Origin of the sequence: Rathayibacter sp. AY1A4, from assembly GCF_002930955.1 — a bacterium.
GTDB lineage: Bacteria > Actinomycetota > Actinomycetes > Actinomycetales > Microbacteriaceae > Rathayibacter.
The window spans coordinates 1-57,671 of record NZ_PSTN01000002.1; the positions used below are offsets into that span (position 1 = coordinate 1).

The window sequence follows — 57,671 nt, forward strand, 5'->3', positions numbered from 1 at the left end:
GCGGCGCACGCCCGGGCGCGCCAGAGAACCGAACCAGAGCCCTGCGTACTCCTCCGCGCCTGCGTACTCCTCCGCGCCCGGCCACCCCGCCGCCTACGCGGCCGCACCGGCGCCCGTCGTCCCCCGCACGCTGAGCCTCGTCGGGATGATCCTCGGCATCGTCGGCCTGGTCATCACGCTCTTCGCCGCCGGTTTCGGCTTCCTGCTGTCGGCTCCGGCCGTCGTGCTCGGCTTCCTCGGACGCCGGCGCGAGCCGGCCGCGCGCGGCTTCGCGCTGACCGCGATCATCACCGGGTTCGCCGGCATCGCCGTCTCGCTGATCTACCTGGCGGTCTTCCTCGTCTTCGTCGTGGTGGCCCTCGCCGCCGGCACCTCCGGCTACTGAGCCGGCGCGGGCCGCTCGACGCGCTCCGCGAGCAGCGCGCGGTGGCGCCCGGCGATCCGCGTCAGGATCAGCACCGCGCTGCCGGTGCCGGAGAGGCCCAGCCGCTTGCGGAAGCGGGCGGGGTCGACGTCCACCCCGCGCTTCTTGATCTCGAGCACGCCGATGCCGCGGGTGCGCAGCTCCTTCGCCAGCGTGCGCTCGTCCAGCGGCAGCTCGGCGAGGACTCGGAAGCTGCGGAGGAAGGGCGAGGCGGCCGCATGGTCGCCGGTCAGGTAGGCGATGCCGGGCGAGAGCATCCGCGAGTCGCTGGAGCGCGCGAGCTCGCCCAGGAGGCGCGCGCGGATCGCGGAGCCGTCCGGCTCGTGCACGAACGCGCCGAGGGGGCCGACCTCCTCGTCCTCGCTGTCGCCCGCCGCGGTGAGCTCGGAGGAGCCGGCCGCGCCGAGCAGCAGAGCGGAGCGGCGCACGCCCGGGCGCGCCAGAGAACCGAACCAGAGCCCGGTCTCGACCAGCTCCCCGTCGACCGAGACCCACTGCGCCTCGGCGTCCCGCGGCAGGCGCTCGCGGTCGAAGCCGGGACCCACCTTCACGCCCACGGGACGGTGCTCGGCCAGGCCGAACGCGAAGTCGAGGGAGGGGGAGTAGTCGTCCGGATCGTCGAGCCGGCGGGTCTCGCGGTGGCCCGCCGTGCGGCGTGCCGGGTCCAGGTAGACGGCGTCGAAGCCGTCGAGGTCGAAGGCCTCGGCCGTCGAGTGCACGGCGCTCGCCGCGGGGAACGGGGCGAGGTTGAAGCTGGCCAGGGTCGCGGTGACCTCGTCGGCCTCGACGGCGGTGACCGCCAGGTCGATCGCGGCCATCGCGAGGGCGTCGCCGCCGATCCCGCTGCCGAGGTCGGCGACGCGCGCCGCTCCCGCCGCGGCGAACCGGCCGGCGTGCAGGGCGGCGACGCGCAGCCGCGTCGCCTGCTCGAGTCCCGCGTCCGTGAAGAGCATCGAGCGGGCGAACTCGCCGAACTTCGCCTCCGCCTTCTGCCGGAGCCTCGCCTGGGTGAGCACCGCGGCGACGAGGACGGGGGAGTGGCCGGCGGCCCGGAGGCGTGCCACGGCCCGCACCAGGTCGTCGGACCGGTAGCCGTCGAGGGAGTCGAGGAGCCGGAGGCCCTCGGGGGAGAGGAGCTCGACCAGCTCGTCGCGTCGCATCCGGCCATGGTAGGCCACGGCCTCCCGGCGGGTCCGCCGCCCCGCTTGGCACTCTGATTGCACGAGTGCCAGCGGAGCCCCTACGATGGATCTAGCACTCTCGGAGCGTGTGTGCCAGAACCGCGTTCCGCCCACATCGTCGTCAAGAAAGAGGTCAACCGTGTCGGTGTCCATCAAGCCGCTCGAAGATCGCATCGTCATCAAGCAGGTCGAGGCGGAGCAGGTGACCGCTTCCGGTCTCGTCATCCCCGATACCGCCAAGGAGAAGCCGCAGGAGGGCGAGGTCGTCGCCGTCGGACCCGGTCGCATCGACGACAACGGCAACCGCGTGCCGCTCGACGTCGCCGTCGGCGACAAGGTGATCTACTCCAAGTACGGCGGAACCGAGGTCAAGTTCGGTGGCGAGGACCTGCTGGTCCTCTCCGCTCGCGACGTCCTCGCGGTCGTCGTCCGCTAGGCAGCATCCCTCGGAAGGGCCCGTCGACCTCGGTCGGCGGGCCCTTCCGTCGTTCCCGGTCCTCCTCGCGACCAGTGGCCTGATCCGCCCGCTACGGGGCCGTCCTCCCACCCCGCGCCTGCGTAGCATCGGGGGAGTGACCAGCTCCCGCACCCCTGCCGAGTCCGGCTCGCCCTCCCCTTCGGACGTGCCCGTCGGCGAAGGAGTGGAGGCGCTCGGAGCGGCGGGACGCCCGGGCGGGATGTCCGGCACGGGGCTGCTGTTCGCGTTCTCGGCCTACCTGCTCTGGGGTGCGATGCCCCTCTACTTCATCGCGATGGCGCCGGCCTCGCCGTTCGAGATCGTCGCCTTCCGGGTGCTCTTCTCGCTCGTCTTCTGCGTGATCCTGCTCACGGTCCTCCGCGGTTGGCGCTCCTTCGGCGCGCTGCTGCGCCGCCCCCGCCTGCTCGGCGTGATGGCGATCGCGGGCGTGCTCATCTACGTCAACTGGCAGGTCTACGTGATCGCCACGACCACGGGCCACGTCATCGAGGCGGCCCTGGGCTACTTCATGAACCCGCTGGTCACGGTGCTGCTGGGCGTCCTGGTGCTGCGCGAGCGCCTCCGGCCCCTGCAGTGGGCCGCGATGGGCGTCAGCGCGGTCGCGGTGCTGGTCGTCGCGGTGGGCTACGGATCCTTCCCGTGGATCTCGCTCGCCCTCGCCTTCTCGTTCGGCCTCTACGGCCTGGTGAAGAGCCGCGTCGGCGGCACGGTGGACGCGGTCGGCGGGCTGACGCTCGAGACGCTCTGGCTGACGCCGCTCGCCGTCGTGCAGCTGGCGGTCGTCGGCTCCACGGTGGGGCTGACCCTGACGACGGAGGGGACGGGGCACGCCCTCATCCTCGCCTCGGCCGGGATAGTCACGGCCGTCCCGCTGCTCCTGTTCGCGGGCGCCGCCCGGCGCCTCCCGCTGTCGATCGTCGGCTTCGTGCAGTACCTGACGCCGTTCCTGCAGTTCCTCGTCGGGGCCTTCGTGCTGCACGAGGAGATGCCGCTCGAGCGCTGGATCGGCTTCGCGCTGGTGTGGGCCGCCCTGGCGATCTTCTCAGGCGACCTCGTCGCCGCGGAGCGCAGACGGCGCCGATCGTCCGTCTGATCTGCGGAACGCGTCGTCCTGACGCGGCGCGACAGCGGAATGGTAACGATCCGGTCGCGAAACGTATTGGTAACACCCCTGTATTGTTCACGGCTGCTTCGGAGGTTAGGTTGGCCGAGCGGTTGCCACCGGCGCCGCTCCCACTGACACACACCTCTCAAGGAGCAACATGGGCGTTTACGCGAAGGCCGGCTCGGCCCGCGCGCGGTCCCTCCGGGCAACCCTCGGCGGCGTCGCCATTCTGGGCGCCAGCGCTCTCGTCCTCGCCGGCTGCGCCGGCGGCGGCGACAGCGGATCGGGCGGCGACAGCGGCTCGGGCGACCTGTCCCTCAAGATCGGCACGATCCTCCCGCAGACCGGCACCCTCGCCGTCCTCGGCCCGCCCGAGATCGCGGGCGTCGACCAGGCGGTCGTCGACATCAACGACGCCAAGGCCGGCATCACGATCGACGTGGAGCAGAAGGACTCGGGCGACACCACGACCGACATCGCGACGCAGTCGGCCACGTCCCTCATCGCCGACAACGTCTCCGCCATCATCGGCGCGGCGTCCTCGGGCGTCTCGAAGACCTTCATCGACCAGGTGACCCAGGCGGGCGTCGTCCAGATCTCGCCGGCCAACACCTCGCCGGACTTCACGACCTACGACGACGACGGCTACTACTGGCGCACCGCTCCCTCGGACGTGCTCCAGGGCCGCATCCTCGGCAACAAGATCCTCGGCGACGGCAAGACCAACGTCTCGATCCTGTACATGAACGACGCGTACGGCACCGGCCTCGAGAAGAACATCAAGGAGACCCTCGAGGCGGGCGGAGCATCCGTCGCGGCCGAGGAGATCTTCGAGCCGGCCTCGACCGACTTCAACTCGGCGCTGACCTCGGTCCTCGCCCCGAACCCCGACGCGCTGGTCGTCATCTCGTTCGACGAGATCAAGACCATCGCGGAGCAGCTCTCGGCCAAGGGCTTCGACTTCTCGAAGCTCTACGGCACGGACGGCAACTACGGCGTCATCGGCGAGTCCGACACCAACGTCGACATCGCCGGCGCGCAGTTCACCAACCCGGGCGTCCAGGCGTCCGAGGACTTCCAGGGCAAGCTGCAGTCGCTCGTCGAGTCGCAGGGCAACGACGCGCTGACCGTGTTCAGCTATGCGCCGGAGTCGTACGACGCCACGGTCCTGACCGCGCTCGCCGCGCTCCAGGGCAAGGCGACGGACGGTGCGACCATCCGCGACAACCTCATGTCGGTCTCCGAGGGCGGCACCAAGTGCACGACCTTCGCCGACTGCGCGAAGCTCATCGCCGACGGCGAGGACGTCGACTACGACGGCCTCTCCGGCCCGATCTCGTTCGACGAGAACGGCGACACCAGCGAGGCCTCGGTCTCGATCTACAAGTACGGCACGGGCAACACCACCTCCTTCGAGGAGACCGTCGAGGGTTCGCTGAACTGACGACGCGGTGACGCGGCTCCTGCCGCATCCCTGAGGGGCTCGGTCTTCGGACCGGGCCCCTTCGCCGTCCCCGGAGCGCAGAGCCGGAGACGCGTCGTCGCGCGGACGCAGAGAGGCGCGGCGGTCGTCCGCGAGGGCGACCGCTGCCGGGTGCGGGAGGACGGCTCCGCGGCGTCCTGGGCCTCGCGTCGCGTCGAGGAGCCACTCCGGGGAGGAGCGGCTCGGACGGCCTGTATACGCGCCTCCGAGCGCCTCTCCCGGCCTCGAGGGCGCCCTGCCGGACCGCGGGCGGGAGCGACGACGTCGAGCGGGAACGCAGAAGCGCGCGCCCTCCGGGGGGAGGACGCGCGCTCGTGGTGTGCGGAGGGCCTAAGAGGCGCGGAGCAGCTCCGCCTCCTGCGCCAGGCGGTACGTGACGAAGGAACGGCTGTAGTTGCGGCGCTTGCCGCCGGTGGTCTCGGCGATGACCACCTGGGCGTAGACGCCGACGACGCGCCAGCGCTCGTAGTCGCCGATCGCACCGGTGCCGAAGCCGGCTCCGAGTTCCACAGGGGCGGGGGTGTAGCTCTTCATGGTCGGCTCCTTCGAGGCGGACGACGCGGCGCTCGAGGCGCTGCGGGGAGGGGAGGAGATCGGCGACCGATCGCGGTCCCTACCGGGGGAGAGGGGAGCGGGACGTCCCCCTGCAGGGCTGTCCCGTGTCCCCAAAACTACGGCAGGAAGGGCGATATCCCGTCCCCCTCGTGGGGGTCGCCGAAGCGGAGAGACTCTCGCTGTCCTGCCCTCGTCCCGCGGACAGGAGACCGACGGTCCGGCCCGCCGTTCCGCCGACTTCCCAGTGGTTCGGCGGGCATCGCGGAGAGACCGGTGAAGGCCTGCCCGCGCCGGGAGAGCGGCCCCCCGCCTCCCTTCTGCGGCACCCCGTGCCGGCGCGTCTCCGGGCACCGAGCCGCCTGCCTTCCCGCCCTGCTCGGAGTGGTCTCCGAGCCGCCCGGCGCCCTGGGCGAGCGGCCCCGCCTCCGCCCCGGAGCCGCACCGGCCCCTCGGCCCCGCTCGCGCCCGCTCCGCGCCCCGGCAACGACGAAGGGCCCGCCGTCCGGAGACGACGGGCCCTTCGCAGCGGGGGTCAGCCGCCGACGGTCGGGGTGCTCGTGGTGACCTCGTTGGTCGTGGCGAGCGTGCCCAGGTAGAGCTCGATGACCTTCGGATCGTTCATCAGCTCCCGGCCCGCGCCCTCGTAGGCGTCGCGGCCCTGGTCGAGGACGTAGCCGCGGTCGCAGATCTGCAGCGCCCGCCGCGCGTTCTGCTCGACGATCATGATCGAGACGCCCGCGCGGTTGATCCGCTGCACGTTGACGAACGTCTCGTCCTGCCGCATCGGGGACAGGCCGGCGCTGGGCTCGTCGAGCAGCAGCATCGACGGGTCCATCATCAGAGCCCGCGACATCGCCACCATCTGGCGCTCACCGCCCGAGAGCGACCCCGAGCGCTGCTTGAGCCGCTTGCTGAGCTCCGGGAAGAGCTCGGTGACGAACTCGAGCCGCTCCCTGTACAGCTTCGGCTTCTGGTACATGCCCATCTCGAGGTTCTCCTCGATGGTGAGCGACGGGAAGACGTTGTTGTTCTGCGGCACGAAGCCCACGCCCTTGGACACCAGCTTGTCGGCCTTGAGGCCGGTGATGTCCTCGCCGTTCAGCAGGACGGTGCCCTGGCGGATGTTGACCAGGCCGAACATCGCCTTCAGCAGCGTCGACTTGCCTGCACCGTTCGGGCCGATGATCCCGACGAGCTCGCCGCGCTTCACGTACACGTTCGAGCCGTTGAGGATGTTGACCCCCGGCACGTAGCCCGCGTGCAGGTCGTGCGTCTCGAGGGTGTTCGGAGTCGTCGTGTCGGCGGTCATCTCTCGTCCTTCTCGAATTCGACGGCCGGGGCGTCGGTCGTCGGGGCGACGCTCGTCGGCGCGGAGGCCGACGGGGACGCCGTTCCGGCGGCCGGAGCGTCGTGGCCGGGCGTCGGGATGCCGGCCTGCTCCGCCTGCCGCTCCACGTCCTCGCGGACGAGGTCGGAGTCCATCTCCTCGGCGACCTCGAGCTGGCCCTCGATCGTTCCCAGGTCGGTGTCGTGGTGCGCGCCCAGGTACGCGTCGATGACGGCCGGGTCGTTCATCACGGTCGAGGGCGGGCCCTCGGCGACGACCTTGCCCTCGGCCATCACGATCACCCAGTCGGCGATCGTGTTGACCATGTGCATGTCGTGCTCGACGAAGAGCACGGTCATGCCCTCGTCCTTCAGGTTCACGATGTGTCCCAGGAGCGACTGCGTCAGCGCCGGGTTCACGCCGGCCATCGGCTCGTCGAGCATGACGAGCTCGGGCTCCGACATCAGCGCCCGCGCCATCTCGAGCAGCTTCTTCTGGCCGCCCGACAGGCTCGACGCGTAGTCGTCCCGCTTGGTGTCCAGCTTGAACTTCTCGAGCAGGCGGATCGCGCGCTGCTCGATCGAGTCCTCCTCCTTCGACCACAGCGGGCGGATGAGCGAGGTGAAGATGTTCTCGCCCTTCTGCCCCTTCGCGCCGAGCAGCATGTTCTCGAGCACCGTCATGCCGCCGAGCGCCTTGGTGAGCTGGAACGTGCGCACCATGCCCATCCGCGACACCCGGTAGGCCGGGACGTTAGCGAGGTTCTTGCCCTTGAAGTTCCACTTGCCAGTGTTGGGCTTGTCGAAGCCCGTCAGCAGGTTGAAGAACGTGGTCTTGCCGGCCCCGTTCGGGCCGATCAGGGCGGTGATGGATCCGCGGGGGATCTCGAGGTGCTCGACGTCGACCGCGGTCAGGCCGCCGAAGCGGCGGCTGACGTTGTCGGCGACGACGATGGGGTCCTTCTTCCTGACCCCGGGGACGATTGCTTCCTCGGTGATGTCCGAGACCGGCGTCTTAGGCAAAGTGCAGATCCTTCTTCTTGCCGAAGATCCCCTGGGGTCTGAAGATCACCAGGAGCATGAGGGCTACCCCCACCACGATGAACCGGATGGGTCCGGTCTGCACGGTGGTGAGGCGGATGAGGTCGTTGTTGAGGACCCCGGTGTCGATCCCGAGCGTGAGCAGTCCGTCGGTCAGACCGAGGACGACCCAGAAGATGATCGAGCCGACGACGGGTCCGAAGACCGTCGCGGCGCCGCCCAGCAGCATGATCGTGTAGAGGAAGAACGTGAGCTGGGTGCCGTAGTTGTCGGGCTGGAGCGAGCGGGGGAGGATGAACAGCGCTCCTGCGAGGCCTCCGAGCACGCCGCCCAGGATGAGCGCCTGGATCTTGTACGAGAAGACGTTCTTGCCGAGCGAGCGCACGGCGTCCTCGTCCTCGCGGATGCCCTTGATGACGCGGCCCCAGGGGCTGCGCATCAGGAGGAACACCAGGAGGCAGGCCAGGAGCACGAGGCCCCAGCCGACGATCCGCACCCACCACTGGTCCTGGCTGTAGGTGAGGACGCCGATGCCCCAGCGGCCCTCGGGGAGCGGGTTGAGGTCGTTGAACGCCTTCGCCGCGCCGTTGATGCCCTCCGAGCCGCCGGTGATCGCCGAGAACTCGGGGGTCTTGACCGAGAGCCGGATGATCTCCGCCGCCGCGATCGTGACGATCGAGAGGTAGTCGGCCCGCAGCCGCAGCGTCGGGATGCCCAGGATGAGCGCGAAGACGGTCGCCGCGACGATCGTCGCGAGGAAGGAGCCCCAGACGGGCCATTCGAACTTGACCGACGTGATGGCGAAGGCGTAGCCGCCCACTGCCATGAAGCCGGCCTGTCCGAAGTTGAGCAGCCCCGTGAATCCGAAGTGGATGACCAGGCCGATGGTCGCCAGCGCATACGCGGCGACAGTGGGATCGACGATCTGCCCGATCGCCAGCCAGATGAAGTTGAGGTTCATGGTGTCCTAGCCGATCCGTTCCTTGCGGCCCAGGATTCCCTGCGGCCTGACCAGGAGGATGATGATCATGAGAACGAGCGGAGCCACGTACTTGAGGTTCTCCGGGATCCAGATCGTCGAGATGTTCATCATCAGTCCGATGATGAGCGAGCCGACCAGCGCGCCGTAGGCGGAGCCGAGTCCGCCGAGCGTGATCGCCGCGAAGATCAGCAGCAGGATCGACGCTCCCGTATCCCAGCGCAGCGACTGGTAGTAGCCGATGTAGACGCCCGCCAGCGCGGCGAGAGCGCCCGACATCACCCAGACGACGCGGATGACGCGCTCGACGTTGATGCCCGAGGCGGAGGCGAGGGCCCGGTTGTCCGAGACCGCCCGCATCGCCTTGCCGATCTTCGTCTTCGTGAGGACGTAGGCCACGGCGACGATGCAGACGACGCCGACGACGGCGCCGACGATGTCGGTGAACTTCAGGCTGATCCCGAGCTCCGGCACCGTGAAGAACGGAGCGGTGCTGTTGGGGAGCGAGAGGCGGTCGGCTCCGAAGAAGAAGACGAACACGTAGCGCAGGGCCAGCGAGAGGCCGATCGTCACGATCATCAGCGGGATGAGCTGGATGCCCTTCTTCCGCAGCGGCTTCCAGAGCAGCCCGTCCTGGACGAAGCCGAAGGCCCCGCCGAGGATCACCGCGATCGGGATGGCCAGCAGCGCCGGGAGTCCGAAGACCCCGGAGAAGAGGTACGCCATCAGCGCGCCGAAGGTGACCAGCTCGCCGTGGGCGAAGTTGTTCAGGCCGGTCACGCCGTAGATCAGCGAGGCGCCGATCGCCGCGAGGGCGATCAGGAGCCCGAAGATCAGGCCGGTGACGACCTTCGGCCAGAAGATGATCCAGAACGTGTCGGCCGACACCGGCTGGTTCACCGCGTTGGACGTCCCGTCGGGGTTCGTCGCGTCGTTGCCGGTCGTGCCCTCGGTCGCGGGGCTCGTCGGAGCCGCGGAGTCCGTCGGGACCGGGACGGTCGCTCCGGAGCCCTTCGGGTTGGCCGTCGAGACGATGAAGTTCACGATCTGGTTCTGCGAGGCGACGATCTTCACCTGCTTCGGGTTCTGACCCGCGGCGGGGTAGCCCTTGTCGGCGGGCAGGGACTCCTCGTCGACGGTCACCGTGTAGGTGCCCGCGGCGTCGAGGGGGAACGTGGCCCGGCCGTCCTCGCCGGTGGTCACGGTCGCGGAGGCGTCGCCGCCGATCTCGACGGTCACCCCCGTCAGGTTCTCGTTCGTCCCCTGCACGCGGACCCAGGCGATGATCGACTGGTCGGCGGTGGTGGCGGCGAGCGCGGCGGGGGCCGCCGCGGCGATCCCGGTGAGGGTCGCGGCGAGCAGACCCAGGGCCAGGAGCCGGTCTCGGAGCCTCGGGCGTCTCCTATCCACGGGGCGCCTCCCGGTCCGTCGGATGCAGGGTCGTCGAGCGCTGGCGGCGCATCGAACGGCTGGCTGTGAGCAAGACGTCTACCTCTCGTCAGGGTGCACAGACGGATGGGGTCTCCGGGCACGCCCGAATCGCCGTCGTCAAACAACGTTGGTTGACCATACGTTCCGCATGTGTCGGCGGTGTTTCACCGTCCGCACTTACGCGTGACGACATTATGAGGGAGAGGAGAGCGCTCCAGCGCCCATCCGCGGCCCGGCGGCCGCGCCGTCGAGGAATACCGCGGGCCTCACGGCGCTTAAGATCGAACAACCGTGGCGCTCGTGAGCGGACTCCTCCCGTCCTCTCCGGGCTCCCGCACTCGACCTGCTAAGGGGCATTGATGGACCAGCCGGATCCCTTCGGATTCCTCGGACTCACCTACGACGACGTCATGCTCCTCCCGGGGCACACCGACGTCATCCCGAGCGAGGCCGACACGGCCTCCCGCCTCACCAAGCGCATCAGCGTGGCGACCCCGCTGCTCTCCGCGGCGATGGACACCGTCACCGAGGCGCGCATGGCGATCGCGATGGCCCGCCAGGGCGGCTTCGGCGTCCTGCACCGCAACCTCTCCATCGCCGACCAGGCCGACCAGGTCGACCGGGTGAAGCGGAGCGAGTCGGGCATGGTCTCGAACCCCGTCACCACCACCCCGGACGCCACCGTCGCCCAGGTGGACGACCTCTGCGGCCAGTACCGGATCAGCGGCCTCCCCGTCGTCGACTCCACCGGCGTGCTCGTGGGCATCATCACCAACCGCGACATGCGCTTCGTCTCGCCGTTCGAGAAGGCGACCACGCTCGTCCGCGACGTGATGACCAGCACCGGTCTGATCACGGGCCGCGTCGGCATCCCCGACAGCGAGGTCATCGCCCTCTTCGCGCAGCACAAGATCGAGAAGCTGCCGCTCGTCGACGCGCAGGGCAAGCTCGCCGGCCTCATCACGGTCAAGGACTTCGACAAGTCGGAGCAGTACCCCAACGCCACGAAGGACGACGAGGGCCGCCTCCGGGTCGGCGCCGCGATCGGCTTCTTCGGCGACGCCTGGCAGCGCGCCACCGCCCTGCTCGACGCGGGCGTCGACGTGATCGTCGTCGACACGGCCAACGGCGACTCCGCCGGCGTGCTCGACATCATCCGCCGCCTGAAGTCCGACTCCGCGTTCGCCGGCGTCGACGTCATCGGCGGCAACGTCGCGACCCGCTCCGGGGCGCAGGCCCTCGTCGACGCGGGCGCCGACGCCATCAAGGTCGGCGTCGGCCCCGGCTCGATCTGCACCACCCGCGTCGTCGCCGGCGTCGGAGTCCCGCAGGTCACCGCGGTCTACGAGGCGTCCCTCGCCGCGCGCGAGTCCGGCGTGCCGGTGATCGCCGACGGCGGCCTCCAGTACTCCGGCGACATCGCCAAGGCGCTCGTCGCCGGCGCCGACACCGTGATGCTCGGCTCGCTCCTCGCGGGCTGCGAGGAGAGCCCCGGCGACCTCGTGTTCCAGAACGGCAAGCAGTTCAAGACCTACCGCGGCATGGGCTCCCTCGGCGCCCTGCAGACCCGCGGCGAGCGGACCTCCTACTCGAAGGACCGCTACTTCCAGTCCGACGTGCCCACCGACGACAAGCTGATCGCCGAGGGCATCGAGGGCCAGGTGCCCTACCGCGGCCCGCTCGCGAACGTGGCGTACCAGCTCGCCGGCGGGCTCCGCCAGTCGATGTTCTACGTCGGAGCGCGCACCATCCCCGAGCTGAAGGAGCGCGGGAAGTTCGTGCGCATCACGGCGGCCGGGCTGAAGGAGTCGCACCCGCACGATGTGCAGATGGTGGTGGAGGCGCCGAACTACCGGCGCTGAGGGGGTCTGGTGGGGCCGGCGGCGGATCGGGATCGCGGCCCCTCTGCCCGATGGGCCTGCGGCCCATACGCCCACCACGCCGGAGGGGCCGCGATCCCGATCCGCTGCCTCCCTCCGGGAGACGAGCGCCGGTCCTCGGCTGAGGGGCGGGGGACGCAGCGCGAGCGGCGCGAGGCGCCGCCGCGACTGCGGGGGGAGGCTTCCGCCTGTGCCGTCGCGGGGGAGTGGTCGTGCACCGCGCGCGAGCGCGACGGAGTGGGGACGGGCTTCCCGCGTTGCAGCGAATCGTGGTGGCGGCCGCGCAGGCTTCACCTGCTGGTGGAGTGCGCCCGCTCGCGTCGATCGCGGCCCGGTGAGGAGCCCGGTAGGAGCGGTAGCAGGCGATCCGCTCTCCAGCGGATCGTCGTAGCGCGGACGCGACCCGCTCTTCGGAACGCGACCGCCCGCTCGGGCCGACCGCGGGCGAGCGGAGCGAGGAGCGCGCCACGGCTGACACCGCTCAGCGGTAACCGGCGGTCCGCGTGCGAGCGGATCGGCGTAGCGCGGACGCGGGATGCTCTGCGGAACGCGACCGCCCGCTCGGGCCGACGGCGGGCGAGCGACGAGCGGCGAGCGGAGCGAGGAGCGAGCCACGGCTGACACCGCTCAGCGGTAGCCGGCGGTCCGCGTGCGAGCGGATCGGCGTAGCGCGGACGCGGGATGCTCTGCGGAACGCGACCGCCCGCTCGGGCCGGCGGCGGGCGAGCGGCGAGCGGAGCGAGGAGCGAGCCACAGTAAACTCTGCGTCATGGAGATCGAGATCGGGCGCGCCAAGCGCGCCCGCCGCGCGTACGCCTTCGACGACATCGCCGTCGTCCCGAGCCGCCGGACGCGCGACCCCGAGGTCGTGTCGGTGAAGTGGTCGATCGACGCGTACCAGTTCGCGACGCCGATCCTCGCCGCGCCGATGGACTCGGTGGTGTCGCCGGCGACGGCGATCCGGCTCGGGCATCTGGGGGCGCTGGGCGTCCTCGACCTCGAGGGTCTGTGGACGCGGTACGAGGACCCGGAGCCGCTGCTCGAGGAGATCCGCCGGCTTCCGGCCGAGACCGCGACGCAGCGGATGCAGGAGATCTACTCCGCTCCGATCCGCCCCGAGCTGGTGACCGCGCGCCTGGCCGAGATCCGCGCCGCGGGCGTGACCGTCGCCGGGGCCCTGTCGCCCCAGCGGACCGCGGAGCTGTACCAGACCGTCGTCGACGCCGGGGTCGACGTGTTCGTCATCCGCGGCACGACCGTCTCGGCCGAGCACGTCTCGCGCGACACCGAGCCGCTGAACCTCAAGAAGTTCATCTACGAGCTCGACGTGCCCGTCATCGTCGGCGGCGCCTCCACCTACACCGCGGCCCTGCACCTCATGCGCACGGGCGCCGCGGGCGTCCTCGTCGGGTTCGGCGGCGGTGCCGCCTCCACCACCCGCACGACGCTCGGCATCCAGGCTCCGATGGCGACCGCGGTCGCCGATGTCGCCGGCGCTCGCCGCGACTACCTCGACGAGTCGGGCGGACGCTACGTGCACGTCATCGCGGACGGCGGCCTCGGCACCTCCGGCGACATCGTGAAGGCCGTCGCGGTGGGCGCGGACGCCGTGATGCTCGGCTCGGCGCTGGCCCGCGCGACCGACGCTCCCGGCGGGGGCTGGCACTGGGGCGCGGAGGCGCACCACCCGCAGCTGCCGCGCGGCCGCCGAGTCGAGGTCGGCACCGTCGGCACCCTCGAGCAGGTCCTCTACGGCCCGGCCACCGGCGCCGACGGCACGGCGAACCTCATCGGCGCCCTGCGCCGCTCGATGGCGACGACCGGCTACTCCGACCTCAAGGAGTTCCAGCGGGTCGAGGTCGTCGTCGCGCCGTACCAGCCCAGCTGACGCTCACCGACCGAGGCGATCCGGACCGTCGAGGCCGCCGCGAACAGCGGGTTCCCTCGACGGCCCGGGGGTCCGTCGACGCGGCGGACGCCGGCGCGGGCCGGCCGGATGGGCTGGCGTCGGAGGCTTCGCGTCGGCCCCAGCGGACGACGCTGCGGACCCGCGCGGAGCCGATCCTCCCGGCGCTTCTCGGCGAGAAGCACGAGCTCGGGCGAGCGGTCCCGGAGGAACGCCGGGTCGGTTCGGATCGACGGCGGTCTGCGCCAGATCCGAGACGGCGAGTCCGCCTATCAGTGCGGGTGGGGGCGGACGCGCGCTCCGCGACGCCGTTCCGCATCCGGCTGCCCAGGTCCGTCGCCCCTCGACATGCACCGTCACCGCGAGCGGCTCGAGCAGGGGGTCCCGGACCGCCGCCGCCGACTCGCGGAGGACGAAGGGCGCGCTCCAGGTCGCGGCCACGGCGTCGATCCGCGCCCGCTGCCGCTCGTCCGCGGAGGCCCTTGCCCACTCGCCGGTCCGCGCGTACCGCGGCGCAGCCGCACGAACTCGTCCGACCGGCCTCACGCCCCGTCTGGATAGATCCCCACTGCACGCTTCCGCCCACCTTCCCCTCCCGCCCGCTCCCTCTGTGGAGACTCCCCTCCACTCCCTGCGGACAGCGGTGGAGCCCGGACCGTCGAGGCCGCCGGGAAACTGCGGGATCCCTCGACGGGTCGGGGTTCCCTCGGCAGGAGGGCTCCGCACGCGCCTAAGCTGGAAGTCCCGAGTGGGAGCGCCGCACGGCGCGGAGGGAGCACGCATGGTCGAGGTCCGCAGGGTCAAACTGCCCGGTGTCGGCGTTCTGCACACGTTCCTGACGGCCGACGGCGGCAAGGTCGGCGTCATCGCCCACCGCTCCGGCCACAGCGACCTGATCACGTTCGCCGAGGGCGACCAGGACGGCGCCAAGGTGTCGCTCCGCCTGAGCGACGACGAGGCGCACACCCTCGCCGAGCTCCTCGGCGGCACGCAGATCACGGAGTCGCTGACCGCGCTCGATCAGATCCCGGGCCTCTCGATCGACTGGTTCACCGTCGACTACGACGACCACATCGCCGGACAGCAGCTCGGCAAGCCCGCCGACCGAGGGATCGTCGGGCTGACCGTCGTCGCCGTGGTCCGGGGCGACGCCGCCAATCCGGCGCCGGCCCCCGACTTCCGCGTCTTCCCCGGCGACACCCTCGTGGTCGCCGGCAGCCCCGAGAAGGTCGCCAAGGCGTTCGCGTTCTTCCGCACCGGCAGCTTCGCCAAGACGGTCGACGCCCCGCCCGGAGCCTGAGGATGCACCACGGCGAAGACCTCATCGTCCTCGGCGTCCTGTTCGTCGTCGCCTACGTCCTCGGCCGGCTGGGGAGGACGATCGGGCTCCCGGCCATCCCGATCTACATGGTCGTCGGGCTCCTCGCGAGCCCGAACTTCCACCTCTTCCCACTCGACTTCGAGTCGAGCTACATCGAGCTGACCGCGGTCTTCGGGCTGATCCTGCTGCTGTTCAATCTCGGCCTCGAGTTCGACCAGGACGAGTTCTTCGGGAACGCCGGCCGTCTGATCCTCTCCGGCGGCTCCTACATCGCGGTCAACATGGCCGTCGGCCTCGGCTTCGGCTTCGCGCTGGGCTGGGGGAGCCGCGAGGCGCTGATCATCGCCGGCATCACGGCGACGAGCTCGAGCGCGATCGTCACCAAGCTGCTGATCGAGCTCAAGCGCCTGGCGAACCCCGAGACGCCGATGATCCTGGGCGTCACGGTCGTCGAGGACATCTTCATCGCGGTCTACCTGGCGATCGTGTCCGTGGTGCTCTCGGGCGAGACGGAGCCGTGGCCGGTGGTGCTCAAGCTCGTCATCGCGTTCGCGTTCCTCGTGGTGATGTTCGCGATCGCCCGCTGGGGCGGGAAGGTCGTCTCCCGCTTCTTCCGCACCCGCGACGACGAGCTGTTCACGATCCTGTTCTTCGGTCTCGCCATCCTGTTCGGCGGGATCGGCGAGGTCCTCGGAGTGACGGACGCGATCGGCGCGTTCCTGATCGGACTGGTCATCGGAGCGACGCGGTTCCGGTCGAGGGTCGAGCACATCGCGATCCCGCTGCGCGACGTGTTCGGCGCCTTCTTCTTCGTCAACTTCGGTCTCGGGCTGGATCCTGGCGCGTTCCCGAGCGTCGTGGTCCCGGTGCTGATCGCCGCGGTGATGACCATCGTCCTCAACCTCGGCGCGGGGCAGTTCGTCGCGTGGCTCAACAAGCTCGGACCGCGCGCGGGCCTGAACGCGGCGTTCATCCTGCACAACCGCGGCGAGTTCGCGCTCATCCTGGCGACGCTCTCGCTCTCGGCGGGGCTCGACGAGCGGATCCAGCCCTTCGCCGGCCTCTACGTGCTGATCATGGCGATCGTCGGGCCGATCCTCGCCTCGCGCTCCGAGAGCATCGGCGCGTTCCTCTCGCGGCGGCGGCACCGCCCGGCGCCCGCAGCGGCCACGGGCATGGACGAGGAGGACTTCGCGCTCGTGGAGGCGGCGATGGCCGCGCCCGCCGTCTCCGCGGAGGAGGTCCCCGCTCCTCCGAGGCGCCCCGCGGAGCCGGACGAGCTCGACGACGAGTTCCCCGATCCGATGCGCCAGGCGCTCATCGACCAGGCGATGCAGCAGTCCGACGGCGCCGACGACGCCCGGCCCCGCCGCCCGAGGGAGCCCGACTACTGATCCCACGGAGCTCCCACACTCACGGGTTAGGCTCGATCCGGCCCGCGGGACACCGCACGGATCGAGGGCGGACGAGGGACGAATGACGCAGAGCACGGTCGGGCAGGTGGCCCGGCGCCCGCGCTGGATCGCCGCGCTGGCGCTCGCACTCCTGATCGCCGGGCTGTTCGCCGCGCTCGGGCAGTGGCAGGTCGGCCGCGCGGTCGAGGCCGCCGCGCCCGACTCCGGAGTGTCGGAGACGACGCTCCCGCTCGCCGAGGTCGCGACCCCCTCCCGCTCGATCACGGCGACCGCCGACGGACAGCGCGTGGAGGGCTCGTCCGTCTTCGTGCCGGGCGGTGCCGAGATCCTCGGCGGCCGCCTGAACGGCGAGCAGCCGGGCTGGTGGGTCATCGCCCGCACCCGCACCGCCGACGCCGACCTGGTGCTCGCCTACGGCTGGACGCAGGACGAGGCGCAGGCTCAGTCCGTCGCGGACGCGCTCAACAGCGGGAGCGAGCAGGCGCCCTCCTCCTTCACCGGCCGCCTCGTGGCCAACGAGGCCGCGGAGGCGCCGGCGGAGGGCCTGGACCCCGCCACCCTCACCGCGCTCTCCGTCCCCGCGCTGATCAACCGCTGGCCGGACCCGCCGCAGGACGTCTACCAGGGCTACGTCGTCGTCGACGAGCCGGTCGCCGGACTCGGGGCCATCGACTCCCCGGCGCGCGTGAGCGACGTCTCGCTGAACTGGCTCAACGTCTTCTACGCGATCGAGTGGGTCGTCTTCGCCGGCTTCGCCCTCTACCTCTGGTTCCGCCTCGTCAAGGACGCGTGGGAGCGCGAGGCCGAGGAGGCGCTCGACGCCGAGGAGCGCGCCCGCGCCGACCTGGGCGACCGGGCCGACGCCCCCGCCCCCGCACCGTAAACTGGTCGTCATGCCCCTCGAGCCCAAGCCCGCGCAGTTCCCTGCGATCCGGAGCGCGCTGCGCTTCTACCGGGTGACCTCGATCATCACCGGCGTGATGCTGCTCCTGCTCTGCGCGGAGATGCTCCTCAAGTACGTCTTCCACCTCGAGCTGTTCGCCTTCGGCCAGCAGGGCGTCCTGCACTTCGCCCCGATGTACGAGGTGCCCGGAGGCGAGTTCAGGTCGAGCGGCACCGGCGCGAACCTGTCCACCGGCATCCTGATCGCGCACGGCTGGTTCTACGTCGTCTACCTCTTCGCCGACTTCCGCCTGTGGAGCCTCATGCGCTGGCCGTTCACGCGCTTCGTGCTCATCGCGCTCGGCGGCGTGGTGCCCACCCTCTCCTTCTTCGTCGAGACCCGCATCGCCCGCGAGGTCGAGCAGTACCTCGAGCGCCGGACCGCCGGCACCGACCCGAAGACCCCGACCGACTCCGTGGAGGCCCCCCATTAGCGAGCAGCCCACCGCTCCCCAGCCGCACCTGGCCGCGCAGCCCGTCCTCGTCGTCGACTTCGGCGCGCAGTACGCGCAGCTGATCGCCCGCCGGGTCCGCGAGGCGAACGTCTACTCCGAGATCGTGCCCTCCAACGCCACGGCCGCCGAGATCGCCGCGAAGTCGCCCGTCGGCATCATCCTCTCGGGCGGCCCCTCCAGCGTGTACGAGGAGGGCGCCCCGCAGCTCGACCCCGCGATCTTCGACCTCGGGGTCCCGGTCCTGGGCATCTGCTACGGCTTCCAGGTGATGGCGAAGACGCTCGGCGGCGAGGTCGCCAACACGGGGCTGCGCGAGTACGGAGCGACGGACGCCGCCCTCTCGTCCGACGGTGGCGTGCTCCTCGGCGAGCAGCCCGCCGACCAGACGGTGTGGATGAGCCACGGCGACTCGGTCGCACAGGCGCCCGAGGGCTTCGAGGTCCTCGCCTCCACGAGCTCCACCCCGGTCGCCGCCTTCGGCAACGACGAGCGCCGCCTCTACGGCGTGCAGTGGCACCCCGAGGTCAAGCACTCCGCCTACGGCCAGGCCGTCATCGAGAACTTCCTCCACCGCGCCGCGGGCATCCCGGCCGACTGGAACTCCTCCAACGTGATCGACGACCAGGTCGCCGTGATCCGCGAGCAGGTCGGCACCGGACGCGTCATCTGCGGCCTGTCCGGCGGAGTCGACTCCGCCGTCGCCGCTGCGATCGTGCACCGCGCCATCGGCGACCAGCTCACCTGCGTCTTCGTCGACCACGGACTCCTCCGCAAGGACGAGCGCCGCCAGGTCGAGGAGGACTACGTCGCCGCGACCGGCGTCCGCCTGGTCACCGTCGACGCGCGCGAGCAGTTCCTCGACGCGCTCGCCGGCGTCAGCGACCCGGAGCAGAAGCGCAAGATCATCGGCCGCGAGTTCATCCGCACCTTCGAGGCCGCCGCCGAAGCGCTCGTGCTCGAAGCGCAGGGCGAGGGCGAGACGATCGACTTCCTCGTCCAGGGCACGCTCTACCCCGACGTCGTCGAATCCGGCGGCGGGACCGGCACCGCCAACATCAAGTCCCACCACAACGTCGGCGGACTCCCCGAGGACCTGCAGTTCGCCCTCGTCGAGCCGCTCCGCACCCTCTTCAAGGACGAGGTCCGCGCGATCGGCCGCGAGCTCGGCCTCCCCGAGGTCATCGTCGGCCGCCAGCCCTTCCCCGGACCCGGCCTCGGCATCCGCATCGTCGGCGAGGTCACCCAGGAGCGGCTCGACCTCCTCCAGGACGCCGACGCCATCGTCCGCGCCGAGCTCACCGCCGCCGGCCTCGACACCGAGATCTGGCAGTGCCCCGTCGTCCTCCTCGCCGACGTCCGCTCCGTCGGAGTCCAGGGCGACGGCCGCACCTACGGCCACCCCATCGTCCTGCGCCCCGTCTCCTCGGAAGACGCGATGACCGCCGACTGGACCCGCCTGCCCTACGACCTCCTCGCCAGAATCTCCAACCGCATCACCAACGAGGTGAGCGGCGTGAACCGGGTGGTGCTGGATGTGACGTCCAAGCCCCCCGGCACCATCGAGTGGGAGTGATTCCGCGGGTCTCCGCACGGTCATCTGCGGCGTTGTCGGCGGTTGCGATACCTCCGGTATCGCGCCCTTCTCCGCCTTGCAGCTGACCGCGCGGAGACCCGCGGAACGTCAGGAACGGCTCCCTTCGAAGGGGGCCGTTTCTTGTTGAGGGGAGCGGGTGGGGGAACGAGCCCCTGCGGGGCCGTTCCTGGGTGCAGGTAGTGGGGAACGAGCACCTGCGGGGCCGTTCCTGGTTGCAGGCAGTGGGGAACGAGCCCTTGCGGGGTCGTTCCCGGGTGCAGGTCGGGGAACGAGCTCAGGTGGCTGTTCAGGGAACGGGTGGCCGCGGTGAGGCCGGGGGATCGGTCAGGGGCGACCGGTTCCTCGCGAGGTGTACCGAGTGGCGGTCAGGGGTTCGAGGCCCTGCGGGGACGTTCCGGGGGTGCCGATCGAGAGGCGAGCTCCTGCCGGGTGGTCGGGGAACGCGGGTCGGCGCTGGTCCGGGGGCCGAGGTGCAGGCGGCAGGCGCGCGAGCGCGGGTCAGGCGGGGGTGTCGAGCACGCCGATGAAGCGGGTGCCGATGCCGTCGTACTCGTCGCGGCGGTGGCCCTCGGGGTGGTGCGGCCAGGAGGCGGGGGAGTGGTCCTCGCAGACGAGGAACGTGAACTCGGGCCACCACTTCTTCGGGCGGGCGGCCTCGGAGCGGCCGCAGACGGCGCAGTCGAGGGTCACCCACACGGGACGCCTGCCGGTGCGGTTCGCGCGCGACTGGACGAGCCAGGCGGGCGGATCCTGCTCGAGGGCGGCGAGCTCCTCCTCCGACAGACGGGTGGGGATGCCGTGCCGCGTCGCCATCTCGAGGGGGATGTCGAGGCGCTGAGCGGCCTCGCGACGCGTGATCATCCGGCCACCCTAACCCAGCGCCGCGCGCGGACCCCGAGGCCGCAGCGACGCGCGCGCGAGCAGCCACTCCAGCGGGCCCTGCCCCACGAGCCGCCTCCAGAGGAGAGCGGCGACGATCGAGCCGACCACGAAGACGCCGAGCAGCGTCCAGCTGCGCCACGCCTCGAAGTCGAACGGCTCGTACGGGACCAGGTACACCGCCAGCGCCACGAGCTGCAGCGAGTAGATCGTCAGCGGCATCGCACCGACGGCCGCGATCGGAGTCGCCGCCCGTGCCAGGAGCGGCAGCCGCTGCAGCAGAGCCGTCAGCGCGCCGAGGACCACGCAGGCGACCCCGCCCGCCCCGAGGAGCTCGGCGGTGGTGCTGGCGTGCGCCTCCACCGCCTCCGGACCCCCGAGCAGCAGCCCGCCGCCGTAGCCGAGCACGGCCGAGACGGCGCCGCCGACGACGACCCAGCGCTGGGTGGTCGCGGACCGGATGTCGCAGCGCGCGATCAGGAGGCCGAGCACCACGTACGCCAGCCACGACGGCACCGGGTAGTACTGGGTGAGCCAGATGAGGGGCTGCGCGGCCAGGAGCGCCTCGTCGGGCGACAGGGTCGAGAGCCAGGAGCCGCCGGCGCTCGTCAGCGCGTCGACCGCGAGGGGCCCGGCGATCGCCGCGACCGCGACCAGCAGGGCGAGGACCGCCCGCGGCAGGAAGAGCAGCAGCGCCGCGACGAGGAACATCACCCCGTAGTGCGGCAGGATCACCGCGATCGGCGTCCCGAGCAGGGTGAGGGCGACGCCGATGACGAGCAGGTACAGCCCGCGGAGCAGGATCGATCCAGTGTCCTGCCAGGGCCGCGAGGAGCGCTGTGCGCCGCCCGTCATCAGCCCGATCGACACTCCCGCCAGCACGGCGAAGAGGACGGAGCTGCGGCCGTTCCAGAGCATCTCGCTCTCGACGGGGGCGAGGTGGGCGGCGAACATGCCGAGGACGGCCAGGCCGCGTGCGACGTCGAGGCCGACGATCCGGGAGTCTGCGGCGCTCATCCCTCCATCGTGCCAGGCGCTCCCGGCAGTGCACCGGGAACGACGCTGGGGCCGGGAACGACGACGGGCGCCCGACCCGGAGGTCGAGCGCCCGTCGGACGTGGTGCGCCGTGCTACTCGCGGAAGATCGCGACGAGGCGCAGGATCTCCAGGTACATCCAGACGACGGTGACCAGGATGCCGTAGGCGCCGGTCCAGCCGTAGATGCGGGGGAGGCGGTTGCGCACGCCCTGCTGGATGAACTCGAAGTCCATCACGAGCGAGTACGTGGCGAGCGCGACGGCGATGAGGCCGATCACGATGCCGATGAAGCCGGTGCGGAGACCGAAGCCGCCGCCGACGCCGAAGAGGCCGAGGCCCAGGTTCACCAGCGAGAACACCGCGTAGCTGATCATGCCGATGAAGAAGATCTTGTTGAGCTTCGGCGAGGTGCGGATCTTGCCGTTCATGAACAGCGCCAGGGTGACGCCGATCACGATGACGGTCGCCATGAGGGCCTGGACGACCGCTCCGGCGTACGCGCTCTCGAAGAACTTCGAGATCGCGCCGACCGCGATGCCCTGGGTCGCGGCGTAGCCGAGGATCAGGGCGGGCGACGGCTGCTTCTTGAACGCGTTGACGATGCCCAGCACCAGCGCGACGAGCACGGCGGGGAGCATCAGGCCCGGGACGAACCAGCCGACGGCCGCACCCGCGAGGAGCACGACGAAGGCGAGGGCGGTCTTGGCGAGGGTGTCCTCGACGGTCATCCGGTCGGTCTCGACGGAGCCGGCGGCCGGACGGGAGTACATCTGGTCGAGCGTGCCGGGGGAGACGTCCGGGAAGTCCTGCACGCGGCCGGCGTAGCCGCGGTTGCTGAACTCCGGGCGTCCGAAGGCCGGATTGTTGCTTGCCATGGTTCCTCTTCTCTCAGGTGCGCTGGTCTCCGAGGGAACTCGCGGATCTGAGTCGCTGTGGGTGCGGGGTGCGCCGCGGATCCGAGAGGACTGCGACGATGGACACCACCTTATCTGAGAGCACCTCTCAGAGTCTGGCTGTTCTCTTCGAGCGGACCTCGACTCCGCTGCGAGCCGTGCAGTGCCGCCCGTAGGATCGCGGCATGCCCGCGCGTCAGTCACCGCTCGTCATCGGCCACCGCGGAGCGAGCGGCTACCGACCGGAGCACACCCGCTCCGCCTACGAGCTGGCGATCGCGCTGGGCGCCGATGCGCTCGAGCCCGATCTGGTGGCGACCCGCGACGGCGTGCTCGTCCTCCGCCACGAGAACGAGATCTCCGGCACGACGGACGTCGAGAAGCGCCCGGAGTTCGCTGCACGCCGCACCACCAAGCGGATCGACGGCCGCGAGATCACCGGCTGGTTCACCGAGGACTTCACCTGGGACGAGCTGTCGGAGCTGCGGGCCCGCGAGCGGCTGCCGGCGGTGCGCGGCTCCAGCGCCACGTTCGACGGGCAGTTCCCGCTGCTGCGCTTCAGCGAGCTGCTGGCGCTGCTGGACCGGGCGGCGGAGGACGATCCGCTCGCTCCGCCGGGGCTCGTCGCCGAGATCAAGCACGCGACGTACTTCGCCGGGATCGGGCTGCCGCTGGACGTGCTGCTGCGCGAGGAGCTCGCCGCCGCGGGCTGGGGTCCGCGCGACCCGCGGCTCACGATCGAGAGCTTCGAGAAGACCGTTCTGGAGCGGCTCGCGGTGAGCGGAGTCGGCACCCGCCGGATCTACCTGCTCGAGTCGCGAGGCGCCCCGCCCGACCTCGTGGCCGCCCACGGCGCCGCCGCGGCCCCCTACTCCGCCTTCACCACGCCGGCGGGACTGCGGAACCTCGCCGGAGTCGTCGACGGGATCAGCGTCGACAAGAGCATGCTCTTCTCGCGGGACGCGGCCGGCCGGGCGACGGGGACCGGTCCGCTCGTCGAGGACGCCCACGCGGCCGGGCTCGAGGTCTACTGCTGGACGCTGCGCGCCGAGAACCGATTCCTCGAGAAGGTGCACCGCCGCGGGAAGGACCCGGCGGAGTACGGCGGCTGGCAGGAGGAGTTCGCGATGATCCTCCGCTCGGGAGTGGACGGCGTCTTCGCCGACCAGCCCGATCTGGCGATCGAGGCGCGGGCGGCCGAGCAGGAGCGCCTGCTCCGCGGCTGACCGGTCCGCCGATCGGGTTCTCGTCCGGCGCGTGCCGAGCGGACGCGGAGGCTGCGCTGGCATCATCGGCTCACCACCGCCCGCCCGACCCTCGAGAGGAGGCCCCGTGTCCACCCGAGAGCGCATCACCCGCCGCTGGATCACCACCGCCGTCCTCGCCGTGATCGGCGTCGCCGTCGTCTACTGGCTCGCCGTGCTCACCCCTCAGGGCCAGGGCGTCGAGAACTCGGGGCTCCGGGGCGCCGACCTCGTCTTCGGCCGGGCCACCGGCGCCGCCGCGGGGGCGCTCGCGGACGTCACCCCGCTCTCCATGGTCGTCGGCGCCCTGCTCGTCGCGGCGATCGCACTGATCCGGAGGCGCCCGGCGCTGGCCGTCGCCTCCGTCGGCTCGATCGTCGTCACGGCCGGGCTCACCCAGCTGCTCAAGAACGTGGTCCTCGAGCGGCCCGAGCTGGTCGACACCGACTCCTGGTACACCGGCGGCAGCTTCCCGAGCGGGCACACCGCGGCGGCCGTCTCGGTGGTCTTCGCCCTGGCGATGGTCGTCCCCGGGCGCGCGCGGACCGTCGTGCTCGCGCTGGGCGGCGCGGTCGTGGTGCTGGTCGGCAACCTGACGATGGCCGCCTCCTGGCACCGGGCGAGCGACGTCCTCGGGGCCGACCTCGTCGCGCTCGCCTCCGCCTCCGCCGCCTGCGCGTGGCTGACCACCAGGGCCCAGGTGGGCCGAGCGCCGAAGAGGCCCGCGCGGCGCGGGGTGAACCGGCTGCTCCTGGTGTGCTCGGTGATCGTGGTGGTGCTGCTCGCGGCTCTCGCCGTCCAGGGCATCCAGTACTACCCCGACGACACGAAGGACCTCACCGCCTTCGCGCTCCTGCAGCTCCTGGCGGTGTCGACGTCGGCGCTCGCCGTGCTCGGCTTCTCCCTCGCGTGGCGCGGACTGGACGTCGGCGGGGCGCTCACCTCGCCCGCGCCGCGTCAGCGGACCGCCTGACCGCTCCCGGTGTCGGAGGGGCGATCTACACTCGGAGGGACATGAGCTTCCTCTTCGATCCGAGCGACTCCCGCGCCACCCCGGTCATCGTCGGTCCCCCCGGCGGCCCCGGGGACGCGCCCCGCACCGACCCGGCGCACGAGCAGCTCGTCGCGGGGCTGAACCCCCAGCAGCGCGAGGCGGTCGAGTACCGCGGAGACGCGCTGCTCATCGTCGCGGGTGCGGGCTCGGGCAAGACCAGCGTCCTCACCCGGCGCATCGCGAGCCTCCTGGGCAACGGCGAGGCCTGGCCGAGCCAGATCCTCGCGATCACGTTCACCAACAAGGCCGCGGCCGAGATGCGCGAGCGCGTCGAGAAGCTGGTGGGGCAGAGCGCCGAGGGGATGTGGATCTCGACGTTCCACTCCGCGTGCGTGCGGATCCTGCGCCGCGAGGCCGAGAACTTCGGCATGACCAAGTCGTTCACGATCTACGACTCGGGCGATCAGCGCGCCCTGCTCAAGCGCATCGTGAAGGACCTCGAGGCCGACTCGCTCGGAATCACCGTCGCGAGCGCCTCCGCGAAGATCTCCAAGCTCAAGAACGAGCTCGCCGACGTCGACTCCTACGCCCGCACCGCGAACCTCAGCGACCCGAACGAGGAGATGTTCCTCCAGGTCTTCCGGGCCTACTCGCGGGCGCTCGAGGGGGCGAACGCGTTCGACTTCGACGACCTGATCGCGCAGACCGTCTACCTCTTCCGCGCTTTCCCGCACGTCGCCGCGAAGTACCAGCGGCGCTTCCGCCACGTGCTGGTCGACGAGTACCAGGACACGAACCACGCCCAGTACTCGCTGATCCACGAGCTGACCCGGCCCGTGCCGCCGGCGACGATGGCGGCGGCGCAGTTCGACCGCCCCTACCGCGGACCGGTCACGGCCGACGGCTCCATCCCGGGGGCCTCGCTCACCGTCGTCGGCGACTCGGACCAGTCCATCTACGCGTTCCGCGGCGCCGACATCCGCAACATCGTCGAGTTCGAGCGCGACTTCCCGGGCTGCCGCGTGATCCTGCTCGAGCAGAACTACCGCTCGACGCAGAACATCCTCTCGGCGGCCAACGCCGTCATCTCGAACAACTTCGACCGTCGCGCGAAGAACCTCTGGTCCTCCAGCGGCGACGGGGAGAAGATCGTCGGCTACACCGGTTACTCGGGTCACGACGAGGCGCAGTTCGTGGTCGACGAGATCGCCCGCCTGCACGCGGCGGGCACGGGCTACGACGAGATCGCGGTCTTCTACCGCACCAACGCGCAGACCCGCGCGCTGGAGGAGATCTTCATCCGCTCCGCGCTGCCCTACCGGATCCTGGGCGGCACGAAGTTCTACGAGCGCGCCGAGATCAAGGACGCCCTGGCGTACCTGATCACGGTGGCGAACCCGGCCGACGTGCTGGCGCTGCGGCGCATCATGAACACTCCGAAGCGGGGCATCGGCCCCGCGACGGAGGCGCAGCTGCAGTCGTTCGCCGACACCAACGCGGTGACCCTGCGGGAGGCGATGCGCAACGCCGGCTCGCTCGGGATGGGCCCGAAGGTGACGAAGGCGATCGTCGACCTCGCGACCCTCCTCGACGAGTGCGCGCTGATGCTCGACCCCGCACGGGAGGGCGGCGAGGCGAAGGTGCACGAGGTCCTGACGGCGCTCCTCACCCGCAGCGGCTACCTCGACATGCTCCGCGCCAGCCGCGACCCGCAGGACGAGGCCCGCGCCGAGAACGTCGACGAGCTCATCGCCGTCACCAAGGAGTTCGCGCGCAACAACCCGGACGGCGGGCTCGTGGACTTCCTCACCGAGGTCTCGCTGGTCGCCGCGGCCGACGACCTCGACGACGACTCCGGCACCGTCTCGCTGATGACGCTGCACACGGCGAAGGGCCTCGAGTACGACGCCGTGTTCCTCACCGGCATCGAGGAGGACCTGCTCCCGCACCGCATCTCGGCGAACGAGCCCGGCGGCCCGGCCGAGGAGCGGCGGCTGTTCTACGTGGGGATCACCCGGGCCCGCAAGCGCCTCTACCTCTCGCTCGCGATGACCCGCGCGCAGTACGGCGAGACGTCGGTCGCGATGCCGAGCCGGTTCCTGCAGGAGATCCCGGGAGAGCTGATCCAGTGGCGCCAGTCGCCCGGCGCGGCGACCTCGCGCGGCGGCACGCAGCCCCGGGCCCTGAACGCTCAGCGGCCCGGCTTCGGCAAGTCGCGATCGAACACCGAGTTCCGGGAGGCGCTCGCCGCGGCGCCGAAGGCCAAGGGCGAGTTCCCGAACCGGATCACCGGCATGGTGCGCGACAACGGCGACCTCGAGCTGATCGCGGGCGACCGCATCCGGCACACCGACTTCGGCGAGGGGCGTGTGAACGCGGTGACGGGCGAGGGCTCGAAGCGCGTGGCGCACGTGCTCTTCGACCAGGTGGGCGCGAAGAAGCTGCTGATCAAGGTCGCGCCGATCGAGAAGATCTAGTCCGGTGGCGGCCGGATCGGCGGCCGCGCGGCTCGCGACGGAGGTGTTCTCCCCGGCGGTCCTCGCGGTGCTCGTGCCGGTCGTGGTCGGCGCGCGCGTCGCGGATCCGCCCCTGCTCGGCGTCGCCTGGGGAGCGCTCGCGGCGCTCTTCGTCGGCGTGGTGCCCTACCTCGTCATCCGCCTGCTGATGCGCACCGGCCGGATCCACGGCGACCATCACGTGCCCGACCGGCGCGAGCGGGCGCTGCCGATCGCGCTGGCGCTGGTGTCGATCGCGGCCGGACTGGTGCTTCTCGCCGCGCTCGGCGCTCCTGCCGCGGTGACCACGTTCGGCGTGGTGACCGTGGCCGTGGTGCTCGCCGTCGGCGTGGTCAACCTGGTCTGGAAGCTGTCCGGGCACGCGGCGGTGGTCGCCACCTGCGCCGTCGTCGTGCTGATCGCCTACGGACCGCTCTCCCTGCTGATCAGCGTGCCCATCGTCCTCTGGGTGCTCTGGTCGCGGGTGCGCCTCGGCGCGCACACCCCCGCCCAGGTCCTCGCGGGCGCCGCGGTCGGCACCGTCCTCACCGGGACCGTCTGGTCCCTGCTCGGCTGACGTCCGTCCCTTCCCGTGTGCCCTCTGGTCGCCGTCCGCGAGATGCCGCTCCGGTGCGCGGCACGCCGTGGCGGGCTCACCCGAGTGGCATCTCGCGGAAGTGGTCAGCCGGCGTAGCGCGCGACGAGCTCCCGCTTGAGGATCTTGCCGCTGGGCCCGAGCGGGAGGGCGTCGACGAACTCGACGCGGCGGGGGAACTTGAAGGCGGCGAGGTGCTCGTTCGCGTAGGCGATCAGCTCCTCCGCGGTGGCGGTCGCCGACGGGGCGAGGATCACCGCGGCCATCACCTCCTGGCCGTGGCGCTCGTCCGGGATCCCGAAGACCGCCGCGTTCTGCACGGCCGGGTGCCCGATCAGCACCTCCTCGACCTCGCGCGGGTACACGTTGTAGCCGTTGCGGATGATCATGTCCTTCGTGCGGTCGAGGATGCGGATGTAGTCCTCCTCGTCCTTCGTGCCCAGGTCGCCGGTGCGGAACCAGCCGTCGATCACCGCCTCCGCGGTCGCCGCCGGGTTGCCGAGGTACCCCTTCATCAGGTTGTGCCCGCGCACCACGATCTCGCCGAGCTCGCCCCGGGGGAGCAGCTCGACGCGGTCGGTCACGTCGGGGCGGGCGACCTCGACCTCGACGCCCCAGATCGGCGTGCCGACCGTGCCCGGCCGCGGCGGGACTCCGACGTGGTTGAAGGTGGCGACCGGGGAGGTCTCGGTGAGCCCGTAGCCCTCGTAGATCTCGACGCCGAACACCTCGCGGAAGCGCTCGATCACGGCGACGGGCAGGGCGGCGCCTCCCGAGACCGCGTAGCGCAGCGGCGGCCGGTCCTCGCGCCGGGTCGCGGCGTCGAGCAGGGCGACGTACATCGTGGGCACGCCCTCGAAGACCGTGCAGCCGTGGGCGATCATCGCCTCGAGCGCGGCGTCGCCGTCGAACTTCGGCACCAGGACGACCGTCGCGGCGGTGCGGAAGGCCGTGTTCATCGCGCAGACCTGCCCGAAGGTGTGGAAGAGCGGCAGCGCCCCGAGCACCACGTCGCCGCGGTGCAGGTCGAACGTGTTCATCAGCAGCACGTCCGACTGCGAGACGATCGCGAAGTGCGTCCCCTCCGCCCCCTTCGGGCGGCCGGTGGTGCCGCTGGTGTAGAGGATCGTCGCCGTGTCGGAGGGGGAGCGGGGCACGTAGCCGTCGATCGCGGTCGCCTCCGCGGCGAGGTCCTCCAGGCGCGGTAGGGGCGAGGCGGTGCCGTCGGGCACCATCACGCTCAGCACGGGAACGTCGGCGAGGTCCGCTCCGGCGGCCCCCTCGGCGAGCAGCGGAGCGGCGCACACGAGCGCGACGGCTCCGGAGTCGCGCAGGACGTAGGCGATCTCGTCGTGCTTGAGCAGGGCGTGCACGGGGACCACCACGGCGCCGAGCGCGAGGACGGCGAAGTAGCCGCGGGGGAAGTCGGGGACGTTCGGGACGAGCAGGGCCACGCGGTCGCCCGGTCCGATCCCCTGGGCGCGCAGGGCTCCGGCGTAGGCACGGGTCTGCCGCCAGAGGGTCGCGTAGTCGACGGCCTGCTCGCCGACGCGGATGGCGATCGTGTCAGGGGTGCGCCGCGCCGCCTCCGCCAGGATGGCCGCGACGGAGAGGGTGCCGAAGCCGGCGGCGGGCGGGGGAGCGGCGGGGGCCTCGGCCGTGCGGGGTTCGGTGATGCTCATCAAGGCTCCAGTCGTCGTTGACCGCCGCGGCGGATGCCGGGTGCTTCACCGTAGATCCGCCGGGCGGCCGCGTCGAGCGATCCGCACCGGATGTTCAGCACGGACGGGCGGGGAGTGCGCATCCCGGCGCCGAGCGGAAGGGGGTGCGGGAGGCGCGGGCGGCTGCCTACAGTCGGACTGCTGCGGCCCGGTTCCGCGGGTCGGACGACGGGAGGCGCGATGCGCGGCGAGGCGACGCTCTACACGGATGCGGTGGTGACGGCTCCGTTCGCCCTCGCGGTGATCGCAGAGGCGACCGGCTCGCGAGTGGTCGGCGCGCGGACCGCGGACGCGCACGTCCCGCTCTACAGCGGTCCGACGAGCGCGCGGGTCGAGATCGCGGGGTTCGGCGACAGCGTGCCGGTCACCGTCGACGTGCGCGACGAGCGCGGGATCGACGAGGCGCGTGCGGCCGCGCAGGCGCTCGGGCTGGAGCTCGCCGCCTACGCGGGCTGGGAGGTCGTGGCCGGCTTCTGAGCGTCGCGTCGGACCCGGGCGAGGTAGTAGCGGCTGGGCGCCGTCCTCACGATCGCGGGAAGCAGGCGGTAGACGGCGAAGGTGCGCGAGAGCGCCCGCTCGAACCGCGCCTCCTGCCGTGCGGTCCAGTGGAAGCCGAAGGGCTCGCGGAGCGCCGCCGGGAGCAGGCCGGCGGTGATCAGGCGGAGGTAGGGGCCGAGCGGGCGCAGGTACCAGGCGGCGATGCTCGGGCCCAGCAGGTCGTGGGCGACCCGGCGGGCCGCGGGCGTGACCTCGAGGCGCTCCAGCTCCCGCTCCCAGTAGGCGTCGAACGCGGTGCGGGAGTCGGGCCACAGGTCCGCGGGCATCTGCAGGGCCGCGCCGACGACGACGGAGCGGCGCACGATGTCGTCCGCCTCCTCCTTGCTCAGCGCACCGAAGGCGCCCTCGTAGAGCTGCAGCATCGACTGGGTGAGCGTCGCCGCGACCCAGCGCTGCAGGTCCGGGTCGAAGGCCGTGTAGCCGGGGCCGCGCACGGGCACGTGCGCCCTGTTCACGCGGCGGCGGACGGCGCGCACGTCCTCGGGAGTGCCGTAGTGCAGGACGTAGAGGTAGGAGAGCGTCCCGTGCAGGCGGTTCACGGCCCGGTGCACGAAGTCGGAGTGGTCGGCGACGCCCTGCCCGACCGCCGGGTGCGCGATCTGGAGGAGGATCGCGCGCGCCCCCGCCAGCAGGAACACGCCCTCGCGGAAGACGTCCGGGGTGCGGGTGGCCGACGACATGGCTCCACGCTACGCGGGAGCGGCGGGCGGAGGAGGGGCCGGTGCCCCGGCGGGCGTCCGCACGGGAAGCCCGCGGCGGGTGCGGAGTAGACTCGGCGCGGCCCAGGGACAGTGCCGAGACTCCGGCGTCGTCCGGGCCACCTCGAACTCGAAACGCAAGCGCGCTCGGCGCGGAATGGGAATGCAGCGTGGATCTCTTCGAATACCAGGCCCGTGATCTGTTCGAGAAGTACGGCGTCCCCGTGCTCCCGGGCATCGTCGCCGACACGCCGGAGGAGGTGCGCGCCGCGGCGGAGAAGCTGGGCGGCGTCACCGTCGTCAAGGCGCAGGTCAAGATCGGCGGCCGCGGCAAGGCGGGCGGCGTGAAGGTCGCGAAGACCCCCGAGGACGCTTTCGCCGCGGCGCAGTCGATCCTCGGCCTCGACATCAAGGGCCACGTCGTCAAGCGCGTCATGGTCGCCGGCGGTGCGCGCATCGACCGCGAGTTCTACTTCTCGGTGCTGCTGGACCGGGCCAACCGCTCCTACCTCTCGCTCACCTCCTACGAGGGCGGCATGGAGATCGAGCAGCTCGCCGTCGAGCGCCCCGACGCCCTCGCGCGCGTCGAGGTCGTCCCCGGCCAGGGCATCGACCAGGCCAAGGCCGAGGAGATCGCCCGCGCGGCGAAGTTCCCGGAGGAGCTGATCGCCAAGGTCGCGCCCGTCCTGGTGAAGCTCTACGACGTCTACACCGGCGAGGACGCCACGCTCGTCGAGGTGAACCCGCTCGTGCTCACCGAGGAGGGCGACATCGTCGCGCTCGACGGCAAGGTCTCGCTCGACGAGAACGCCGGCTTCCGCCACGCGGACCACGCCGCGCTCGAGGACAAGGACGCCGCCGACCCGCTCGAGGCGAAGGCCAAGGAGAACGACCTCAACTACGTGAAGCTCGACGGCGAGGTCGGCATCATCGGCAACGGCGCGGGCCTGGTCATGTCGACGCTCGACGTCGTCGCCTACGCCGGAGAGAGGCACAACGGCGTGAAGCCGGCCAACTTCCTCGACATCGGCGGCGGAGCCTCCGCCCAGGTGATGGCGAACGGCCTCGACGTGATCCTCGGCGACGAGCAGGTCAAGAGCGTCTTCGTCAACGTCTTCGGCGGCATCACCGCGTGCGACGCGGTCGCCAACGGCATCCTCCAGGCGCTCGAGATCCTCGGCGACTCGGCCACGAAGCCGCTCGTCGTCCGCCTCGACGGCAACAAGGTCGAGGAGGGCCGCGCGATCCTCCAGGCCGCCGCCAACCCGCTCATCACGCTCGCCGCGACCATGGACGAGGGCGCCGACAAGGCCGCCGAACTCGCCGCCGCGTAACGGACCCGACGACTCAAGGAATCAGAGAACAAGCATGTCGATCTTCCTCACCAAGGACTCCAAGGTCATCGTCCAGGGCATCACCGGCGGCGAGGGCACCAAGCACACCGCGCTGATGCTCAAGGCCGGCACGAACGTGGTCGGCGGCGTCAACGCCCGCAAGGCCGGCACGACCGTCACCCACGGCGACGTCGAGCTCCCCGTCTTCGGCACCGTGAAGGAGGCGATGGAGGCCACCGGCGCCGACGTCTCCATCGCGTTCGTGCCGCCCGCCTTCTCGAAGGACGCCGTCATCGAGGCGATCGACGCCGAGATCGGCCTCCTCGTCGTCATCACCGAGGGCATCCCGGTGCAGGACTCCGCGGAGTTCTGGGCGTACGCGCAGGAGAAGGGGAACAAGACGCGGATCATCGGCCCCAACTGCCCCGGCATCATCACGCCGGGCGAGTCGCTCGTGGGCATCACCCCCGCGACGATCACCGGCAAGGGCCCGATCGGCCTCGTCTCGAAGTCGGGCACCCTGACCTACCAGATGATGTACGAGCTGCGCGACCTCGGCTTCTCGACCGCCATCGGCATCGGCGGCGACCCGATCATCGGCACGACGCACATCGACGCACTCGCCGCGTTCGAGGCCGACCCCGAGACGAAGGCGATCGTGATGATCGGCGAGATCGGCGGCGACGCCGAGGAGCGCGCCGCGGACTTCATCAAGGCGAACGTCACGAAGCCCGTCGTCGGCTACGTCGCGGGCTTCACCGCCCCCGAGGGCAAGACGATGGGCCACGCCGGCGCCATCGTCTCCGGCTCGGCCGGCACCGCGCAGGCCAAGAAGGAGGCCCTCGAGGCCGCGGGCGTGAAGGTCGGCAAGACGCCGTCCGAGACGGCCGCCCTGCTCCGCGAGGTCTACGCGGCGCTCTAGCGCCCGTCCTCCCCGCACCACCGTCGGAACGGACGGTGCCCCTGCTCCGGCGGGCGGCGCCGTCCGTTCCGTCGTCGGGGCGGGTCCGGCCGGAGTAGCGTCGCAGCGTGACCCGCCGTCTCGGACTCGACCTGCTGACCTTCGTGCCGTACCCGGAGGGCCCCGAGCAGCCCGGCGACGCCGCGCGGAGCCTCGAGGACGGGCTGGCACTGCTCGAGCTCGCCGAGGAGCTCGGCTACGGCACCGGCTGGGTCCGCGTGCGGCACTTCGAGCGCTACCTCGCGTCTCCGATGACCTTCTTCGCGGCCGCCTCCCAGCGGACCCGCCGCCTCCGCCTCGGGACCGCGGTCATCGGCGCCCGCTACGAGTCGCCCGTGCGCCTCGCCGAGGACGCCGCGACCGTGGACCTGCTCTCGGGCGGACGCCTCGACCTCGGCGTCAGCAGCGGCTTCGCGCATCTCTCCTCCGTCTTCGACGGGGTGTTCGGGCAGGCCGAGCGCGACTTCCGCGAGGAGGCGCAGGAGCGCATCGCGCGACTCCGCGAGGCGCTCTCGGGCGCCGTGCTCGGCGTCGCGGAGTCGGCCCTGATGTCGGTCCCGGTCGGCGCTCCGCTGGTTCAGCAGCCGCACGCGCCCGGCCTCGCCGACCGGCTCTGGTACGGGGCGGGAACGGTGTCCTCCGCGGTCCGGGCGGGCGAGCAGGGCATGCACCTGCAGGTGTCCACGCTCAACACGGAGGAGACGGGCCTGCCGTTCGCCGAGCAGCAGGCGGTGCAGATCCGCGCCTACCGCGAGGCCTTCGCCGCCGCGCACCCGGGGCGCACGTCGAGGGTGACGGCGGGCCGGATCGTGCTGCCGCTGCTCGACGCCGCCGACGAGGAGGCGCACCGCCCCTTCATCGAGGGCTACCTCGCGCGGATGGACGACGAGGGCCGGCCCCGCACGGCCGACCGGTCGATCATCGCCGCCCCGATGCGCTTCAGCCCCCTCCACGTCGGGAGCCCGGAGCGGATCGTCGCATCGCTCGCCGCGGATCCGGCGCTCGCGGAGGCGGACGCGCTCACGGTGACGCTCCCGGCGGTCGGCGGGGTGGAGTCGCACCGGCGCATCCTGCGCGCCGTCGCCGAGCGCATCGCCCCGCAGCTGGGCTGGACGCCCGGCGCTTGAGGATCAGCGCCGCGCGAGCAGTGCCCGGACGGGCCGCTGCAGCAGGAGCAGGAGCAGCCACCAGAGCCCGACCGACGGGACCAGCAGCGCCAGCGCCAGTGCGACGAGGAGCAGCGCGAAGGGCAGCAGGGCGGGCGCGAGCGGCAGGGGCCCTGCGCCGGGCCGCCTGAGCTCCGGGTGCCGGGAGAGGCGCAGCTCGATCAGGACCAGCGCCCCGCTCATCGCGGCCATCGTGCCGATGTAGAGCCCGATCGTCGCCCGCGAGTCCGGGAACAGCGCCAGCGCGCTCGTCGAGAACGGGAAGAACGCCAGCGCGGCCAGCCAGAGCAGGTCCAGCCACACCAGGGCGCCGTCGTAGTCCCCGGCGATCTCGAAGACGCGGTGGTGGGGGATCCAGAAGACGGCGATGACCGCGAAGGAGAGCGCGAAGGCGAGGACCGAGTCCATGTGCTCCGCGAGCAGCGCCGGGACTCCGCCGCCCTCCCGGGCGACCTCGGGAGCCAGCTGCACCAGCGGCAGGACGAGGACGGTGATGGCGATGGCGGCGGTCGCGTCCGAGAAGTTGACGAGCCGGTCGAGCCCGCGCTCCGTCCGGCGGTGGGCCGCTCGTCCTCCGGGGCGACCGCGGTGCACCAGGCGCTCGATCGGACCCGAGAGCAGGAGCAGCAGGAGCGCGAACATGTTGACGGCCGGCACGGCGACGGCGAGCACGAGGGCCGCGAGGAGGACGCTGATCACGATCAGCGACCTCGAGAGGGAGCGCCGCGGTTCCGCCCCCGGGGCCAGGAGATCCGGGTCGCGGCGCACGATGAGCTGCATCGCGAGGGTCGCCGCGCTCGCCGCGATCATCGTGCCGATGTAGAGCGCGATGACGCTGCCGTCGGTGTCGAGCACGTTCGAGATCAGGTTCGCCGCGAAGGGGAGCAGGACGACCGCGGCCAGCCAGACGAAGTTCGCGACGACGAGCGCGGGCGAGTACCGGGCCACGCCCTCGAAGACGGAGTGGTGGACCGCCCACAGCCGTCCGATCACGGCGAACGTGATGAAGAAGGCGGAGAGGGTGCCGTAGTGCCCGGTGAGGAGGGACCCCAGATCGGCCGCGCGGCCCTCCTCGACCACGTCGACCAGGGGGAGGACGAGGAACGTGATGGCGATGGCGACGACGGCGTCGGAGAAGTTCACGAGGCGGTCCAGGCCGCGCTCCGTCCGTGCGTCCGAGGTCCCCGTCATGGCTCCGACACTAGAGGGCCGGGCGGCGCGCCCCTGACCCGCCTCCGAGCGCGCCGCCGCTAGGCTCGTCAGGCCCATGAACCGGATCACCGTCGCCCTCCTCGCCGCCTTCGACGCCGCGCTGTCGGCGCTGATCGGGATCGCGATCCCGCTCGTCCCGCTGACCGTCCTCTGGGCCGTGCAGTACGACACGACGGTCGACTTCGGCGTGTTCTGGCGGGTCGCCGCCGACGCCTGGCTGCTCGGCCACGGGGCCGACCTGCAGGCGGCGCTGGCCCCCGACTCCGCCCTCGCCGTGGCGCTGCCCGGAGGCGCGGACGCCTTCCCGGTGACGATCGCTCCGCTGGCGTTCGCACTCCTCACCGTGCTGCTCGGCGCGCGCACCGGCCGCCGCGCCCAGGAATCGCCGTTCCGGGCCATCGGCGTCCTCGTCGCGATCGCGACCTACCTGGCGATCGCGCTCCTGGTCTCGCTCGGGTCCGCGGACCCGGCCGCCACCGTCGATCCCCTGCAGGGGACGCTGCTGCCGCCGCTCGTCTTCGCGCTGGGGGTGCTCGTCGGAGCAGCGCTCCACTCCGCCCGCAGCGACGAGGCCGACCCCCTCGGCGAGCTGGCCGCCTCAGCGCTCGACCGCGTCCCCGCGCCGGGGCCCGGGCTCGTCCTCGCCTCGCTGCGCGGGGGAGCGCTCGCCGCGGCGGGCGTGGTCGGCGTCGCGGCGGTGCTCGTCGCCGTGCTGCTGGTCGTGCACTACACCTCGGTCGTCGCGCTCTACGAGAGCCTGGGCGCCGAGGCGCTCGGCGGCTTGGCCCTCACTCTCGGGCAGCTGGCGTTCCTCCCGAACCTGGTGATCTGGGCGACGAGCTGGCTGATCGGCCCGGGCTTCGCCCTCGGCACCGGCTCCTCCGTGAGCGCGGCCGGGACGCTGCTCGGACCGATCCCGTCGATCCCGGTCCTCGCCGCACTGCCCGCAGGGGACTCGGCCTTCGGATTCCTCGGGCTGCTCGTGCCGCTGCTCGCCGGGTTCGCCGCGGGATGGCGGCTGCGGCGCGGCGTGATCGAGGCGCTCGACGGACGCTCGCTGCTGCGCTGGGGCGCGGCCGCGGCCGGCGGGATCGGCGTGGTCGGCGGCCTGCTGCTCGGGCTCCTCGCCTGGTTCTCGGCGGGCGCCGCCGGGCCCGGGCGGCTCGCCCAGGTGGGCCCGGACCCGCTCGTCGTCGGGGCGGTCGCCGCCCTCGAGCTCGCGCTGGCCGCGGGCCTGGGCCTCGCCGCGGGCCGCAGCCGACGCGGCTGACGCCGGCGGAGGCGTCCCCCTAGACTTGCGCAGTGCTGAAGTTGGTCGTGCTCCTCTCCGGCGGCGGATCGAACCTCCGCGCCCTGCTGGACGCCACCGGCGACGAGCGCTTCCCCGCCCGCATCGTCGCGGTCGGCAGCGACACCGACGCCGAGGGCTTCCGCCACGCCGAGGAGCGCGGAGTCCCCGCCTTCACGGTCGCGCCGCGCGGCTTCTCCTCCCGCGACGAGTGGGGCGCCGCCCTGCTCGGGCGCATCCGGGAGTGGGAGCCCGACCTCGTCGTCTGCGCGGGCTTCATGCGCATCCTGCCGCCCGTGGTGGTGGACGCGCTCAGCCCGCGGATGATCAACACGCATCCCGCCCTGCTGCCCCTCTTCCCCGGCGCCCACGCCGTCCGCGACGCCCTCGCCGCCGGCGCGACCGAGACCGGCGTCACCGTGCACGTGATCGACACCGGCGTCGACACGGGACCCGTCATCGCCCAGGAGAGCCTCGCCGTGCTCCCCGGCGAGAGCGAGGACGCGCTGCACGAGCGCATCAAGACCATCGAGCGTCGCCTGCTGGTGCAGACGGTGCTCGACATCGCCCACGGAACCGTCGACCTCGAGGAGCTCGCCCGCGCATGAGCATCACCGCCCACGACCCCAGCAGCTACGACGACCGCGACCGGGTCCCCGTCCGCCGGGCGCTGATCTCGGTCAGCGACAAGACCGGCCTGCTCGAGCTCGGAGCGGCGCTCGCCGCGGCCGGCGTCGAGCTCGTCTCCACCGGCTCGACCGCAGCGACCCTCCGCGGCGCCGGCCACGAGGTCACCGACGTCTCGGCCGTCACCGGGTTCCCGGAGTCGCTCGACGGCCGCGTGAAGACGCTGCACCCGGCCGTGCACGCGGGCATCCTCGCCGACCTGAGGCTCGCCTCGCACCGCGAGCAGCTGGAGCAGCTCGACATCGCCGCGTTCGAGCTGGTCGTGGTGAACCTGTACCCGTTCCGCGAGACCGTCGCCGGCGGCGCCGACCCGGCGACCGTGGTCGAGAACATCGACATCGGGGGCCCGGCCCTCGTCCGCGCCTCCGCGAAGAACCACGCGAACGTCGCGATCGTCGTCGACCCGGCCGACTACTCCGGGATCGCGACCGCCCTCGCCGACGGCGGCACGACGCTCGCCGCGCGCCGCACCCTGGCGGCCCGCGCCTTCGCGCACACCGCCTCCTACGACTCCGCCGTCGCCGCCTGGTTCGCCGGGCAGGAGGCGGCCGAGGGCGTCGAGGGCTCGGTCGAGATCCGCGGGACCCTGCAGCAGGTCCTCCGCTACGGCGAGAACTCGCACCAGAAGGCGGCCCTCTACGTCTCGCCCGACGGCACCGGCATCGCGCAGGCGACGCAGCTGCACGGCAAGGAGATGTCCTACAACAACTACGTCGACGCCGACGCGGCCGTCCGCGCGGCCTACGACTTCGTGCTGCCCGCCGTCGCGATCATCAAGCACGCGAACCCCTGCGGCATCGCGATCGCGAGCTCGAAGGCGATCGACCCCATCGCCTCCGCCCACCGTCGCGCCCACGAGTGCGACCCGGTGTCGGCCTTCGGCGGCGTCATCGCCGCGAACCGGCCCGTCACCCTCGCCATGGCCGAGACGGTGAAGGAGATCTTCACCGAGGTGCTCGTCGCCCCCGGCTTCGAGCCCGAGGCGCTCGAGGTGCTGAAGACCAAGAAGAACCTGCGCCTGCTGCAGCTCCCCGACTTCTACGCCCCCGTCGAGCGCGAGTTCAAGCAGATCTCCGGCGGCCTGCTGCTGCAGGAGCCGGACCGCTTCATCGGCGGCCCCGGCGAGGTCAGCTCCGGCTGGCAGCTCGTCGCCGGCGAGCCCGCCGACGCCGACACGATGCTCGACCTCGAGTTCGCGTGGAAGGCCTGCCGCGCCGTCAAGTCGAACGCGATCCTCCTCGCCAAGGGCGGCGCCTCCGTCGGCGTCGGCATGGGCCAGGTCAACCGCGTCGACTCCTGCCATCTCGCCGTCACCCGCGCCGGCGACCGCGCCCCCGGCTCCGTCGCCGCCTCCGACGCGTTCTTCCCCTTCGCCGACGGCCTCGAGGTGCTCCTCGCCGCCGGCGTGAAGGCCGTCGTCCAGCCCGGCGGGTCCGTCCGCGACGCCGAGGTCATCGACGCGGCCGCCCGCGCCGGCGTCACGATGTACACGACGGGGGAGCGGCACTTCTTCCACTGAGTGACGGGCGCGGAGCGCCCGTCACTCAGGTGCTTGTCTTCCCCGCCGCTCCTTGCGCGGCGGGGCGCGGTCGGCTCGGCGACGGGGTGCGTTCCGTAGAGCGGGGTGCGTCGCCGGTCGCGGGAATCGCTTGGCACGCGATTCCCGCTGAACCGGCTCTGCCTTGCGGTGCTCGTCTTCCCGGCCGCATCCTGCGGGGAGCGGTCGGCTTCGCGACACGGAGCGTTCCGTGGAGCGGGTCGCGTCGCCGGTCGCGTGAATCGCTTGGCACGCGATTCCCGCTGGGTCGGCTCTGCCTTGCGGCGGGCGTCTTCCCGGCCGCTGCTCGCGCGGCGGGGCGCGGTCGGCCTCGCGATGTGAGGCGTTACAGGGAGCGGGGGCGTCGTGGATCACGGGAATCGCTGGGCACGGGACGCCGCTGAAACCGCTCTGCTTTGCGGTGGGCGGCTCTTAGGGGGCTGCTAGGGGATCGACAGGCGGGGCGCGGGCGGGGGCGCGTAGGGTCACCGGGTGCCTTCCGACTCGACGCCCGCGTCCACTCCCGACACCCCGACCGCCGCTTCCACGATCGCCCCGAACCGGGGCCGCGCGCCCGGGACGGGCCGCCGGATCCTCGTCGCGCTGCTCGCCGCCGCGGCGACCGCGCTCGTGGCGCACCTCGCCAACCTGCTGGCCTTCTTCATCGGCAACCAGCTGCAGCCCGGCTCCATCCCGCAGGTCAACGCCTACTTCCTGCTCTCGAGCGTGCTCGGCTTCGTGGTCGTCCTCGTCCTCGCCGTCGCGGGGATGCTCGGACGCACCTGGAGCGCCGCCCTCGCGGGACTCGTCGCGGGGGTGGTCGGAGCCGTGTTCGGCACGCTCGTCCAAGCCAGCGCCACCGGCGAGGCCGTCACGGGCGCCGTCTGGGCCTCCATCTTCCAGACCTTCGCCGGACTCAACCTCGTCTTCCTGCTCGCGTTCACCGTCTCGGCGGCGAGCGTCGGCCGCGCACTCTGGAACCGCCTCCGCACCACGGGCGCTCCGGCCACCGTCGTCACCGACCGCCGCATCGCGATCGTCCGGGCCCCGGCCGCCGACCTCTCGGCGGGCGAGCTCACCCACCTCGAGCGCGTCCCCGTCGACCAGCAGCGCGCCCAGCAGCAGTGGGAGGCGTACGTCGACCTGCTCGAGCGGGCCGGCTGGGAGACGGTCGAGGCCGCACCGGCGCCCGGACTCGCCGACTCCGTCTTCCTCGAGGACGCGGTCGTCGTCTTCGGCGACCACGCCGTGATCGCCCGGTCCGGAGCGGAGTCCCGCCGCGGAGAGACGGCGGGCGCCGAGGAGGCCGTCCGCGCCCTCGGCCTGACGGTCGACCGCATCGAGGAGCCGGGCACGCTCGACGGCGGCGACGTCCTCAAGGTGGGATCGACGGTCTACGTCGGCCGCGGAGGCCGGACCGACGCGGCGGGGGTCGCCCAGCTGCGCGCGATCCTCCGCCCCCGCGGGTACGACGTCGTCGCGGTCCCGCTGACGAAGGTGCTGCACCTCAAGAGCGCCGTGACCGCGCTGCCCGACGGCACGGTCATCGGCTGGGAGCCGGTCGTCGACGAGCCGCGCCTGTTCCCCTCCTTCCTGCCGATGCCCGAGGAGCCGGGCGCCCACGTGGTCGTCCTCGACGACGACACCCTCCTGATGGCCGCCTCCGCTCCCCGGAGCGCCGAGCTGCTGCGGAGCCTGGGCTACCGCGTCCTCACCGTGGACGTCTCGGAGTTCGAGAAGCTCGAGGGCTGCGTCACCTGCCTCTCGGTCCGCGTCCGCTGACGGCGGAGGCGGGGGAACCGCCGGATCGCGGCGGCCGCTGGACGGGGCACATAGCCCGGGTATAGCCTTCAAGGCTGCCCGGAGCTCTCCGGCCCGGTGGCACCTCCCGCCTCCCCGCCCACCCGGCAGGGGAGAATCCGTCCTCGTCGCGAAAGCCCTCCGCCGTGTCCGCTCCCGCCCTCCCGTCTCCCGGCGCCCCCGCGCAGAAGCGCCCGAGCACGCTGCAGACGCTGCTGCGCCTCGTCCCCTTCGTCGGTGACTCCCTGCCCCGGCTGGTCGGCGGCATCGCGGTCGCGCTCGTGGCGAGCCTGGTGTCGCTGGTCATCCCGATCGTCCTGCAGCAGCTCGTCGACGGGCCGCTGGGGGACGGAGCGGCCTCCGCCGGCTCCGGCGACCTCGGGCCGCTGATCGGCCCGGTCGCCGTCATCCTCGTGCTCGGCGTCGTCGAGGCCGGTGCCATCGCGCTGCGGCGCCGGATGGTCCTCACCCCCACCACGCGGATCGAGGCGCGCATGCGCTCGGCGCTCCACAGCCGCCTGCAGGACCTCCCCGTCTCGTTCCACGACCGCTGGCAGAGCGGGCAGCTCCTGTCGCGGGCGATGAGCGACCTCAGCCTCATCCGCCGCTGGATCGCCTTCGGCTTCGTCCTGCTCGTGGTCAACGCGCTGACGATCGTCGTCGGCTTCGGCGTCCTCGTCTACTGGAACCCGATCCTCGGCGTGCTCTTCGTCGTGTGCTCGATCCCGGTCTGGATCTACGGGTTCGCGTTCGAGAAGCGCTACTCGAGCATCGCGCGCCGCAGCCTGGACCAGGCGGGCGACCTCGCCACGACCGTCGAGCAGTCGGTGCACGGCATCCGCGTCCTGAAGGCCTTCGGCCGCCACCAGCACGCGCTGGAGAACTTCGCAGGCCAGGCCGAGAAGCTCCGCGGCACCGAGATCGACAAAGCCCGTGCCATCGCCGGGATCTGGCTCGTCCTCCTGCTGGTGCCGGACATCGCGTTCGCGCTCTGCCTGCTCGGCGGGGTCTGGCTCGCCGCGGCCGGTCAGCTGAGCGTCGGCGAGCTGTTCGCCTTCTTCGCCACCGCGACCGTGCTGCGCTGGCCGGTCGAGTCGATCGGCTTCCTCCTCTCGATGACCTTCGACACCCGCACGGCGGTCGACCGCTACTTCGAGGTGATGGACAGCCGGAACACCATCACCGACCCGGAGGACCCCGAGACGATCCTCGAGCCGCGCGGCCGGGTGCGCTTCCGCGACGTCCACTTCCGGTACCAGGACGCCCCCGAGCGCTACCGCGACCTCCTCGACGGCGTCGACCTCGAGGTCGAGCCGGGCGAGACGATGGCGCTGGTCGGCATCACCGGCTCCGGGAAGACGACGCTCACCGCGCTGCTCCCGCGCCTCTACGACGTGACCGGCGGAGCCATCGAGCTCGACGGCGTCGACATCCGCCGGCTCCGCCGCGACGAGCTGCGCACGCACATCGGCATGGCGTTCGAGGACGCGACGCTCTTCTCCACCAGCGTGCGCGAGAACGTCCTCCTCGGCCGACCCGACGCGACCGAGGAGGAGCTGCTCGAGGCCCTCGAGATCGCGCAGGCCGACTTCGTCCACCGCCTCCCCGAGGGCCTGGACACGAAGGTGGGCGAGGAGGGGATGAGCCTCTCCGGCGGCCAGCGCCAGCGCCTGGCCCTCGCCCGCGCGGTGGCCGCGCGTCCGGCGGTGCTCGTCCTCGACGACCCGCTCTCGGCGCTCGACGTCGACACGGAGGCGCGCGTCGAGGCGGGGCTGCGCCGTGTGCTCGGCGACACCACGGCGATCATCGTCGCCCACCGCCCCTCGACGGTGGCGCTCGCCGATCGCGTGGCACTGATGGAGGAGGGCCGCATCACCGCGGTCGGCACCCACAGCGAGCTGCTCGCGAGCAGCCCGCACTACCGCTTCGTCATCTCGAGCCTCGAGGAGGACGAGCTGACCAGGCCCGCCGGGACCGAGCGCATCGGCTCCCGCCCCACGACGACCCACCAGGAGACGCGATCATGAGCACGCTCGGTTCCTCCGAGGAGCGCGACGACCTCAGCAGAGCGGAGTCGGCGGCCCTGCGCCGGCGCTCGCTGCGGCTGCTCGGCTCCCTGCTGCGGCCGCTCCGGCTGCGGCTGGTGCTCACCGCGGTCGTGGTCGTCGTCGCGACCGCTGCCCAGGTCGCGGGACCGGCGCTGATCGCGGCGGGCATCGACAACGGCCTGCCCGCGGTCCTCGCGGGGAACGCGGTCCCGCTGGCGGTCACGGTCGGCGCCTACATCCTCACCGGACTCGTCGGCGCGCTCCTGGTCGCCTGGTACACCGTGCTCTCCGCGCGGGTGAGCCAGGCGATCCTGATCGACCTGCGCAAGCGGGTCTTCCTGCACACCCAGAAGCTGAGCCTGGAGTTCCACGAGAACTACACCTCCGGCCGGATCATCTCGCGCCAGACCAGCGACCTCGACTCCATCCGCGAGCTGCTCGACTCCGGCATCAACCAGCTGGTGCAGGGTGCGCTCTACATGGGCTTCGTCGCGATCGCCCTGGTCTCCCTGGACGGCGTGAGCGGCATCGTGCTCGCCTGCGCCCTGGTGCCGCTCGCGCTGCTCACCCGCTGGTTCCAGAAGCGGTCGCAGGCGCTGTTCCGCGGCACCCGCGTCGCCTCGTCACGGCTGATCGTGCAGTTCGTGGAGTCGATGACCGGCATCCGCGCCGTGCAGACCTTCCGCACGCAGAAGCGCAACGAGTCCGTGTTCGGCGGGGTCGTCGAGCAGTACCGGCTCGCCTACAAGCGCGTCTTCGGGGTGTTCGGCACCTTCGACCCCGGGCTCGTGCTGATCGGCAACGTCACCGTCGCCGTGGTGCTGTTCATCGGCGGCGTCCGCGTGCTCGACGGCGGGCTCGAGATCGGCGCGCTGCTGGCGGTCCTGCTCTACACCCGGCGCTTCTTCGACCCGGTGCAGGAGATGGCGATGTTCTACAACTCCTACCAGTCGGCGGCCGCCGCGCTCGAGAAGATCTCGGGCGTGCTGGCGGAGGAGCCGAGCGTCCCGGATCCGGCCCGCCCGGTCGACCTGCGCCAGGCGCGGGGCCGGCTCGGCTTCGAGGGCGTCCGCTTCGCCTACACCGCCGACCGCGAGGTGCTGCCGCGCTTCGACCTCGACATCCCCGCAGGGCAGACCATCGCCCTCGTCGGGTCCACGGGCGCCGGCAAGACGACGCTCGCCAAGCTGATCTCGCGCTTCTACGACCCGAGCGACGGCGTGGTGGCCCTCGACGGAGTGGACCTGCGGCAGCTGCACCCGAAGGACCTGCGGCGCGCGATCGTGATGGTCACCCAGGAGGCGTACCTCTTCTCCGGATCCGTCGCCGACAACATCGCGATCGGGCGGCCGACCGCGTCCTACGACGAGATCGTCCGGGCCGCGCAGGCGGTCGGCGCGCACGAGTTCATCCAGGCGCTGCCGGACGGCTACGACACCGACGTCAACAAGCGCGGCGGCCGCGTCTCGGCCGGTCAGCGCCAGCTGATCTCGTTCGCCCGCGCGTTCCTGGCCGACCCGGCGGTGCTGATCCTGGACGAGGCGACCTCCTCCCTCGACATCCCGAGCGAGCGCCTGGTGCAGCAGGGCCTGCAGACGCTCCTGGCGGACCGCACGGCGGTCATCATCGCGCATCGCCTCTCGACGGTCGCGATCGCCGACCGGGTGCTGGTGATGGAGCACGGCCGCATCGTCGAGGACGGCACTCCGGAGGCGCTCATCGCCGGCGAGGGCCGCTTCGCCACCCTGCACGCGGCCTGGCGGGACTCGCTCGTCTGAGCGGCTGCCGCTCGCGACTAACGCCCTTGAGTCGATCCCGGCTCAGGGGCGCCAGCGTGCGCTGCGCACGTCGACGCGCCAGCCGCCCGGCGTGACGACGAGGGGCGTGCCCTCGCGCTCGTACTCCCGGCGGGCGCGCTCCTCGTGGCCGACCGGGGGCGCTCCTCCCGCGCGGACGACGCGCCACCAGGCGGTGTCGGAGCCGTAGCGGGCCATCACCGTGCCGACCGCGCGTGCCGCACGAGTGCCGAGGACCGCGGCGATCTCGCCGTAGGCCATCACGCGGCCGGGCGGGATGGAGGCGACCACCTCGAGGACGGCGGAGACGAAGTCGGCCGGCTCCGCTGCCTCCGGCGCCGCGCTCAGAGCGTCAGCGCCCCGATGTTCTCGCCGTACTGCGTCTCGCCGACGACCTCGAAGCCGATCCAGCGGAAGAACTGCTCCGGGCCGTCCTCGCCGGACTCCCAGATCACCGTGAGGGTGTCGAAGCCGCGGGCGCGCGCCTCGTCGGCGGTGGCGCGGACGGCGAAGGTGCCCACGCCGCGGCCCTGCTTCGCCGCGTCGATGTTGATGCGCCAGATGCAGCTGCGGAACTCCTCCGCCGCCTCCGGGTCGAAGTGCGCGTGGATGAAGCCGACCAGCTCGTCGCCGTCCATCACGGCCCGCTGCCAGGAGGCGCCCGGGTCGATCACCGCGGCGGCGGCGGAGTAGGAGACCGGCGCGATGAACTGCTCCTGGCCGGGTTTGAGGCTCAGGCCGTTCACGGCGGAGATGTTCGAGGCGGACAGCTCTTCCAGGCGGAGGTCACTCATGCCGTCACTGTACCGGCGGCGCAGGACGGCGGGCATCCTCCTGTCGGGCGACGTGCGCCGGCCCCGGCGCGGACGATCGAGAACTGTCTCGACATCGAGACAGTTCGGGCCTCGGGTAGGCTGGCGGAGGCCATCCGGAGCGGTGCAGAGCCGCCCGTCCCGCACAGGTGCGGGGTCATCGACACCATGGGAGAGCAATGTCCAAGATCAAGGTTGAGGGAACGGTCGTCGAGCTCGACGGCGACGAGATGACGCGCATCATCTGGCAGAAGATCAAGGACACCCTCATCCACCCGTACCTCGACGTGAACCTCGAGTACTACGACCTCGGCATCGAGTACCGCGACGAGACGGACGACCAGGTCACGATCGACGCGGCGCACGCCATCCAGAAGCACGGCGTCGGCGTGAAGTGCGCGACCATCACCCCCGACGAGGCCCGCGTCGAGGAGTTCGGCCTCAAGAAGATGTGGAAGTCGCCCAACGGCACGATCCGCAACATCCTCGGCGGCGTGATCTTCCGCGAGCCGATCATCATCTCGAACATCCCGCGCCTGGTCCCCGGCTGGAACAAGCCGATCATCATCGGCCGCCACGCGTTCGGCGACCAGTACCGCGCCACCGACTTCGTCTTCAAGGGCAAGGGCACGCTGACCGTCGAGTTCACGCCCGAGGACGGCTCCGAGCCGATGAGGTTCGAGGTCTACAAGGCCCCGGACGACGGCATCGCGCAGGTCCAGTACAACCAGGACGCGTCGATCCGCGACTTCGCCCGCTCGTCGCTGAACTACGGCCTCTCGCGCAACTACCCGGTCTACCTCTCCACCAAGAACACGATCCTCAAGGCCTACGACGGCCGCTTCAAGGACATCTTCGAGGAGATCTTCGAGACCGAGTTCAAGGAGCGCTTCGACGCCGCGGGCCTCACCTACGAGCACCGCCTCATCGACGACATGGTCGCCTCGGCCATGAAGTGGGAGGGCGGCTACGTCTGGGCCTGCAAGAACTACGACGGCGACGTCCAGTCCGACACCGTCGCGCAGGGCTTCGGCTCGCTGGGCCTGATGACCTCCGTGCTCTCCACGCCCGACGGCAGCGTCGTCGAGGCGGAGGCGGCGCACGGCACCGTCACGCGCCACTACCGCCAGCACCAGGCCGGCAAGCCCACCTCGACGAACCCGATCGCCTCGATCTACGCCTGGACGCGCGGCCTCGCGCACCGCGGCAAGCTCGACGGCAACCAGGAGCTCATCGACTTCTCGCTCACCCTGGAGGACGTGGTCATCAAGACGGTCGAGTCCGGGAAGATGACGAAGGACCTCGCCCTGCTCGTCGGCCCCGAGCAGGGCTGGCAGACGACCGAGGAGTTCCTCGCGACCCTCGACGAGAACCTGAAGGCCCGCATGTCGGCCTGATCTCCGGCTTCGGCAGACGCGTCCGGCCCGCACGATCCTCGGATCCTGCGGGCCGGACGCGTCTCCGGGCCCGGTGGGACGCGCCCGGCCGAGCGCCTCAGAGCGCCCGGGCGAGCTCCTCCATCGCGTGGAGCGGATCGGGCCCCGACGGCATCAGCACGACGCTCGACGCACCTGCCTCGTGCAGCAGGCCGATGCGGCGACGAGCGTCCTCGGGAGTGCCCACGACGGCCAGCTGGCCGACCCAGGCGTCGGGCAGGTCGCGGACGAAGGCGGCGCGGTCGGCGCTCTCGGCCCGCAGGCGGGCGAAGTCCTCGGCGAAGGGGAGCGGCTCGATGTGCGGCGCCCAGTCCGGCTCGCCGATCCATTCGAGTCCCGGCCGGACCGCGTCGCGCGCGGCGGCCGCGTCGTCGTCCACGGCGGCCACGTTGTAGGCGACGATCCGTCCGGTGCCGCCCAGGTGGTCGCGGGCCGCCGCGAGGTACTCCGGAGTGACGGGCTCGGCCAGGACGACCCCGTCGGCGATCCGGCCCGCGAGCGCCAGCGACTTCGGTCCGCGGACGCCGGCCAGCAGCGGCGGCACGACGGCGGGCGGCGACTCCAGGACGAGGCCGTCCACGTGCACGTAGCGGCCGGAGCGGTCGGTGCGCTCGCCGGAGAGCAGCGAGCGGATCGCGTCGAACTGCTCCTCGAGCAGGGTGAGCGGGCTGCGCGGCCAGACGCCGAGGCCGCGCATCCAGTGCGGCATCCCGTGCCCGATGCCGGCGTGGACGCGGCCGGGGAACAGTTCGGCGAGAGTGCCGAGCTCCATCGCGGTGAAGGCCGCCGTGCGGACGGCGGCGGGCAGGATGCCGATGCCGACGACGATCCGCTCGGTGGCGGCGAGCACCGCGCCGGCCTGGGCGATGCCGCCGCGGAAGCCGAGGTCCTCGACCACCCAGAGCTCGTCGAAGCCGAGCTCCTCGGCGCGGCGGGCGTAGCCGAGCACCTCGGAGGCGGGGAGATCGCGGGGGAGCAGGACGCCGACAGCGGTGTCGGAGGAGGAGGCGCGCATCCGGCCAGCGTAGGGCGTGCGGACAGGCGGAGGGCCCGCCCGCACCATCGCGGACGGGCCCTCGCTCGTCGTCCTACTCGGCGGCCGCCTCGCCGATCCGCACCTGCTCGGGGCGGGCGGTCGAGACGACCTCGATGCGGCGGGGACGCGCCTTCTCGCTGACCGGGATGGTCACCGAGAGCACGCCGTTGTCGTAGGACGCGGCGATGCGCTCGGTGTCGACGCCCTGGCCGAGGCTCAGCTGGCGGACGAAGGTCGCCGACTGGCGCTCCCGGGTGATCCAGGTGACGTCGTCGCCGCTCGCGACGGTGCGCTGGGCACGGATGGTGAGGAGCTGCCCGTCCACGTCGACGTCGACGGACCCCGGGTCGATGCCGGGGAGGTCGGCGGTGAGGACGTAGTGGTCGCCGTCCCGGTACAGGTCGATCGGCATCCGGCGGGGCCCCTGACCGGAGCCGAGGAGGGCGGTGGCGAGGCGGTCCAGCTCGCGGACGGGGTCGTAGGTGACAGCCATGAGATCACTCCATTCAGTCGTGCAACGAAGAGTTCCAAGAGTTGAGCCGACCCGGCTCAACGCGAATAAATTAGCACTCGCGGAGGGGGAGTGCCAACGGATCGGCCCCTTTCAGTGTCAACTTCGTTACCTGTTCGTAACAAAGCTGAGCAATCGAGTTCGTAGGGTCGTTTCTGTGTGGAAACCGATCCGGTTCCCAGCGAATGTGAGTAAGGACATCGATTGCCGATCCACCTGTCCCACCGACCACCCGTCCGCCGCGCTGAGAGGCGCATCCTCGCGGGCCTCGCCGTCCTCGGAGTCGCCGCGACCGCGGCCTTCGCCACCACCGGCGCCAGTGCCGCCCCTCTCGCCGGCAGCGCCTCGCTCGTCGGCGGGCTCTCCGTCGGCCAGAGCTTCGACGACGGCGACTACGTCGTCACCCTCGTCGAGCCCTCCGCGGCCACCTACCAGGGCAGCGATGCCCGCTTCGCCCGCACTGCGCCCGTCGACGGTGCGCAGCTGCAGGCCGCCTCGGCTCCGGTGGAGGACTACTCCGCCCACCTCGAGCAGCGCCAGGAGGACGTCGCCTCCGCGGTCGACGCCGCCATCGGCTACCACTACACCGTCGCCCTCAACGGCTTCTCCGCGACCCTCTCGGGCGAGCAGGCGGGCGAGCTCGCGAGCCGCCGCGACGTCGCCCAGGTCCGCAAGGTCGAGAACCTGAAGGTCGACCGCGCCGCGCAGGCCTCGCCGCTCGCCGCGGCCGCCGCCGGCACCCCGGTGCGCGACACCGGACAGCAGCGCTCCACCGACTTCCTCGGCCTCGAGGGCGAGAACGGCGTCTGGCAGAAGCTGGGCGGCATCGACAAGGCGGGCGAGGGCGTCGTCATCGGCGTCATCGACTCCGGCATCGCGCCCGAGAACCCCTCCTTCGCGGGCGCGCCCCTGGCGACCTCGCCCGGAGCGGCCCCCTACACGGACGGCACCACCACCTCCTTCGTGAAGTCGGACGGCGGCACCTTCGTCGGCTCCTGCTCGCCGGGGCTCCCCGCCTCCGAGCAGTGGGACGGCGACGAGTGCAACCAGAAGCTCATCGGCGCACGCTGGTTCCTCGCGGACGAGGAGGTCGGCTCGACGGACAACCCCGAGTACCGCTCCCCGCGCGACGCCGACGGACACGGCTCGCACACCGCGAGCACGGCAGCCGGCAACAACGGCGTCGAGGCGAGCGTCGACGGCTACGACTACGGGAAGATCTCCGGAGTCGCCCCGGCCGCCAAGGTCGCCGCGTACAAGGTCTGCTGGAACGGACCCGACGAGGGCACCGACGACGACGACTTCTGCTCCGGAGCGGGCATCCTCGCGGCCATCGACGCCGCGACCAAGGACGGCGTCGACGTCATCAACTTCTCGATCGGCGGCGGCTCGGCCACCTCGACCCTGACCGCGATCGACGAGGCGTTCCTCAACGCCGCCGCCGCCGGCGTCTTCGTCGCGGCCTCGGCCGGCAACTCGGGTGCGGGCGCCTCCACGCTCGACCACGCGTCGCCCTGGTACACCACGGTCGCCGCGTCCTCCATCCCGACCTACACCGCGACCGCCGCTCTCGGCGACGGCCAGAAGTTCGTCGGAGGATCCATCTCGGTCCACGAGGACGTCACCGGACCGCTGGTGAACAGCGCCGACGTCGTCCGCTCGGGCGCCGAGAACCCCGCCATCTGCGAGACCGGCACCCTCGACCCCGACAAGGTGAAGGGCACGGTCGTCGCCTGCACCGCGGGCGTCACCGCGCGCGTCTCCAAGTCGGCCGAGGTCGAGCGGGCCGGCGGCATCGGCATGCTGCTGCTCAACCCGACCCCGAACGCCCTGCACGTCGACGACCACTCGGTCCCGAGCATCCAGATCGACTCGCAGGCCTACCAGGCGATCACGACCTACGCCGGCACCGCCGGTGCGACCGTGACCCTCTCCGAGGGCAACTCGTCCGGAGCCTCCATCCCCGTCCCGCAGGTCGCCGGCTTCTCGTCGCGCGGACCCGCTGAGGCGGACGGCGCCGACGTGCTGAAGCCCGACCTCACGGCGCCCGGCGTCGCGATCCTCGCCGACAGCTTCAACGCCGAGGGCGACGACCCCGCCTTCGCGTTCGAGTCCGGCACCTCGATGTCGTCGCCGCACGTGGCGGGCCTCGGCGCGCTGATCCTCGGCGCGACCCCGAAGGCCTCGCCGTCCGCGGTGAAGTCGGCCATGATGACCTCCGCCTACGACAGCGTCGACCAGTCGGGCGCCGCGTCCGAGGACGTCTTCGCCCAGGGCGCCGGACACGTCGACCCGGCCGCGTTCCTCGACCCCGGGCTGCTCTACGAGAGCGGCACGGAGGACTGGATCGCGTTCCTCAAGGGTGCGGGCTACGTCTTCACCTCGAACCCGGTGATCGACCCGATCGCCGCGATCGACCCGTCCGACCTCAACCAGGCCTCGATCGCGATCGGCGCCCTCGCGGGCACGCAGACCGTGACCCGCACGGTCACCTCGACCGGCGCGGGCACCTACACCGCCTCGGTCGACGGCCTCGCCGGGATCGACACCGTCGTCTCGCCCTCGACCCTCTCCTTCACGGGTGCGGGCCAGACGGCGGAGTACACGGTCTCCTTCACCACCGGCTCGGCGGCGCTCAGCCAGTTCGCCACCGGCTACCTGACCTGGGCGAGCGCGGAGCACGACGTCCGCAGCCCGATCGCGGTGCGCCCCGTCCTGCTGGACGCGCCCTACGAGGTCTCCGGCACCGGCTCGACCGGCACCGGCACGGTGACGGTCACGCCCGGCATCACCGGCGCGCTGCCGCTCACCGCGAGCGGTCTCGCCGAGGGTGTCCTCGCCGAGGACGCCACCGCCGCTGACGGCCACTCGGCGACGCTCCCCACGGGGAAGTCGCTGACGACCACCGTCGTGGTGCCGGAGGGCGCCGAGTTCGCCCGCTTCGACCTCGACTCGCTCGACGACGCGGCCGACCTCGACCTCACCGTCACCAGCGAGAGCACCGACAAGGTCTTCACCTCGGCGACCGGCTCGGCCGACGAGCGCGTCGACATCGCCGACCCCGCTCCGGGCGAGTACACGGTCCAGGCCGATGTCTACTCGACCGCTCCGGGATCCTCGACCGTCACGTTCGACTTCCGCAGCTTCGTCATCACTCCGGAGAACGGTCTCGGCTCGCTGAGCACCGACCCCGCCGTGGTCGACGCCGTGCAGGGCGAGCCGATCGCGTACGCGGTCTCCTGGTCGAACCTGGCGGGCCCGGCCCGCTACCTCGGCCGTGTCGCCTACACCGACTCGGGACTCGCGACGCTCGTGAGCGTCGACGTCACCGAGGCGGTCACCCCCACCCCGACGCCGACCGCGACTCCGGAGCCCACGGGCACCCCGGAGCCGACCGCGACGCCGACGGCCGGCCCCACCGCCGGACCGGGGGAGCCCACCTCCACGCCGACCGCCGGACCGGGCGCGCCCGGCCACGGCGCCGGCGGCCTCCCGTCGACGGGCTTCGACGGCGGTCTCCTCGGAGCCGCCGCCCTCGCCCTCCTCGGTGCAGGTGCTGTGATCACCGGCCTCCGACGCCGCGCCCTGGCGCAGCGTGAGGCGGGCGCCGCGGAGTAGTCCTCCGCGACCGCCGCGAACGGCCGTCCCCCTGCTCCTTCCGGAGCGGCGGGGGCGGCCGTTCGCCGTTCCCGGTCGGGGAGGCGGAGACGGGGCGGATCGTGGTGCGGGCCGGGAGCAGGACCGGCCGGGCTGCGTGGGGAACGGCTCGAGAGGGGAGGCGGGAGGGGGTCGGGGGAGAGAGCGGCGATCAGGCGGGGCGGAGCACCTTCGACTGCGGGCCCGGCGGCGCGATCGGCCCTGGATCCCGCTGCGGTAGCGCATCGACGGCGGCGCATCGACGGCGGCGCATCGACGGGAGAGCGCAGTGGCGACAAGCGGCTGCGAGCCTGGACGACGCGTTCGGTCCGGGTCCGAGGCGGCGGCGAGCGCACGGGGACCGCGGTGCACCCTCGGGGACAGCGGTGCACGGCTCCGGGCGAGCGCCCCTCGGCCTGAGCGGCCGCCGTCAGGATCAGAGGGAGCGGCGTCCCGCGATGACGCCGGAGACGACGGCGAGGACGCCGAAGACGATCGCGACGACCGGCTGGCCGAGGTCCAGCCACGCCAGCGCGGCGGCGCCCATCACGAGCAGCTCGATCAGCGAGCGGCCGTAGACGTCGATCGCGAGGACCGCACGCGGCGAGAGGAAGAGCGCCCAGATCAGCGCGGCGACCACCGGAGCGCCGATGCCGAGGACGATGTTCCACGGGAGGTCCCACGACGCGAAGCCCCAGAGGGCGAAGGTCGCCAGCGCGACGAGCTCCAGGAGGAACCGGAGGATCGCGTTCGGGCCGATCCTGATGTCGGTGCCCGCGGTGTCCGCTCCTGCTCGATTCACGCCGATCATGCTAGCCGCCGGAGGTCAGCGGAAGATGATGGTGCGGGCCCCGTCGAGGAGCACCCGGTCCTCCGCGAACCACTTGACCGCCTGCGTGAGCGTGCGGCTCTCCTCGTCCTGCCCGATGGCCACGAGCTGGGCGACCGAGTGCGAGTGGTCCACGCGGACGACGTTCTGCTCGATGATCGGCCCCTCGTCGAGGTCGCTGGTGACGAAGTGCGCGGTCGCCCCGATCAGCTTGACGCCGCGGGCGTGCGCCTGCTTGTACGGGTTCGCGCCCTTGAAGCCCGGCAGGAACGAGTGGTGGATGTTGATGGCGCGACCGGCCAGTCGCGCGCAGAGCTCGGGGGAGAGGATCTGCATGTAGCGCGCCAGGACCACGAGCTCGACGTCGTGCTCCTCGACGACCTCCAGCACGCGCTCCTCGAACCCGCGCTTCGACTCCGGCGAGACCACGGGGCGCGACTCGAAGGGCACGCCGTAGAACTCGGCGAGGTCGCGCAGGCTGCCGTGGTTGGACAAGATCATCGGGATGTCCACCGCGAGCTGCCCGGCGCGCTGGCGGAAGAGCAGGTCGTTGACGCAGTGCGCGGCGGTGGAGGCGAGGACGAGGGTGCGCAGCGGCCGGCCGACGACGTCGAGGCGCCAGGTCATCCCGTAGTGCTCGGTGATCGGCAGCAGGGCGGCGGCGAACTCCTCGCGGCTGATCGGCGACTCCACCTGCAGGCGCATGAAGAAGCGGCCGGTGTCGGCGCTCGAGAACTGCTGGCTCTCGGTGATGTTGCCGCGGGCCTGGACGACGGCACCGGACACGGCGTGCACGATGCCCGGCTGGTCGGGGCAGGCGAAGGTCAGGGTCCAGTGGTTTCCCGCGGGCCGGGCGCCGGACCACGCGGCGTCGCTGCCCGTCGGACGGGTGCTCACGGGGGCGGGCCGGGGAGTCGCGGACGCGGCGGGTTCGGGCTGCATCCGCCCAGGATAACGGTGGGCACGGGGCGGTCCGCGCGCCTCAGCCCGCGTCGACGGACACGACGGCGACGGGTCCCGTCCGCCCGTCCGGGGAGGAGTAGCGGACGCCGATCGTGTGCCTCCCGGGACCGACCTCCAGGGTCGCGGCGAGGACGGGGGCTCCGGGAGCGAGGGACCGCACCTGCTCGCCGTCGACCAGGAGGTCGAGGCCGTCCGCGTCGGGATCGGCGAGCACGAGCACGCCGACCGCGCCCCCGCTCGACGCGGCCCGGGCGAGGAGCACCGGAGCGCGCAGGTCGACCGTCTCGGGGGCGCTGACTCCTGCGGCGGTGCGCGCCAGCACCGTGGTCCTGCCCGCGGGGAGGGGGAGCGCCGGCGCGGTCCAGGAGCCGTCGGCGTCGGCGGTGGCGGAGCCCACGCGGCGTCCGTCGGAGGCGTCCTCGAGGAGCACCTCGGCGCCGGGCGCGGCGGTGCCCCGGGCATCGGGCAGCAGCCGGCCGTCGGTGTCGAGCGCGAGGGTCGGTGCGGCCGGAGCGGGGGGTGCGGCCGGAGTGGGAGGTGCGGCCGGAGTGGGGGTCGTGACCGGTGCGGGAGTCGAGACCGGAGCGGAGGTGCTCGGCGCCTCTGTCGGGACCGGCGCCGGAGTGCTCGGTACGTGCGTCGTTGCCGGAGCCGGAGTGTCCGGTGGGGGAGTCACGGTCGGAACAGGAACAGGAACAGGAACAGGAACAGGAACCGGGACCGGAGTGCTGGGTGCGGGGGTCGGGACCGGAACGGAGGGCAGGCCCGGGCCGTTGCCGATCGGGCCCGGCGCGGAGCCCCCGGTCGTGGTCCCCGGCGGCCCGGAGGGGGCCGGAGCCTCGGTGTCGGCAGGGGAGGGCGCCGGTGCGGGGCTGCCGGTCACGGCAGGGCGGGACGGGGCGGGCTCGGCGGCAGGAGTCGGGGAGGCGGTCGCCTCGATCCCTCTCGACGCCGGTGCGCCGACGGGATCGTGGGACGGCTCCCGCTGCGGCGGGCGTCCCGTCCTCCCGTGGGTTGCGCGCGTCGCTCCGGCATCGTCCGACGCATCCCCTCCGGCCACGGCCGGCACCGTGCTCCTCGGAGCGGCGCCGGAACCGCTGGACCGCCCCGCCGGATCGCCGTCCGCTGCACTCGTCCGGTCCGCGGCCTCCGGGTCCGTCTCCGGCCGGTCGGCGCTCGCCGCCGCTCCTCCGCTCGACGCCGGCGCAGCCGCCTCGGCCGTTGCGCGCTCGTCCACCCGCGCGGAGGCGTCCTCCGCCGCCACGAGCGCGCCGCCCCCGTTCCCGGACAGCAATACCGCCGCCCCGACGACTCCCGCGATCGCGAGTGCCGCCGCAGCGGACGCGGCGACGACCACTCCTGTTCCGCTGCCCGCTCTCGACGCTCGGACCGCCGATGCGCGGACCGCGCTCGACGCCCGGACCGCGCTCGGCAGCGGACCGGAGGCCGCGCCGGAGCCCCCGCCCGCCGCCCAGGCGGCTGCGCCGCTCACCCCGGCGGTCAGCGGCAGCAGCACCGACGCGAGGCGGCGCGCAGTGCTCTCGGCCTCCGCCAGCGCCTCCCGGCAGGAGAGGCACCCGTCCAGGTGCCGGTCGATGCGGTGCCTGTCCCGGACGGGGACGCGTCCTCGCGCGTACGTCCCCGCTCGCTCGAGCACCCACTCGCACTCGCCCGTCGCCGAGGCGTCCGTCACGTGCTCCCGGATCCACGCGGATCGCAGCCCCTCCCGCGCCCGCACCCCGAGCGCTGCGACCGCATTGGGCCGCAGGCCCATCAGCGGCGCGGCGGCGGCGGGGGACAGGCCCTCCACCTCCGTGTACCAGAGCACCTCCTGCCAGCGCGGCGGCAGCGCCCGGAACGCGCGCGCGCCCAGGTCGCGCTCGAGGGCGGCGAGGGCGTGCGCCTCGGGATCGGGGCCGGCAGAGGGGAGGGCGCGGTCGGCCTCGTCGAACGGCCGCTCGTGCCGGTCCCGCCGGGCCCAGGACCCCGCGACGTTGCGGACGGCGGTGAAGAAGTAGGGGCGGAAGGCGCCCTCGGGTCCGCCGCCGCGCTCGATCGCCCGCAGGACGCGGAGGAACGCCTCCGAGACCAGGTCGTCGGGGTCGGAGCTGCTCGCCCACGCACGGGCCACGGTTCGCCCGGCCGAGGAGTGGCGGCGCCAGAGCTCGGAGACGGCGTCGGTGCGGCCCTCCCGGACCAGCGCGACGAGCTCCTCGTCGCTGCGGCCGTCGACGCGCTCGGAGCGGCGTCGAGGACCCACGGCGACGCCCTCCCTCCCGGTCCCGCGCCGGGACCGCCCGAGGGATCGTCGCACGATCGCGCGTGCCCGCCCCCGACTGGCGCGACTCCCGCGCCACCCGGCCCGCTTGCTAGAGTGAGCCCGCCGCGACTGGCGTTCGGATGGGTGACCATCAGGGAGCGGCACCTCCTCCGGGGCAGTGCCCCGGACACTTTTCCCGCCGCACGCCTGGGCTGGAACGGATACCGTAGATCGGGTCGCCCGAACGAGCCGTGTCGCGCCGCCGCGACCTGCCGGGCCCCTTCCGTTTCCCAGCCAAGGAGCGTCCGTGTCCTCTTCCCCCGCCAGCCCCGGCGTCGCCGCCTCGTTCGACCAGCCCGTGTCGGTGGTCGACCCCGAGATCGCCGCCGTGCTCCAGCAGGAGCTCGACCGCCAGCGCGGCTACCTCGAGATGATCGCGAGCGAGAACTTCGTGCCGCGCGCGATCCTCGAGTCGCAGGGCTCCGTCCTGACCAACAAGTACGCCGAGGGCTACCCCGGCCGCCGCTACTACGGCGGCTGCGAGTACGTCGACATCGCCGAGCAGCTCGCGATCGACCGCGCCAAGGCCCTCTTCGGCGCCGAGTTCGCCAACGTCCAGCCGCACTCCGGAGCCTCCGCCAACGCCGCGGCGCTCGCCGCGCTCGTGCAGCCCGGAGACACCATCCTCGGCCTCGAGCTCGCGCACGGCGGCCACCTGACCCACGGCATGAAGCTGAACTTCTCGGGCAAGCTCTACAACGCGACCGCGTACGGCGTCGACCCGCAGACCTTCCGCATCGACATGGACGCGGTCCGCGAGAAGGCCCTCGAGGTCCGCCCGCAGGTGCTCATCGCCGGCTGGTCCGCCTACCCCCGTCAGCTCGACTTCGAGGCATTCCGCGCCATCGCCGACGAGGTCGGCGCGAAGCTCTGGGTCGACATGGCCCACTTCGCCGGCCTCGTGGCGGCGGGGCTGCACCCGTCGCCGGTGCCCTACGCCGACGTCGTGACCACCACCGTCCACAAGACGCTGGCCGGCCCGCGCTCGGGGCTCATCCTCGCGAAGCAGGAGTACGCCAAGAAGCTGAACTCGGCCGTCTTCCCCGGCCAGCAGGGCGGCCCGCTCATGCACGTGATCGCCGCGAAGGCGACCGCGTTCAAGCTCGCCGGCGAGCCCGAGTTCGCCGATCGCCAGGCACGCACCATCCGCGGCGCGCAGATCCTCGCCGAGCGCCTCACGGCGGCCGACTCGAAGGCCGAGGGCATCGACGTCCTGACCGGCGGCACGGACGTCCACCTCGTCCTCGCCGACCTGCGCGACTCGCCGCTGGACGGCAAGCAGGCCGAGGACCGCCTCCACGAGGTCGGCATCACGGTCAACCGCAACGCCGTGCCGTTCGACCCCCGCCCGCCGATGGTCACCTCGGGCCTGCGCATCGGCACGCCGGCGCTCGCGACCCGCGGCTTCGGCGACACGGAGTTCACCGAGGTCGCCGACGTCATCGCCGAGGCGCTCAAGCCCTCAGCCGACCTCGAGGCGCTGCGCGGCCGCGTCGCCCGCCTCACCGACGACTTCCCGCTCTACCCCGGGCTGTAGTCGATCCGCTGCACCACCCGCGCGGCGGAGGCCGGGGCACCGCCCCCCTCCGCCGCGCCACGACCGAGGAGCCCGAGATGACGGCACAGGTACTCGACGGCGTCGCGACGGCGACGGCGGTCAAGACGGAG

The 57,671-nt window shown here is 72.3% G+C and carries 48 protein-coding genes (1 of these 48 running past the window's edge); 29 read left to right on the forward strand and 19 right to left on the reverse strand.

What is annotated here, in order from left to right; translation table 11 throughout:
* On the forward strand, nt 1-385 hold a 385-nt coding region (locus C5B92_RS17125), incomplete at its 5' end, for a DUF4190 domain-containing protein (protein ID WP_181028713.1).
* Here C5B92_RS17125 and C5B92_RS01570 read toward each other — a convergent pair.
* Nucleotides 379-1,584 (reverse strand): SAM-dependent methyltransferase, encoded by a 1,206-nt coding sequence (locus tag C5B92_RS01570; RefSeq protein WP_104251222.1) that lies wholly within the window; start codon nt 1,582-1,584, stop codon nt 379-381. The two genes, C5B92_RS17125 and C5B92_RS01570, sit on opposite strands and share 7 nt — an antisense overlap.
* 160 nt (nt 1,585-1,744) lie before the next feature.
* Here C5B92_RS01570 and groES point away from each other — a divergent pair, with 160 nt between their 5' ends.
* The 3 genes from groES to C5B92_RS01585 all read left to right on the forward strand — a co-directional run bounded on the left by groES (nt 1,745) and on the right by C5B92_RS01585 (nt 4,632).
* Nucleotides 1,745-2,041, forward strand: a complete 297-nt coding sequence (gene groES / locus C5B92_RS01575) for a co-chaperone GroES (protein WP_097167691.1) — start codon at nt 1,745-1,747, stop codon at nt 2,039-2,041.
* 241 nt (nt 2,042-2,282) lie between these two features.
* Nucleotides 2,283-3,176, forward strand: a complete 894-nt coding sequence (gene rarD / locus C5B92_RS01580; protein ID WP_104350021.1) for an EamA family transporter RarD — start codon at nt 2,283-2,285, stop codon at nt 3,174-3,176.
* 169 nt (nt 3,177-3,345) lie between these two features.
* Nucleotides 3,346-4,632, forward strand: coding sequence for an ABC transporter substrate-binding protein (locus tag C5B92_RS01585; protein ID WP_104238457.1), 1,287 nt, complete (start codon nt 3,346-3,348; stop codon nt 4,630-4,632).
* A 369-nt stretch (nt 4,633-5,001) separates the two neighbouring features.
* Here C5B92_RS01585 and C5B92_RS01590 read toward each other — a convergent pair whose 3' ends face one another.
* The 5 genes from C5B92_RS01590 to C5B92_RS01610 all read right to left on the reverse strand — a co-directional run bounded on the left by C5B92_RS01590 (nt 5,002) and on the right by C5B92_RS01610 (nt 9,982).
* Entirely contained in the window at nt 5,002-5,205 is a 204-nt protein-coding gene (locus tag C5B92_RS01590; protein ID WP_104234164.1) for a hypothetical protein, read from the reverse strand.
* A 553-nt stretch (nt 5,206-5,758) separates the two neighbouring features.
* A complete protein-coding gene (locus tag C5B92_RS01595) occupies nt 5,759-6,535 on the reverse strand; it encodes an ABC transporter ATP-binding protein (RefSeq protein WP_104238458.1) in 777 nt (258 codons plus the stop codon).
* A complete protein-coding gene (locus C5B92_RS01600; RefSeq protein ID WP_104350022.1) occupies nt 6,532-7,575 on the reverse strand; it encodes an ABC transporter ATP-binding protein in 1,044 nt (347 codons plus the stop codon). The genes C5B92_RS01595 and C5B92_RS01600 overlap by 4 nt, the downstream gene beginning before the upstream one ends.
* Entirely contained in the window at nt 7,568-8,554 is a 987-nt protein-coding gene (locus C5B92_RS01605; protein WP_104224731.1) for a branched-chain amino acid ABC transporter permease, read from the reverse strand. The genes C5B92_RS01600 and C5B92_RS01605 overlap by 8 nt, the downstream gene beginning before the upstream one ends.
* A 6-nt stretch (nt 8,555-8,560) precedes the next feature.
* Nucleotides 8,561-9,982, reverse strand: a complete 1,422-nt coding sequence (locus C5B92_RS01610) for a branched-chain amino acid ABC transporter permease (protein ID WP_104224732.1) — start codon at nt 9,980-9,982, stop codon at nt 8,561-8,563.
* A gap of 380 nt (nt 9,983-10,362) precedes the next feature.
* Between C5B92_RS01610 and guaB the strand changes: the two genes are divergently transcribed.
* The 7 genes from guaB to guaA all read left to right on the forward strand — a co-directional run bounded on the left by guaB (nt 10,363) and on the right by guaA (nt 19,495).
* Nucleotides 10,363-11,865 (forward strand): IMP dehydrogenase, encoded by a 1,503-nt coding sequence (guaB, locus tag C5B92_RS01615; protein ID WP_104256107.1) that lies wholly within the window; start codon nt 10,363-10,365, stop codon nt 11,863-11,865.
* A 787-nt stretch (nt 11,866-12,652) separates the two neighbouring features.
* The gene (locus C5B92_RS01620) at nt 12,653-13,771 is read left to right on the forward strand and encodes a GuaB3 family IMP dehydrogenase-related protein (protein WP_104224734.1); all 1,119 of its coding nucleotides are present in this window, start codon (nt 12,653-12,655) and stop codon (nt 13,769-13,771) included.
* A 799-nt stretch (nt 13,772-14,570) separates the two neighbouring features.
* The gene (locus C5B92_RS01625; RefSeq protein WP_068256939.1) at nt 14,571-15,089 is read left to right on the forward strand and encodes a cation:proton antiporter regulatory subunit; all 519 of its coding nucleotides are present in this window, start codon (nt 14,571-14,573) and stop codon (nt 15,087-15,089) included.
* A gap of 2 nt (nt 15,090-15,091) precedes the next feature.
* Nucleotides 15,092-16,504, forward strand: coding sequence for a cation:proton antiporter (locus tag C5B92_RS01630; RefSeq protein WP_104256108.1), 1,413 nt, complete (start codon nt 15,092-15,094; stop codon nt 16,502-16,504).
* An 82-nt stretch (nt 16,505-16,586) separates the two neighbouring features.
* Complete coding sequence (locus C5B92_RS01635; RefSeq protein ID WP_104256109.1) at nt 16,587-17,408, forward strand: SURF1 family cytochrome oxidase biogenesis protein; 822 nt, start codon at nt 16,587-16,589, stop codon at nt 17,406-17,408.
* Nucleotides 17,409-17,418: 10 nt separating this feature from the next.
* Complete coding sequence (locus tag C5B92_RS01640) at nt 17,419-17,901, forward strand: DUF3817 domain-containing protein (RefSeq protein WP_104256110.1); 483 nt, start codon at nt 17,419-17,421, stop codon at nt 17,899-17,901.
* A gap of 28 nt (nt 17,902-17,929) precedes the next feature.
* Nucleotides 17,930-19,495 carry a glutamine-hydrolyzing GMP synthase gene (gene guaA / locus C5B92_RS01645; RefSeq protein WP_104256111.1) on the forward strand — a complete coding sequence of 522 codons (1,566 nt, stop codon included), beginning with the start codon at nt 17,930-17,932 and terminating at the stop codon, nt 19,493-19,495.
* A gap of 519 nt (nt 19,496-20,014) precedes the next feature.
* Here guaA and C5B92_RS01650 read toward each other — a convergent pair.
* From C5B92_RS01650 to C5B92_RS01660, 3 genes are all read right to left on the reverse strand, one after another.
* A complete protein-coding gene (locus tag C5B92_RS01650; RefSeq protein WP_104224739.1) occupies nt 20,015-20,377 on the reverse strand; it encodes a DUF5997 family protein in 363 nt (120 codons plus the stop codon).
* 9 nt (nt 20,378-20,386) lie between these two features.
* Nucleotides 20,387-21,412 (reverse strand): DUF418 domain-containing protein, encoded by a 1,026-nt coding sequence (locus C5B92_RS01655; RefSeq protein ID WP_104256112.1) that lies wholly within the window; start codon nt 21,410-21,412, stop codon nt 20,387-20,389.
* A gap of 113 nt (nt 21,413-21,525) precedes the next feature.
* Complete coding sequence (locus C5B92_RS01660) at nt 21,526-22,308, reverse strand: Bax inhibitor-1/YccA family protein (RefSeq protein ID WP_104350023.1); 783 nt, start codon at nt 22,306-22,308, stop codon at nt 21,526-21,528.
* 203 nt (nt 22,309-22,511) lie between these two features.
* Between C5B92_RS01660 and C5B92_RS01665 the strand changes: the two genes are divergently transcribed.
* The 4 genes from C5B92_RS01665 (at nt 22,512) to C5B92_RS01680 (ending at nt 27,636) form a co-directional block, all read left to right on the forward strand.
* Nucleotides 22,512-23,552 carry a glycerophosphodiester phosphodiesterase family protein gene (locus tag C5B92_RS01665; RefSeq protein ID WP_104256113.1) on the forward strand — a complete coding sequence of 347 codons (1,041 nt, stop codon included), beginning with the start codon at nt 22,512-22,514 and terminating at the stop codon, nt 23,550-23,552.
* Between the two features lie 106 nt (nt 23,553-23,658).
* Complete coding sequence (locus C5B92_RS01670) at nt 23,659-24,543, forward strand: phosphatase PAP2 family protein (RefSeq protein WP_104224743.1); 885 nt, start codon at nt 23,659-23,661, stop codon at nt 24,541-24,543.
* Between the two features lie 41 nt (nt 24,544-24,584).
* Nucleotides 24,585-27,041 carry an ATP-dependent helicase gene (locus C5B92_RS01675; RefSeq protein ID WP_104261607.1) on the forward strand — a complete coding sequence of 819 codons (2,457 nt, stop codon included), beginning with the start codon at nt 24,585-24,587 and terminating at the stop codon, nt 27,039-27,041.
* A 4-nt stretch (nt 27,042-27,045) separates the two neighbouring features.
* Nucleotides 27,046-27,636: a phosphatase PAP2 family protein gene (locus C5B92_RS01680; protein ID WP_104350024.1), complete on the forward strand. Its 591-nt coding sequence runs from the start codon at nt 27,046-27,048 to the stop codon at nt 27,634-27,636.
* A 104-nt stretch (nt 27,637-27,740) separates the two neighbouring features.
* Here C5B92_RS01680 and C5B92_RS01685 read toward each other — a convergent pair whose 3' ends face one another.
* Nucleotides 27,741-29,336, reverse strand: a complete 1,596-nt coding sequence (locus C5B92_RS01685) for a long-chain fatty acid--CoA ligase (RefSeq protein WP_104350025.1) — start codon at nt 29,334-29,336, stop codon at nt 27,741-27,743.
* Nucleotides 29,337-29,555: 219 nt separating this feature from the next.
* On the opposite strand from C5B92_RS01685, the gene C5B92_RS01690 reads away from it, so the two are divergent.
* Nucleotides 29,556-29,852 carry a hypothetical protein gene (locus C5B92_RS01690; RefSeq protein ID WP_104224926.1) on the forward strand — a complete coding sequence of 99 codons (297 nt, stop codon included), beginning with the start codon at nt 29,556-29,558 and terminating at the stop codon, nt 29,850-29,852.
* Here the strand turns inward: C5B92_RS01690 and C5B92_RS01695 are convergent.
* The gene (locus C5B92_RS01695) at nt 29,819-30,613 is read right to left on the reverse strand and encodes an oxygenase MpaB family protein (protein WP_104350026.1); all 795 of its coding nucleotides are present in this window, start codon (nt 30,611-30,613) and stop codon (nt 29,819-29,821) included. The two genes, C5B92_RS01690 and C5B92_RS01695, sit on opposite strands and share 34 nt — an antisense overlap.
* 188 nt (nt 30,614-30,801) lie before the next feature.
* Here C5B92_RS01695 and sucC point away from each other — a divergent pair, with 188 nt between their 5' ends.
* The 3 genes from sucC (at nt 30,802) to C5B92_RS01710 (ending at nt 34,053) form a co-directional block, all read left to right on the forward strand.
* The gene (gene sucC / locus C5B92_RS01700) at nt 30,802-31,965 is read left to right on the forward strand and encodes an ADP-forming succinate--CoA ligase subunit beta (RefSeq protein WP_104224928.1); all 1,164 of its coding nucleotides are present in this window, start codon (nt 30,802-30,804) and stop codon (nt 31,963-31,965) included.
* 34 nt (nt 31,966-31,999) lie between these two features.
* Entirely contained in the window at nt 32,000-32,887 is an 888-nt protein-coding gene (sucD, locus tag C5B92_RS01705; RefSeq protein WP_104224929.1) for a succinate--CoA ligase subunit alpha, read from the forward strand.
* 107 nt (nt 32,888-32,994) lie between these two features.
* Nucleotides 32,995-34,053 (forward strand): LLM class flavin-dependent oxidoreductase, encoded by a 1,059-nt coding sequence (locus tag C5B92_RS01710; RefSeq protein ID WP_104256119.1) that lies wholly within the window; start codon nt 32,995-32,997, stop codon nt 34,051-34,053.
* A gap of 3 nt (nt 34,054-34,056) precedes the next feature.
* Here the strand turns inward: C5B92_RS01710 and C5B92_RS01715 are convergent, their stop codons facing one another.
* Nucleotides 34,057-35,283, reverse strand: a complete 1,227-nt coding sequence (locus C5B92_RS01715) for a TMEM175 family protein (protein ID WP_181028714.1) — start codon at nt 35,281-35,283, stop codon at nt 34,057-34,059.
* A gap of 76 nt (nt 35,284-35,359) precedes the next feature.
* On the opposite strand from C5B92_RS01715, the gene C5B92_RS01720 reads away from it, so the two are divergent.
* The 6 genes from C5B92_RS01720 to C5B92_RS01745 all read left to right on the forward strand — a co-directional run bounded on the left by C5B92_RS01720 (nt 35,360) and on the right by C5B92_RS01745 (nt 44,442).
* Nucleotides 35,360-36,574, forward strand: a complete 1,215-nt coding sequence (locus C5B92_RS01720; protein ID WP_104256121.1) for a DUF6350 family protein — start codon at nt 35,360-35,362, stop codon at nt 36,572-36,574.
* A gap of 32 nt (nt 36,575-36,606) precedes the next feature.
* A complete protein-coding gene (gene purN / locus C5B92_RS01725) occupies nt 36,607-37,200 on the forward strand; it encodes a phosphoribosylglycinamide formyltransferase (protein ID WP_104256122.1) in 594 nt (197 codons plus the stop codon).
* A complete protein-coding gene (purH, locus tag C5B92_RS01730) occupies nt 37,197-38,798 on the forward strand; it encodes a bifunctional phosphoribosylaminoimidazolecarboxamide formyltransferase/IMP cyclohydrolase (protein WP_104251068.1) in 1,602 nt (533 codons plus the stop codon). Before purN ends, purH begins: the two co-directional genes overlap by 4 nt.
* 510 nt (nt 38,799-39,308) lie before the next feature.
* Nucleotides 39,309-40,598, forward strand: coding sequence for a dimethylargininase (gene ddaH, locus C5B92_RS17775; RefSeq protein ID WP_308471158.1), 1,290 nt, complete (start codon nt 39,309-39,311; stop codon nt 40,596-40,598).
* Nucleotides 40,599-40,762: 164 nt separating this feature from the next.
* The gene (locus tag C5B92_RS01740; RefSeq protein ID WP_104256123.1) at nt 40,763-42,643 is read left to right on the forward strand and encodes an ABC transporter ATP-binding protein; all 1,881 of its coding nucleotides are present in this window, start codon (nt 40,763-40,765) and stop codon (nt 42,641-42,643) included.
* On the forward strand, nt 42,640-44,442 hold the full coding sequence (locus C5B92_RS01745) for an ABC transporter ATP-binding protein (protein WP_104256124.1): 1,803 nt from the start codon (nt 42,640-42,642) through the stop codon (nt 44,440-44,442). The genes C5B92_RS01740 and C5B92_RS01745 overlap by 4 nt, the downstream gene beginning before the upstream one ends.
* 42 nt (nt 44,443-44,484) lie before the next feature.
* Here C5B92_RS01745 and C5B92_RS01750 read toward each other — a convergent pair whose 3' ends face one another.
* Together C5B92_RS01750 and C5B92_RS01755 are read right to left on the reverse strand one after the other, a co-directional pair.
* Nucleotides 44,485-44,808, reverse strand: coding sequence for an MGMT family protein (locus tag C5B92_RS01750; RefSeq protein WP_104238475.1), 324 nt, complete (start codon nt 44,806-44,808; stop codon nt 44,485-44,487).
* A complete protein-coding gene (locus C5B92_RS01755; RefSeq protein ID WP_104224946.1) occupies nt 44,805-45,254 on the reverse strand; it encodes a GNAT family N-acetyltransferase in 450 nt (149 codons plus the stop codon). Before C5B92_RS01755 ends, C5B92_RS01750 begins: the two co-directional genes overlap by 4 nt.
* A 197-nt stretch (nt 45,255-45,451) precedes the next feature.
* On the opposite strand from C5B92_RS01755, the gene C5B92_RS01760 reads away from it, so the two are divergent.
* Nucleotides 45,452-46,669 carry an NADP-dependent isocitrate dehydrogenase gene (locus C5B92_RS01760; RefSeq protein ID WP_104224939.1) on the forward strand — a complete coding sequence of 406 codons (1,218 nt, stop codon included), beginning with the start codon at nt 45,452-45,454 and terminating at the stop codon, nt 46,667-46,669.
* A gap of 97 nt (nt 46,670-46,766) precedes the next feature.
* On the opposite strand, the gene C5B92_RS01765 is transcribed toward C5B92_RS01760, so the two are convergent.
* Entirely contained in the window at nt 46,767-47,723 is a 957-nt protein-coding gene (locus C5B92_RS01765; RefSeq protein WP_104256125.1) for an LLM class flavin-dependent oxidoreductase, read from the reverse strand.
* Nucleotides 47,724-47,796: 73 nt separating this feature from the next.
* The gene (locus tag C5B92_RS01770) at nt 47,797-48,237 is read right to left on the reverse strand and encodes an Hsp20/alpha crystallin family protein (RefSeq protein ID WP_104233909.1); all 441 of its coding nucleotides are present in this window, start codon (nt 48,235-48,237) and stop codon (nt 47,797-47,799) included.
* Between the two features lie 222 nt (nt 48,238-48,459).
* Between C5B92_RS01770 and C5B92_RS01775 the strand changes: the two genes are divergently transcribed.
* Complete coding sequence (locus tag C5B92_RS01775) at nt 48,460-51,873, forward strand: S8 family serine peptidase (RefSeq protein ID WP_104256126.1); 3,414 nt, start codon at nt 48,460-48,462, stop codon at nt 51,871-51,873.
* A gap of 454 nt (nt 51,874-52,327) precedes the next feature.
* On the opposite strand, the gene C5B92_RS01780 is transcribed toward C5B92_RS01775, so the two are convergent.
* From C5B92_RS01780 to C5B92_RS01790, 3 genes are read right to left on the reverse strand one after another with little or no spacing between them, the layout of a single operon-like run.
* Complete coding sequence (locus C5B92_RS01780; protein ID WP_104276971.1) at nt 52,328-52,693, reverse strand: YrdB family protein; 366 nt, start codon at nt 52,691-52,693, stop codon at nt 52,328-52,330.
* A 24-nt stretch (nt 52,694-52,717) separates the two neighbouring features.
* Entirely contained in the window at nt 52,718-53,662 is a 945-nt protein-coding gene (purU, locus tag C5B92_RS01785; protein ID WP_104247704.1) for a formyltetrahydrofolate deformylase, read from the reverse strand.
* A 40-nt stretch (nt 53,663-53,702) separates the two neighbouring features.
* Nucleotides 53,703-55,943 carry a sigma-70 family RNA polymerase sigma factor gene (locus C5B92_RS01790; RefSeq protein WP_146079246.1) on the reverse strand — a complete coding sequence of 747 codons (2,241 nt, stop codon included), beginning with the start codon at nt 55,941-55,943 and terminating at the stop codon, nt 53,703-53,705.
* A gap of 307 nt (nt 55,944-56,250) precedes the next feature.
* On the opposite strand from C5B92_RS01790, the gene glyA reads away from it, so the two are divergent.
* Both glyA and C5B92_RS01800 read left to right on the forward strand, forming a co-directional pair.
* Entirely contained in the window at nt 56,251-57,540 is a 1,290-nt protein-coding gene (glyA, locus tag C5B92_RS01795; protein ID WP_104224723.1) for a serine hydroxymethyltransferase, read from the forward strand.
* A gap of 77 nt (nt 57,541-57,617) precedes the next feature.
* Nucleotides 57,618-57,671 carry the beginning of a bifunctional methylenetetrahydrofolate dehydrogenase/methenyltetrahydrofolate cyclohydrolase gene (locus C5B92_RS01800; protein WP_104227279.1) on the forward strand. 828 nt of this gene lie beyond the right edge of the window, so the window shows 54 of its 882 coding nt (coding positions 1-54); the start codon lies at nt 57,618-57,620; its stop codon lies off the right edge, out of view.

Coding starts and splice junctions, on each gene's coding strand:
- C5B92_RS01765 (WP_104256125.1), bottom strand. CDS start 47,723: ATGCGCGCCTCCTCCTCCGACACCGCTGTCGGCGTCCTGCTCCCCCGC.
- C5B92_RS01770 (WP_104233909.1), bottom strand. CDS start 48,237: ATGGCTGTCACCTACGACCCCGTCCGCGAGCTGGACCGCCTCGCCACC.
- C5B92_RS01655 (WP_104256112.1), bottom strand. CDS start 21,412: ATGAGCGCCGCAGACTCCCGGATCGTCGGCCTCGACGTCGCACGCGGC.
- C5B92_RS01630 (WP_104256108.1), top strand. CDS start 15,092: ATGCACCACGGCGAAGACCTCATCGTCCTCGGCGTCCTGTTCGTCGTC.
- C5B92_RS01570 (WP_104251222.1), bottom strand. CDS start 1,584: ATGCGACGCGACGAGCTGGTCGAGCTCCTCTCCCCCGAGGGCCTCCGG.
- C5B92_RS01715 (WP_181028714.1), bottom strand. CDS start 35,283: ATGACGGGGACCTCGGACGCACGGACGGAGCGCGGCCTGGACCGCCTC.
- C5B92_RS01685 (WP_104350025.1), bottom strand. CDS start 29,336: ATGAGCATCACCGAACCCCGCACGGCCGAGGCCCCCGCCGCTCCCCCG.
- C5B92_RS01605 (WP_104224731.1), bottom strand. CDS start 8,554: ATGAACCTCAACTTCATCTGGCTGGCGATCGGGCAGATCGTCGATCCC.
- guaB (WP_104256107.1), top strand. CDS start 10,363: ATGGACCAGCCGGATCCCTTCGGATTCCTCGGACTCACCTACGACGAC.
- C5B92_RS01675 (WP_104261607.1), top strand. CDS start 24,585: ATGAGCTTCCTCTTCGATCCGAGCGACTCCCGCGCCACCCCGGTCATC.
- rarD (WP_104350021.1), top strand. CDS start 2,283: ATGTCCGGCACGGGGCTGCTGTTCGCGTTCTCGGCCTACCTGCTCTGG.
- purH (WP_104251068.1), top strand. CDS start 37,197: ATGAGCATCACCGCCCACGACCCCAGCAGCTACGACGACCGCGACCGG.
- sucD (WP_104224929.1), top strand. CDS start 32,000: ATGTCGATCTTCCTCACCAAGGACTCCAAGGTCATCGTCCAGGGCATC.
- C5B92_RS01760 (WP_104224939.1), top strand. CDS start 45,452: ATGTCCAAGATCAAGGTTGAGGGAACGGTCGTCGAGCTCGACGGCGAC.
- purU (WP_104247704.1), bottom strand. CDS start 53,662: ATGCAGCCCGAACCCGCCGCGTCCGCGACTCCCCGGCCCGCCCCCGTG.
- C5B92_RS01625 (WP_068256939.1), top strand. CDS start 14,571: ATGGTCGAGGTCCGCAGGGTCAAACTGCCCGGTGTCGGCGTTCTGCAC.
- C5B92_RS01635 (WP_104256109.1), top strand. CDS start 16,587: ATGACGCAGAGCACGGTCGGGCAGGTGGCCCGGCGCCCGCGCTGGATC.
- C5B92_RS01650 (WP_104224739.1), bottom strand. CDS start 20,377: ATGATCACGCGTCGCGAGGCCGCTCAGCGCCTCGACATCCCCCTCGAG.
- C5B92_RS01665 (WP_104256113.1), top strand. CDS start 22,512: ATGCCCGCGCGTCAGTCACCGCTCGTCATCGGCCACCGCGGAGCGAGC.
- C5B92_RS01590 (WP_104234164.1), bottom strand. CDS start 5,205: ATGAAGAGCTACACCCCCGCCCCTGTGGAACTCGGAGCCGGCTTCGGC.
- C5B92_RS01640 (WP_104256110.1), top strand. CDS start 17,419: ATGCCCCTCGAGCCCAAGCCCGCGCAGTTCCCTGCGATCCGGAGCGCG.
- C5B92_RS01620 (WP_104224734.1), top strand. CDS start 12,653: ATGGAGATCGAGATCGGGCGCGCCAAGCGCGCCCGCCGCGCGTACGCC.
- C5B92_RS01660 (WP_104350023.1), bottom strand. CDS start 22,308: ATGGCAAGCAACAATCCGGCCTTCGGACGCCCGGAGTTCAGCAACCGC.
- C5B92_RS01745 (WP_104256124.1), top strand. CDS start 42,640: ATGAGCACGCTCGGTTCCTCCGAGGAGCGCGACGACCTCAGCAGAGCG.
- C5B92_RS01585 (WP_104238457.1), top strand. CDS start 3,346: ATGGGCGTTTACGCGAAGGCCGGCTCGGCCCGCGCGCGGTCCCTCCGG.
- C5B92_RS01755 (WP_104224946.1), bottom strand. CDS start 45,254: ATGAGTGACCTCCGCCTGGAAGAGCTGTCCGCCTCGAACATCTCCGCC.
- C5B92_RS01720 (WP_104256121.1), top strand. CDS start 35,360: ATGAACCGGATCACCGTCGCCCTCCTCGCCGCCTTCGACGCCGCGCTG.
- C5B92_RS01595 (WP_104238458.1), bottom strand. CDS start 6,535: ATGACCGCCGACACGACGACTCCGAACACCCTCGAGACGCACGACCTG.
- C5B92_RS01690 (WP_104224926.1), top strand. CDS start 29,556: ATGCGCGGCGAGGCGACGCTCTACACGGATGCGGTGGTGACGGCTCCG.
- C5B92_RS01695 (WP_104350026.1), bottom strand. CDS start 30,613: ATGTCGTCGGCCACCCGCACCCCGGACGTCTTCCGCGAGGGCGTGTTC.